The sequence below is a fragment of the Actinomyces urogenitalis genome, assembly GCF_002861525.1.
Taxonomy (GTDB): domain Bacteria; phylum Actinomycetota; class Actinomycetes; order Actinomycetales; family Actinomycetaceae; genus Actinomyces; species Actinomyces urogenitalis.
In genome coordinates, this window is record NZ_PKHA01000013.1 from 1 (window position 1) to 54,247 (window position 54,247).

The following is a 54,247-nucleotide window of genomic DNA, read 5'->3' on the forward strand; positions in this document are numbered from 1 at the left end:
GGCCGGTGACAACACCCCCCGGATCATTCAAGACAGGGGCAAGACATCATGCCGACCACCGCTGGCCCAGTCACCGGCACTCCTTGGCCGGCAACCACCACCAAGGTAACGGGCAGTGGCCAGCAGATGAGCCGGCCTTGACACAGGGCGCCGTGGCAGACCTACCCTGCGTCCATGATCGCTTCGACGCCCACGCCCCGTACCGCCCCGGTGCGCGCCCTGGTCATGCGTCGAATGTGCATGCGCTGACAGCGCCAGCCGTCGCTGTCGCAGGAATAACGGCTAGAGCGTCGGGCTGAGTCGAGCCCGGCACGCTCCGCGAGATCGCCACCCAGACGCTCGCGTTCACTGACCACCGTGACCCCGTCTGTCCGCGTGCCAGGCTGACGCCTCCGCACGACGTCGCCCGCCCGTACCCGCCCGCGGCAGACAGGCAGGCCCAACCACCCTGCCCGATCCACAGGACCCACGCGCATGCCTGCTCTCACTGACTTCTCTGACCTCGGAAGCATCGTCGACCCCTACTGTCCCGTCGGCACCACCCTGCCTGGCTCCTCCTACTGCCAGTTCGACCTCATCCACGACCGCACCGGCACTGCCAGCCTCAAGTGGGACTTCGCCGCCGAGCGTGGCCGCCCCGAAGGCGTCCTGCCGCTGTGGGTGGCTGACATGGATCACCAGGTCGCTCCCGGCATCACGAGCGCCCTGCTGTGGCGGGTGCGCCACGGGATCTTCGGCTACACCGAGACTGACGCCGCCTACAACGAGGCACTAACCTCCTGGTTCGCACGCCGTTACGACTGGCAGGTGGACGCGTCCTGGAACGTGGTGACCCCGGGAGTCGTCCCGGCCTTGGCACTGGCGGTCCGGGCGCTGACCCAGCCCGGGGACGCCGTCGTCATCGAGGAACCCGTGTACTACCCCTTCAGGGAGGTCATCGAGGACAACGGCCGCGTGGTCGCCGCCGCTCCGCTGGTACGTGGGGAGGACGGCGTCTACCGCCGCGGCCTGGAGGCCCTGGAGCGCACGCTGCGCACCAGCGGTGCGAAAGTGCTGCTGCTGTGCAACCCGCACAACCCGGTCGGGCGGGTGTGGAGCCGCGGTGAGCTGGAGGATCTGGCTGAGATCGCCAAGCGCTACGAGCTCACGGTGGTCTCTGACGAGATCCACGCTGACCTCGCCCTGCCCGGCCACCGCACCACGCCCTTTGCCTCCTTGTCCCAGGACGCGGCCGCACGCACAATCACCTGCACCTCGCCGTCGAAGTCCTTCAACCTGGCTGGGCTGCAGGTGGCCAACATCCTCATTCCCAGCGAGCAGCTGCGTGGGGCCTTTTGTGCCGAGCTGTCCGCCGTCGGATACTCCCAGCCGAACACGCTGGGACTGACCGCCTGCCGCGCCGCCTACGAGAGCGGGGACGCCTGGCTGGATGAGCTGCGCGAGCACATCGCCGCGGCCCGTGCCCACGTCGCCCAGCGCCTGGCGAGCGTTCCCGGCATCGAGGTCACCCCCTGCGAGGGCACCTACCTGCTGTGGCTCGACTGCCACGGCCTGCTGGAGCGCTCCGGTCTCAAGCCCAACGAGCTTGACGAGTTCATTCTCGACGAGGCCGGGCTCTGGCTCGACGACGGCGCGATCTTCGGTGCCGGCGGGGAGGGATTCACCCGGATCAACGTCGCCTGCCCGCGCGCCACCCTGGATGAGGCCCTGGACCGCCTGGAGGCTGGCGTCACGGCGCTGCTGACCCGCCAGGCACACCGTGCCCGCTCCCACCCCGAGGCCCTGGCTGAGGTCCGCGCTGCCTGAGCCCCTGCCCGCCCGGCTGTCACGGACGCAGCCGGGCACCGCCGTCGTCCACCCACCTGATACGAAGAGAGCACGCACCATGTCCACTCGCCCCGAAGACTCCAACCCCGCCTACGACGACCGCTCCACCACACGTGCCGTCCCGATCCACCACCACCCCTCGGCCTCGGCAGGCCCGGACACCTCCGCCTGGGGGCTGGATACCGTGCTCGCGCACGTGGGCACCGGCACCGACCCTGCCACCGGCGCCATCACGACGCCGATCCACCTGTCCACCGCCTTCGGGCACCCCGGACTGCGCCAGTCCACGGGCTACGACTACACGCGGACCGCCTCACCCACCCGCGACGTCCTCCAGGACGCGCTGGCCCGGCTCGACGGCGGAGCCGCCAGCTTTGTGACCTCCTCGGGCATGGCCGCCATCCAGCTGGCCGTGGAGACGCTGGCCCCCTTCGGCTCACGCATCGTGGCGCTGGAGGACCTGTACGGAGGCACCTTCCGCTACCTCCAGGTCCTGGCGGAGGCCGGCGCCTACGAGGTCGACTTCGTCTACGGGCAGCAGGCGCTGGCCGAGGCGCTGAGCCGGCCTGCGGCCCTCGTGCTCATCGAGACCCCCACCAACCCGATGATGGAGTGCTACGACGTCGCCGCAACCGCCCGACTGGCCCGCGAGGCCGGGGCCCTGCTCGCCGTCGACAACACCTTCTACACCCCCGCCATCCTGCGCCCGCTGGATGAGGGGGCGGACGTGGCGATCTACTCCGCGACCAAGTACCTGGGCGGGCACAACGACGTCATGGCGGGAGTCGTGACCGTGGCGGACCCGGCACTGGGCGAGCGCCTGCAGTACCGGCTCAACACCACCGGGGCGACGCTGGGTCCCTTCGACTCCTTCCTGCTGCTGCGCGGGCTGAAGACCCTGTCCCTGCGCATGGCCCGGCACGAGGCCAATGCCAAGGAGGTCGTGGCCTTCCTCCAGGCCTCACCGCACGTCACCCGCGTGCTCTACCCCGGCCACTCGGGCATGGTCTCCTTCGACCTCGCCGAGGACGTGGACATCGCCACCTTCCTGGAGTCAGTCCGGGTCTTCACCTTCGCCGAGTCCCTGGGCGGGGTGGAGTCCCTGGTCACCTGTCCGAGCGTGCAGACCCACGCCGACGTCCCGCCTGCCACGCGAGCCCGCTACGGCCTGACTGACCGGCTGCTGCGTCTGAGCATCGGGATCGAGGACCCCTCCGACCTGGTGGATGACCTCCGCCAGGCCTTCGAGACGGGCACCCGCCACTGACGAATGGCAGCCTCGAAGGCCTGGCGGGCGGCGCTCACCAGCTGACCGGGACCGGCGCGCCCTCGCGGTAGCCGGAGGCGGACTGCAGCCCGACGACCGCCCGCTCACGGAACTCGGCGATCGATCCGGCGCCGGCGTAGGTGAAGGAGGAGCGCACACCGGCGATGATGTTGTCGATGAGGTCCTCCACGCCCGGACGCTGAGGATCGAGGTACATGCGCCCTGCGGAGATTCCCTCCTCGAACAGGGCCTTGCGCGCGCGGTCGAAGGGGTCCTCACCCTCAGTGCGCGTGGTGACGGCCCGCTTGGAGGCCATACCGAAGGACTCCTTGTAGGCACGCCCGTCCGCGTCGTACTGGATGTCGCCCGGGGACTCGTAGGTGCCGGCGAACCAGGAGCCGATCATGACGTTGGAGGCACCAGCCGCCAGGGCCAGGGCGACGTCACGCGGGTGGCGCACTCCGCCGTCGGCCCATACGTGGGCGCCCAGGGCGGCGGCGGCCTGCGAGCACTCCAGGACGGCGGAGAACTGAGGGCGGCCGACGCCGGTCTGCATGCGGGTGGTGCACATCGCGCCCGGCCCCACGCCGACCTTGATGATCGAGGCGCCGGCCTCGACCAGGTCGCGCACGCCGTCGGCCGAGACGACGTTGCCGGCCACGATCGGGAAGTCGGCGGGCAGGGCGGCGCGGACGGCGGCGACGGCGTCCATCATCCGGTCTTGGTGACCGTGGGCGGTGTCGACGACGATGACGTCCACGCCCGCGGCCACGAGTTCAGCCGCCTTGCCCGCGGGGTCGCCGTTCATGCCGATCGCAGCGCCGATGCGCAGGCGACCGGCGGCGTCGACGGCGGGAGCGTAGATGGTTGAGCGCACGGCTCCTGAGCGCGTGAGCAGACCGACGAGCTCGCCGTCGGCGCCCACGACCGGGGCCAGCTTGCGACGCGCGGCGCGCAGGCGGTCAAAGGCCTCGCGTGAGTCGATGCCGGCCGGCAGGGTCAGCAGCTCGGTGGTCATGACCTCGCGGACCTGGGTGAAGCGGTCGACGCCGGAGACGTCATCGAGGTCCACCATGCCGATGGGGCGGTTGGTGTCCGGGTCGACGACGACCGCGGCACCGTGCGAGCGCTTGGGAATGAGGCCCAGCGTATATCCGCAGGTGTGGTGCGGCTTGACGGTGACCGGGGTGTCGTAGACGAGGTGGGCGGCCTTGACCTGAGTAACAGTGTCCGTGACGACGTCGACCGGGATGTCCTGCGGGATGATCGTCAGTCCGCCGCGGCGGGCTACGGTCTCTGCCATGCGCTTGCCGGCGACCGCTGTCATGTTGGCGACCACCAGCGGGATCGTGGTGCCCGTGGCGTCGTCCGTGGTCAGGTCGACGCCGGTGCGCGATCCGACGCTGGATCGCGAGGGGACCATGAAGACGTCGTCGTAGGTCAGGTCGAAGGTCGGCTGGAGGCCATTGAGGAACTTCACCGGGAGAGTCTAGCCGTGGGCACTGACTCAGCCTGCAGCGGGTGATGAGTGGGAGCCGGAGCCGCTGGAATGGAAAAACGCCCCGGGCCCGACCTTGGCGGCCGAGAGCGGGGCGTTGGTGCGCCAGAAGGGATTCGAACCCCCAACCTTCTGATCCGTAGTCAGATGCTCTATCCGTTGAGCTACTGGCGCATGTCGTTTCCGACAGGCAGAAACAATACTCAGCCTCCCCCACGAGGCCAAATCCTGGGGCCGTGAGGATCGGCACAGGACGAGAGGGGGTAACCGGGTCCCCGCACTCGGCACCGGCACGCTCACCGCCGTCTGAGAAGGAACGCACCGAGACAGACACCGCCGCTCCGTGCGAGTTGACTGTAGCCATTACTGTAGCCATTCAAACGCCGACCAACCTTCACCCACCAGTACCGGCCGCTTTGCCCACCCGATCCCAAACACGAAAAAGCCCCGAGATCTCAACGATCTCGGGGCTTGCCGGCGGAGATGGGGAGATTCGAACTCCCGAGGGGTTTTATCCCCAACCTTCTTAGCAGGAAGGCGCACTAGGCCACTATGCGACATCTCCAGGGCCTGGTAGGCAGCATGAGGTTACCCCAGATCCTCAGGCAGCAGCAAAGCGACTGCGCCACTACCCGCGTGATCTTCCTCCAGCCCACAAAGCCACGACCTGACAAAGAACCGCCACTACAGGCTGATCCCGAGCACCGGCACACCCAGCAGCAGCACCGTCACCACAATGAGCACGATACCAATGAGGTTGAGCCAGATACCTGCCTTGACCATCGAGCCCATCGAGACGTACCCCGAGCCGAAGGCGATGGCATTGGGCGGCGTCGCCACCGGAAGCATGAAGGCGCAGGTCGCCGCCAGCGCCACCGGCACCACGAACAGCAGCGGGTCAACACCGATCCCCACGGCCACCCCGCCCATGATGGGCAGGAAGGCGGCTGCCGTCGCCGTGTTCGAGGTGAGCTCGGTCAGGAAGATGAGGAGCGTCGTCACCGCGACGACGATGAGCACCGTCGGCAGCACGGACAGTCCCTTGGCGATCTCACCGATCCACACAGACAGCCCTTGCTTGGAGAACTGTGCCGACAGCGCCAGCCCGCCCCCGAACAGCAGCAGGACGTCCCAGGGCAGGTCCTTGGCGGTCTTCCAGTCCAGCAGCCTGACCCCGTGCTGCCCCGGGGCCGGCAGGATGAACAAGGCCAGGGCCACCACCATGGCGATAACTTCGTCCGTGATGCCCGCCTCGGGCAGCAGGGTCGGCAGCAGCGACCAGGACAGCGCCGCGGCCACAAAGATCACGCCCACCAGCACCTCGCCACCGCTCCAGGGCCCCAGCTTGGACAGCTCCTCACGGATGAGCGCCTTGCCTCCCGGGATCTCCTTGATCTCCGGCTTGAACAGCACACTGGTCAGCAGCCACCAGCAGATCAGGAGGAAGGTGAGTGCCAGCGGCACGCCCATGATCATCCACTGCCCGAAGCCGATGGTGACGTCGAAGGTCTCCTTGAGGTAGGCGATGAGCAAGGTGTTGGGGGGCGTGCCGATGATGGTCCCCAACGAGCCGATGGACGCGGCGTAGGCGATTCCCAGCATGAGCGCCGTCGCCAGCTTTGACTGCTTGCCCTTGCCGTCCGCCTGGCCCGTCAGCAGCAGGATCGAGGTGCCGATGGGCAGCATCATGACGGCGGTAGCCGTGTTGGACACCCACATGGACAGGAAGCCTGTGGCCAGCATGAAGCCGAGTACGAGCATCTTGGGCTTGGTTCCCACCGCGAGCACGGTCAGCAGCGCGATACGCCGGTGCAGGTTCCAGCGCTGCATCGTCAGGGCGAGCATGAACCCACCCATGAACAGGAAGATCGTGCCCGAGGCGTAGGGAGCCGCAGTGTCCTTGAAGCTGTCCACACCTGCCAGAGGGAAGAGCACGAGCGGCAGGAGCGCGGTGGCCGCCAGCGGGATCGCCTCGGTCATCCACCAGGCCCCCATGACGACGGCGGCTGCAGCCACGAGCCGCAACCCTTCCTCACTGACCTTCTCGGCCGCTTCAGGGGAGATCACCGCGACCACCGTGTCGACGGCGTCGGCAGGCATGGCGAGATAGACGATCACACCAAGAAGGGCCCCACCGAGGAGGCCAAGGAGACGACGACGGCGCTCGCCCGCCGGAGCAGGGTGGGCCTTCTGCCCTTCTGAGGGACTCGTAGGTTGATGGAGGACGGGAATACTCATGATGAACCTCGCACGTGAGCCCGACGTCGCCCTTGACATCGCGCCCGAATAGCAGTGAGTGACCACGTCCCGCTGGCGACCCACCACAGGCGCCGCACAACTGGGACCTAAGTCACGGTACCTCACCACGTCACTGTGGTCTAGGTCTCTAAAAAAACTGGAGGTTCCCACACCAAACAGGACGGGAACCTCCAGACCATGAAGGGAGGCCAGGCGCCGACATCACGTTTTCGTTGACATGACGCCGCTTCTTCAACTCTCGCGGAGAGAGAGGGATTCGAACCCCCGGTACGCCAGGCGTACAGCGGTTTTCAAGACCGCCACATTCGGCCGCTCTGTCATCTCTCCAACGGCCCTCGCAGACCGGTGATGACCCTACACCATCACTGCTCCGCCAGCCACGAACGGGTCCACGCCCTCCGTGGCGCCCACAGCAACGACGGCGTCGCCCGCCACCGCGCGAGAGCCTGGGCGGCAGCCGGTCTCACCGGCTGCCGCCTCGCCCATCAGCCCCGGCCGAACAGCCCGCGCCGGCGTCCGCTCTGGACGTTGACCGGGATCGTCGTCGCCGGCTCGTCCAGGCGCCCCTCAGCCAGAGCCTGCCCCATCGCCGGCCACACCGGAAGGCGGGACATCAACGTCATCTGCAGCGCGTGGTAGATATCCGGGTGCCCGTCCCAGGTGCGGGTCGAGGGCTGGTTGGACTGGTCGAGCTCGTGCGTCCACACACCCGGCGCCTCAATGAGGTACTGCTCGGCGTAGTCGATCCAGGAGCGGTAGCAGTGCTCATAGTGCTCGACCTCGATCTCGCCGCGACCGTCATCGAGCAGAGCACGGCGAATCGCGGCCGCAGCGCTCACGCCCTCACACACCACCCAGTGCATGCGCTCGTGCACCACCGGCTCGCCAGCAAAGTCCGTGGTGTAGACGAAGCCCGGACCGCCATCCACACGCCAGCCATCCACACGAGCCCGCTCAAAGAGCTCCTCAGCCGCATCCAGCATCCACTCCGGCACAGGCAGAGAACGGTTAAGCAGGGCCGAACGCGCCTGAACCGTCAGGCGCGACCACTCCAGCCCGTGCCCGGGAGTGACACCGTAGGGGCGGAAGGGGTGAGCCGGCTCGTCCTTGTTGTAGTCCAGGACCGGCTGCCAGGAGGTGTCATAGTGCTCAGGCAGGCGCCAGTCGTTGGCACGAGCCTGCTTGTTGACAGCAAAGTCGATGATCTGGACGGCGCGGTTGAGCCACTTGACGTCACCGCTGACGTCAGCCGCAGCCAGGTAGGCCTCAACGGTGTGCATGGCGGCGTTGATACCGCGATAGCGCTCAGGATCCGTGAAGTCCGCGGCATAGGACTCAATCGGCATGTGGTAGGTCTCGTCCCACCAGTGCTTGTCCTGCATCGCCATCGCGTCACGCAGGAGCTCCTGCGCGCCAGGGCGGTCGGCAGCCGTCGCCGTGGCCGCAGCGAGCATGACGAAGGCGTTCTGGTAGCACTCCTTGCGCTGGCCAGAATCAACCGGGACGCCGCGCCCCTGCTCATCCAGCTCGTGACGCACGGCCGAGTACCAGCCGCCGTGCTCGTAGTCCCGCAGCACCTTGGACAGGGCCCGCACACCATGGTCAGCGTAGCGACGGCAGCCGGGAATTCCCATCAGCGCACCGAGCGAGAAGGCAAAGGTCATGCGGCCGGTGATCCACAGCTCCACCGGGTGGTTGGTGTCGACCGTGCCGTCCGGACCGATCCAGCCGAATCCTGCCGGCACGCACGCCGCACGCCCGTAGCGCAGCAGCGCGTGGGTCTCCTCAGCCAGCCAGCGGTTGTGCTCCGGCGCACCGAACCATCCCAGTCCCATGAGTCCTCCTCAACTCGTGCCCGTCTATGGGCGCCCGACGGCGTACGTCAGCTCTGCTGTCCGAACGCTATCTCACCGCGGGCGGACCTTGGACTTCCCTGCTGCAGGCAAACCTGCGAAAACAGCTCCGCCTGCCGACACGATCCGCCCTACTGTGCGCTGCTCTCCTCAGCCCTCGACAGTGCCGTCGCACCATCGGCCTGACCGCTAGCCCAGGCGGTCAGGGCCTCGCGCAGGGCTGTGACGCGCTCAGGCGTCGCGACGTCGGCCACCTCCAGGCGGAGTACCGACTGCCTCGACTGCAGGATCTGGGACACCTGCTGGGCCACCGGGGAACCGGCCTGTGCCGCCTCGACGCCGTGATGAGCAGTACCTCCAGTCCCCAGGGCCGCATAGGCCCGGGCCCACTGAGCACTCGTGAGGTAGGCCATCACCGCCTCACCAGCCTCAGAGCCACTGACCGAGACCAGCATGCTCGCGCCCACCAGGTAAGCCGTCTCTTCATCCTGCCCACCCGAGGGGGTGAGGAAGGTCGACAAGACGTCGCCCGCGCCCGCCGCACCCGCCGCGCTCGCCGTCTCTTCCGGCTGGCTGCTGGCACCGTCGTCGCTCACCGACCCGACCGGGAACAGGGCTTCGACAGACGAGGGGGCGTAGAGCATGAGGCACTGCCCCTCCCGCAGTTGCGCGGCGGCGTCCTGCATCGTCGCCGATTCCGCCGCCTGCCGACCGCCAGGCACGTGCCCGTCAGCAAGCAGGAGCGAATCCAGCTCACCCAAGGCCGTGTCCGCGTCAACCGAGTCCAGGGAGTCCTCGCCCGTGGCCCACTGGTCGTAGGCGACCGGACCGCTGAGCTGGAGCACAGCCTCCGCCAGCCACTCCTCGCCCGCATCGGGGCTCGCCAGTCCCAGGCACCACGGCGTCACCGAGCCGTCCGGGTGGTCCTGCGCCACCTGCGAGGTCAGAGCCACCAGCTCCGGCCACGTCTGAGGCACCTGGTAGCCCAGGCGTGAGAACGCGGTCGGCGAGTACCAGACCAGGGAGTCCAGGCTGGCCGTCAGCGGCGCGGCGTACAAGGTGCCGTCAACGGTCCCCGCCTCCGACCACATCCGGTCCCAACCCAGCTCCACATTGGCACCCACAGTCTCCGGCACAGGCTGGACGAGCCCCTCGTCCACGAGCTCAGGCAGGACACCGGCCTCAGGCAAGACGGCAAGGTCGGCCTGCGCGGAGTCGGACTTGAGGCTGGCCGCGACGTCGTCGGACTCCACCTGGACCACACTCAGCCCCGTGCACTGCGAGAAGTGCTCCAGGGAGGCGTCCAGACTGGCTGCCTCAGTGCTGCCGGCCTGCGTGGCGACCCGCACCGTGGTGCCCGCGGGGAAGGAGCCGTAGGCCTCCTGCAGCTGGGCGCAGGAGACAGGGGACGCCGTCACCCCTCCCACCTGCTGCGAGGCCGAGGAGCAGGCCACCAGCGAGGCCGACGCGAGGGCGAGCGTGGCCACGACGGCCAGGGGCCGGAGCCCGGTGAGTCTGCTCAGCATGTTGCTCGCTTCCTCTCCACGACGGCGTCGAGCACTCCGGCACACCCGTCACGCCATACCGGCTCGGTGGTGAAGGAGGCGACAGCCGTCACTGACTGCGGCGCGCTTCCCATGGCCACCCCGGCACCAGCCCAGGTGAGCATCTCAACGTCATTGGTCCCGTCTCCCACCGCCACGGCGTGAGAGGAGTCCGTCCCCAGCCGCTCAGCCAGCCGCTGCAGCGCGGACGCCTTCGTCACGCCCTCGGGAGCCACGTCAAGCCACGCGGTCCAGCCGATCGCGTACTCCACCGAGTGCAGGCCCGAGTCCGCGACCAGCGCGCTGAACTCCTCCAGCGGCATACCCGGCGCCCGCAGGATGACGCGGGTGACCGGTCGCGCGCACAGCTCGTCCAAGGTGGCCAGCGTCTGCTCCTCAATGAGCTCCCCCTCAGGGAAGGCGCGGGTGGTGCGGAAGCCGGCGTCAAGGTCCTCGACGGCGAGGATGCCGTCCGGAACAGCCTGCGTGAGCGCGTTGATGGCCGCGGTGGGGTCAAAGGTCACCGAGTCCACCACCCGGTACCCGCCTGGCGCCGTCGGATCCATGCGCACCGTCAGCGCACCGTTGGCACAGATCATCCACCCGTCGGTCAGTCCCACGTGGCGCGCCACCGGCAGAGCCGCCTGGATACCGCGGCCGGTGGAGATGACCACCTGGGCCCCGTAGTGCCGCATCCGGGCGATCGAGGCCATCATCCGTTCCGAGACGCGGCCATCCATGTCCAGGATCGTGCCGTCCACGTCGAGCGCGACGATGAGCCGCGGGTCCGCGACGAGGTGGTTCCGGCCCGGGTCCAGCCGGTCCAGGTCCGCCATGTGCTCACGCACGAGGGCGTGGTAGGCGTCATGGCTCAGAGGCGTGGAGCGGTCGTGCCCACGCAGGTACTCCCAGGAGCCGCCCAGCCGCTGAGGCTCGGCGCCGCTGGGCTGGCTCGGGTCAGGAGCGCTGAAGACCGGAGAGGTGCCGACCGGCACAGGGCCGGCCGCCTGGTCCCGGCGGGAGTCTTGCGTCACTGCCGTCCTCGTCCCTCAGGGACGCGGGGTGATGACCTCGAGGCCACCCATGTACGGACGCAGCCCCTCAGGCACAACCACCGTGCCGTCCGCCTGCTGGTTGTTCTCCAGCAGCACCACGATCCAGCGGGTGGTGGCCAGCGTGCCGTTGAGGGTGGCTACCGGCGAGGTCCGCCCGTCCCGCCTCTCACGGATCTGGAGACGGCGCGCCTGGTAGGTGGTGCAGTTGGAGGTCGAGGTGACCTCCATCCAGCGGTTCTGGGTGGGCAGCCACGCCTCGCAGTCGAACTTGCGGGCAGCGGAGGATCCGAGGTCCCCCGCAGCGGTGTCGATGACGCGGTAGGGCAGGCCGACGAGGTGGAGCATCTCCTCCTCCAGGGCCAGCAGGCGCTCGTGCTCGGCAGCGGCGTCCTCGGGACGCACGTAGGCGAACATCTCTGCCTTGTTGAACTGGTGGACGCGAATGATGCCTCGGGTGTCCTTACCAGCCGCCCCCGCTTCACGGCGGTAGCAGGTGGACCAGCCCAGGTAGCGCTTCGGGCCCTCCTCCAGGTCGAGGATCTCGTCCGTGTGATAACCGGCCAGCGCGACCTCGGAGGTACCGGTGAGGTAGAGGTCGTCAGCAGGCAGGTAGTAGATCTCGTCCGCGTGCAGGCCGAGGAAGCCGGTGCCGCCCATGACCTGCGGGGAGACGAGGGTGGGCGTGGTCATCGGGATGAAGCCGTGCTCGGTGGCCTTGTCCAGGGCCGCCGTCATGAGGGCCAGCTCCAGGCGCATTCCCGCGCCCTTGAGGTAGTAGAAGCGCGAGCCGGAGACCTTGGCCCCGCGCTTGGTGTCGATGATGTCCAGGCCCTCACCCAGGGTGAGGTGATCGGCCGGCTCAAAGCCCTCGGAGGCGAAGTCGCGCGGCTGGGGGCCCTCATGACGCAGGACGACGTAGTCCTCCTCCCCGCCGGAGGGCGCTCCCTCGATGACGTTCTGGAACTGGTGCGCCAGCTCGTCCAGGGTGGCGGCAGCCTGGTCAGACTCGGCCTGGGCGCCGCGCACGCGCTCGGCCAGCTCCTTGGCCTGAGCGAGGGCAGCCTCACGCTCCTGAGGAGAGGAGGCCTTGCCGACCGAGCGAGAGACGACCTTCTGCTCCGCACGCAGGGACTCAAAGGTGGCCAGGGTGGTGCGGCGGGCCTCGTCGGCGTCGATGATGCGGTCGACAAGGTCGACGTCGGCGCCTCGGGCTCGCTGGCTGTCACGGTAACGCTCTGGGTTCTCGCGGAGGTCGCGCAGGTCGATCATGGGTCCGAGTGTAGCCAGCGAGCGCCCCCGCCCGCCGGGACGCCTCATGGGGCGAGAGCACCATCACTGATAGCGAGAGGTTTCGCGACCCGCCAATCTATGCCATATAATTAATAGCGATTTATTAAGCACGATCGACAGGCGAACCTCTCGGTCCGCCGCGCCCGATCGCCCCAGCTCTCAGGACAGGCTATGGCTACTTCGCTTCCCTCCTTCTCGCAGCTGCGAGCCTTCGTCGCCCTGTGCGACCACCAGCACTTCGGTGAGGCGGCCACGACTCTTGGCGTCAGCCAGCCCAGCCTGTCCCAGGCCATCACCGCCTTGGAGCGCCGCGTGGGCGGAGAGCTGGTCGAACGCACTACCCGCCGCGTGCTCGTCACCCCCCTGGGCGAGACGCTGCTGCCCTACGCCCGCGAGGCGGTCCTCGCAGCCGAGTCCTTCAGCGAGGCCGTCACCACCCAGGGCGCCGTGCTCAGCGGCACCATGCGTCTGGGAATGATCCCCACGTTGGCCCCCTACCTGGCTCCCGTCGCTATCGACGGACTGCCCCGGGAGATCCCCCAACTCCAGCCCGAGCTGCGTGAGATGGTCACCGGCGACCTGCTCGACATGCTGGGTCAGGGTCGCCTGGACGCCGCCATCCTGGCGATCGACGTCGACATCGACGCCCACCGCACCTCCGTCATCCCGATGTATGACGAGCCCCTCGTCATCCTCGTCCCACCCAACCACTCCTGGGACGGGCGCAAGGACGTCTCCCCCGTCGAGCTCGATGACCAGCAGCTCCTCCTGCTGGACGAGGGCAACTGCCTGCGCGACGAGACCCTGGCCCTGTGCCAGCGCTACGGCTCCAACCCGCCGGTCGCCGTCGCCACCACGCTGCTAACCGTGGTCCAGATGGTCTCCCACAACGTCGGCGTCACCGTGCTGCCCGAGGGCGCCCTGCGGATGCTGGGAGGCGTGCCGCACGGAGTGGCTCGTTTCGGGGACGTCAACGCCGTGCGCCGCATGGGCCTGGTCTACCGCGCCTCCTCCTCGCGAGGCTCCGACTTCAGCCAGCTCGCCCGCATCATCACCAGCCTCGCCCAGGACGCCGGCCTGCCCCTGACCCCTGTGCCCTCCGCCGCGGCCCGCTACCCTCGGCCCATGACCCGATCCGGTGGCCCTACGGCCACCCCCGCCAGCCCAGTGTCCGCGGACGCTGGGCTGGCGTGCGTCGTCCTCAACCCGTCCAAACCGGCAGTCACTGAGTCCGTCCGCCGCCGCCTCACCCTTGCCCTGGCCGAGGCCGGGTACCACGAGCCCATCTGGCTGGAGACCACCGTCAGCGAGCCGGGCGCCACGCAGGCGCGCCTCGCCGTCGCCTCAGGAGCCCGGCTCGTTGTGGCTGGCGGCGGGGACGGCACCGTGCGCGCCGTGGCCGCCGGGCTGGCCGGTACCTCCACCGAGCTTGGGATCCTGCCGCTGGGCACCGCCAACCTCGCCGCCCGCAACCTGGGCCTGCCCGTGGGCGATCCGGAGGCGCTCATCACCACCGCAGTGACGGGAACTGCCCACCCCGTGGACCTCGCCTGGGTCTCCATCGACCCCGACGACCCCGTCTCCAGCAAGGACCGCCCCGCCCCCACACAGAGCTGGGCTCGCCCCACCCTCGGCTCGGAGCACGCCTGCCTCGTGGTCACCGGTATCGGTTTTGACGCAGGACTCGTCGCCTCGACCCGGCCCGGGCTCAAGGCCCGCATCAAGTGGGGCGCCTATGCCCTGGCCGCCTTCGAGAACCTCTGGTCCCCGCGCCTTGACATGCTGCTCAGCCTAGACGAGCGCAGCGGTCAGGAGGACTGTCCTGCCGGGCCTCGCGGTGGCCGCCGCCCCTCTCAGGTCCGGCGTCACCACGGCGTGAGCCGCGAGCGCCACCTGGAGCGCCTGACCGCACGCTGCCTGCTCATCAGCAATGGCGGTCGCCTTCCCGCGGGGATCACCCTGCTGCCGCAGGCCACGATGGACGACGGCCTCCTCGACGTCGCCGCTATCGACACCGTCGGCGGGCTGGCCGGCTGGACCTCGCTCGCCCGCCAGGTGCTGCCCCCCTTCGCCGCCCGCTACTCCGATCCTCGCCGTGCACTCGGGCGCGTGGTCCTGCGCCGGGGCCGCGACGTCGTCGTCCGACTGGCTCGCCCGGCGATGGTGGAGGTCGACGGCGAGCTCCTGCCTCCCACGCGCTGGGTCCGCGTGCGCCTGGAGCCCGGAGCCGTCCTCGTCCGCCGCTAGCCGCTCAGACGGTGCGTCCCTCCAGCACGTCCGCCACCCAGGCGCGCGCCACCACGAAGTCCTTGTCACTCGTGCCCGCCGGAACCACGATGGGACGGGCGTCCAGGCGGGGGTAGGAGCCCAGGAAGCGCACCTGCGGGCAGGTGCGGTGCAGGCCGATGAGGGCGGCCTGGACGCGCTCTTCACGAATGTGCCCCTCCACGTCGATGGAGAAGCGGTAGCGTCCGAGCGAGTCACCCACCGGACGAGACTCGATGCGCGAGAGGTTGATCCCACGCGCTGAGAACTGCTCCAGCATGTCCAGCAGCGCGCCGGAGCGGTTGTGGGGCAGCTGGACCTGGAGCGTCGTCTTGTCCGCACCGGTCGGCTCGCTCACCCGCCCGGGACGGGTGACCTTGACGAAGCGGGTGACCGCGCCCGGGTTGTCCGCCACCCCTCCGGCCAGCACCGTCAGCCCGTACTGCTCGGCAGCGAGCGGGTTGCACAGCACAGCCTGGTAGTCCAGGTTCCCCAGCCCCTGCGGCCCGGCTGCCGCCAGAGCCTTGGCCGGGGCCGAGGTCGAGGTCCCGGCCACGTACACGGCCTGCGGCAGGTGGGTGTGCACCCAGCCGCGGCACTGCGCCCAGGCGTGGGGATGGGTGGAGATGCCGCGCACCTCCTCCAGTCGCGTCCCCTCCAGACCTGCCAGGACAAAGGTGATAGGCACAGCGACCTCAGCCGCGATGACCAAGGGGGACCCCGCCACGAGGTTGTCCAACGTCGCGTTAACCCCGCCCTCGACGCTGTTCTCAATGGGCACCACAGCCGCGTCCACCGTGCGGTCGCGCACGTGGTCCAGCGCGGTGGGCACGTCCTGGCACGGGTCCAGAGTGATCTGCTGCGGAGCCACCTGCCTCAGGGCCATCTCGCAGAAGGTGCCGGTGGGGCCCAGGAAGGACCAGGTCGCAGCGGTCGTCGAGGTCGTCATAGCGTGAAGGGTATCGAGCATGAGGCCCCAGGCCGTGACAGGTTTGCAGGGTGAGCAGCCCAGCAGCAGGTTCCTTCCCCCAGCACTGGGGCGGCGCCGTCGTCCACAAGCGTCCTTGACCCACCTGGCTGGTTCCGCACATCCCTCGCTTGAGGTGCTTAACAGTCGATCTCCACTATTGCCACAACCGAACCGACTGTTAGCGGCCTCAAGCGACGTTCCTGGTGAGCGCACGCGGAGACGGACCCGGCCGTGCTCCGGGCCTGGAGGTGGGGCGCCCCTATGCTGTCTGGCGTGAGTCCGCATCAGTCACCACGACAACGCTTTGCCCGCAGCGTGGTCTACGCGATCGTGCTCCTGACCGTCATCGGCATGGTGGTGGCGATGGCGGGGTCCGCCTTCGGCCAGGAACGCCGACGCACCCCCGTGGTGGTCCTGGCCACCACCGCCCTGAGCTGGGCCTCCGTCTCCCAGGGCGAGGACAAGGCCTCCCAGGACCTGCTGAGCCTGGCCGCCTCAGGTTCCCCGGCGAATCTCGTGCCCCGCACGGCAGGCACCTGCGAGGCGGACGCCTGGCTGTCGCTCGGGGCGGGTGCTCGCACGCGCGCCACCGAGCCCGGCTCACCGTGCTCATGGCCCTCCGGCTGGGACCAGGCGGCACACGCCTCCGGCGAGGCCGGATACGCCGCTGAGCCCGGGGCCCTGGCAGACGCCCTGTCCTCAGCCGGACTCACCACGGCCGCCGTCGGGCCCGGCGCCGAGCTCGCCCTGACGACCTCCTCCGGCCAGTCCCCGCACTCGGCCGGCTCCCTCACCGAGCTCGGTGAGCTGGCCGAGCTCACCATCGTGGACGCCACCCGCCACGGCGCCGAGGCTGCCAGGCAGACCCTGGCGGAGGACCTGGAGTCCCTGGCCGCCTCAGGGGCTCAGGCTCGCGTCGTCGTCGTCTCCCTGACGGGGCCCGGATCTGGGCCTCAGGCACTCGTGCTGTCCTCCGGCTCGACCGGCCTGGACCGCGAGGACGGCGTCCTGACCAGCCCCTCCACCCACCAGGCCGGGCTCGTCCAGCTCACCGACCTCGCCCCCACGTTCCTGTCAGCCCTGGGCGTGGCCGTCCCCACCTCCATGAGTGGCCAGGCGCTGAGCCTGCCGGCCGGCGCCACGGATCTTGGGGCGCTGACGCGCTCGGAGGGCGCCGACGTGCCACAGACCGTCAGCCAGCTCACCGACGACGCCCTGCGCGCCAAGGCCTCGCAGATGACGACGCTACCCGCTGGGCTAACGATCATCGGCGCCGCGGCCGCCCTCGTCCTCGTCGCCGCCTGCACGCTGCGAGGGCCCGCTGGCCGCAAGCACCTGCACGGGGTCGGGGTGGCAGCCACCGTGGTCGGCGCCCTGCCGATGGGAGCCTGGATGGGCATGGCGGTCCCCTGGTGGCGAGTCGGCGCCGACGGCGACCAGCCCAGCTGGGTCGTGGTGCCGACGGCCATACTGACGATGGTCCTCACGGCGATGGTCGGCGTCGGCGTCCTGCACGGGCTAGGCAGCGTCGTCATCTCCGTACGGGACAGGCTCCTGGCGGCTCGTCCGCGTCCCCCACGCGCCCCGCGCACGCCGCGAGAGCCGGGGCACGGCCCCGGTCCCCTGGGGGTCCACGGCCTACGCCTGCCTCCCTCTAGCCGCGTGCCCACCCCGCTGTTCTTCACCGCCTACGTCCTGACGGCCTGCGTGGCCGCGCTCATCCTCTCCGACTCCGCGGCGGGCGCGCGCCTGGGCTTCAACGGGATGCTGGGGATGGATGCCGTCGTCGCCGGGCGCTTTTACGGGATGTCGAACACGGCCTTCGCCTTGGCCGCGGCCGCCCTGGTCATCGCTGTGGCAGCGGGGGTCAGCCCCTTCGTCGAGGCTCAGCCCACCCACCGGCTGCGACGTACCGCGGCCTACCTCGGGGTCGGCGTGCCCGGCCTGATCGCCCTGGCGCTTGACGGACTGCCTCAGGCCGGCGCTGACGTAGGCGGTGCCATCGCGATGGCGGCGGCGCTGGCCGCACTGACGGCCGGACTCGTGGGAGGCCGCATCGGCTGGAAGCGGTGGATGACGATCGCCACCGGGGCTCTGACCGCCGCCGGGCTGTTCGGGCTGATCGACCGCTCCCTGGGCTCGCACACGCATATGGGCCAGTTCATCGGCCAGCTCCAGGACGGCACCGCCTCGACCACCATCCTGCGCAAGCTCACGGCTCTGGTGGTGCCCTTCTTCACCAGTCGGCTCGCTCTCCTGGCGCTGGTGGTCGGGGTGATCGCCCTGGTCGGCGCGGGGTGGTGGCTGAGGCGCGAGGTCACGGCGTGGAGGCTCGGCACCAGCGCCTACGCGAGCCTGGTGCGACCTGAGGAGCAGGAAGCCGACCAGAGGCCCACCGAGGACGGCGCCGGCCAGCACGAGGGGGCCGGAACCACGGCTGCCGGCGGGCTTCCACAGTGGCTGACTCCCGCGCTCAAGGGCCTGGGCACACTGGTAGTCGTCGAGGTGGTTGTCAACGACTCCGGCTTGTCCATGGCGTGCCTGTCCCTGGCCTGCGCGGCGCCGCTTCTCGTGGCGCTCGTGGCCACTCAGCTCCAGGCCCGGGTGCGTTAGGCCTCGGGACGCGCCGGGGCGACGCCGTCGGGCTCCCCGGCCTGCAGGTCACTGCCCTGGGCCTTGGGCCCGGGCCAGGCCCGGTAGGCGTGGAAGGGGGACTGGGAGCCGATGAGCTCCTCGTCCAGGGCCTTGACGGGGATCCGGCGGCGGCGCACCTTGCGCGCCGCGATCGCTCGCAGGACATCCTTGTACTGGGCGGCACGGTGCAGCATGCCGGCGCGGTCATTGCCGGTGACGCGGTGGGTGATGTCGCAGGGGACCTCGATGACGGTCAGCCCGGCCACCAGGACGTCGATGCTCAGACCCACCTCGACACCCCAGCCCTCAGCCAGCGGGGCGGCTGCCTCATAGGCCTCGCGGCTCAGGCACCGTTGACCGGACAGCGGAGCCACCGGGGCCCAACCGGTTGCGGCAGCGATCGCCGTACGGGCGGCGCGGACCACGCGACCGCGGCCGCCGGCACCAGCCTGCTTGGGCGGGACAGCGATCGACATGTCGGCGATGCCATCGATCACGGGGGCAACAAGGTCTGCGCAGCAGGCGGCAGAGTCACCCAGGTCGGCGTCGATGAAGAGCAGAAGGCGTGAGGGGCCATCGACGTAGTCACGCATCCCCACGATCGAGGCGCCGGTCTCCATCGCCGAGGCCTTGCCACGCGTGACTGAGTGACGCACCGTGACCGCACCGGCGGCTCGGGCGTGGTCCTGGGTTCCGTCCGTGGAACCGTCATCCACGACCACCACGAGGTCAACGCGCGGAATCGCCCGGCAGGCTCGCACGGTCGCCGCGATGCGCTCGGCCTCGTCCTTCGCGGGGATGACGACGGCGACCCTCTGCTCGGCACGCTGGTCTGGATGCGGCTGCTGAGGCATCGACATAGTCACGGCACAAGAGTAACGACATCGTCCCCCTCACGGCGCGATCACAGCACGGTGAGAGGGACGACGTCTGCTCGGCCTGAGCCCCGGCGTGAGAGCCGGCTAGTCCAGGACGCTGCCCGGCGCCCCGGCCTCCACTGCGACGGCCTCAGCCTCGCGCACCTGGACCTGGACCCGGGTGCGCTCGCGCGCGGCGTCCTGACTCGTCTCCGTCTCCAGCAAGCGGGTGACCGAGGCGTTGACGCCCAGCTCGACGTCGGCCCCGGCAGCCAGCAGCGCACCGCCCCGCTCAAGACCGAGGATGAGACCCACGAAGGCAAGGGCAAGCAGGACAACCTGCCCCCAGGACAGGGCGATCTTCTCCGTGGGGCGAGCCTGCTGGATCGAGCGGGCTCCGACCACGAAGGAGGCCAGGATGAGAGGCAGGGTGATGGCGAAAACCACTCGCCAGCTCGCCACCTCTCCGATGACGCCGCCCACGATCGGACCGACGGCCGGGGCCACGCCCAGAGTCAGGCCTCCGACTCCCATGAGCGCCCCAAACTTGGTGCGAGGTGCCTGGGTGAGGATGATCGTGAACATGAGCGGCGTGATGATGCCGGTGCCCACGCCCTGAAGAAGACGCCCTGCCAGCAGCACCGGGAAAGTGGGGGCGGCCAGGGCGATGACGGAGCCGGCCGCCACGGCGGCGACGGCCGCGAAGAACAGGGACCTGGCCGTGAAACGGCGCTGGAGGTAGCTCGACAGCGGCATGATGATCGCGACCACCAGGAGGTAGCCACTGGTGAGCCACTGCACCTGCGAGGTCCCCACCCCGAAGGCCTCCATGAGGGCCGGGAAGAGGACGGAGACGACGGTCTCTAGGAACAGGCCGAGGAAGGCCAGGACAGCCGTGGCAAAGATGGAGCCGGCCAGGGCCGGGCTGACTGTCTCAGCGTCGCGGGGGTCAGGCAGGACGAAGACATCCTGCGCTCCAGGCACGTCGCTGGCTGGGCGGGAGGAGGCGTGGGACACGCGGGGAACCTTTCAGTGACACACCGACCAGCGCTTGCCCGCGCGAGAGCGTCACACCCACCGCGCGTCATACGTCGGTGTGTGATCGCTGGACGTGACCGTAGCCGGAACATCCACAGCCTCGTAAGCGAGGACTTCTGCGGGATGGTCAATAGCGGTGCCGCCCAGGTCACTCGAGGTCACCGCGAGGGGCGAGGGCGCGTCTGCCTATCGAGCGTCAGAGGACTTCTGTCCCGTCTGACCAATGCAAGAAACGACAGAAAAAGATGACAGTCCTCTGTGAACGCTCATTCACCTGACATCGCCTCAGCGATCAGAGAGGGTTGTGGAAAGGAGCCCGTCAATGACGCCGGGTTCCACCTTCCCGTCCCTGAGAGGTATCCCTACCGCCACCCGAGACACCATGTCTCACAGGCTGCGCGGCGGCTTGTAGGCAGTCTCCTCCCCCGGGGTGATGGTGCGGATGACGCGGGCTGGTAGACCGCCAACCACCGTCATTGGCGGCACGTTCGAGCTGACCACCGCGCCAGCCGCGATGACCGACCCGTAGCCGATGTGCACACCGGGCAGGATGGTGGTGTTCGCGCCCACCCATACATCGTCCTCGATGGTGACGACGGCAGAGAACTGCGCGCCCGTGCTGCGAAGCTCAGGGTCAATCGGGTGACCGGCCGTGGCTACCGTGACATGGGGACCGAAGAGGACACGTTTGCCAATATGGATAGCGGCGTCGTCGATCAGCGTGGTGCCGGTATTGAACCAGCACCCCTCCCCGATGGTGGTGTGGGAGCCGTACGCGCAATAGATCGGCGTCTCCAGCCAGGCTCCGTCCCCGAAGGAGGCGAAGAGCTCACGGGCAAGAGCCGCGCGCCCTTCAGGGTCGCGGATCGAGGTGGCGTTGTAACGCTCGACCAGCTCCTTGCCCCGATTACGTTCCTCCTCCAGGGCCTCCCGGCCGGGGCCGAAGTCCGTGTAGAGCTCGCCGGTGTCCAGCCTTCGCCGAGTCTCGGTCTCATTAAAGACGTAGGGGTTGTGGATCTCGTGTGCGGCGCCGGTCGCTGCGGTGGGGCCGGCAGATGTGGTCTCGTCCATGAGGAGATCTTGCCAAAGAGCACCGACACAAACCCCGGATGCCACCAGGAGCCACCCACCGACGGACACGTCAGCAGGAACATGGAGGCATTTCCCAGGCTTTGGAGGGGTGTTCCTTCAGGGTGGGCGGGTTACATAGTCACTGCCGCCGGACGGAACGGGTCGCGAGGGTTGGGGAGCCTGATGACCGACCCGCCTCCGAGACAGCCACGGGTCTTAGGGAGCCCGAAGCCGTCGCTCCGGCGAGGGAGTGGTTCCCGGGCGGGGTTTGGGAAGCCCGCCGACAGGTCGAGCCACTCGTTGACGAAGGCCCTCGGGCCCGGGAGAGACAACCCGGGAACCGGGGGCTTCGTCATGCCCCGGATCCCGTAGGCCCCCGCGTCCCGCATGCCCCCGTACAGCCTTCACTCACCCCGCACGCCCCGTCGCTTTAGGCCGGTAACAGTCGGTTCGGTTGCGGCGGGCATGGGATCCGACTGTTGAGGGCCTAAGGCGATGGGGCGAGGGTGGATCCAGACTGTCGCTTTAGGCCGCGAACAGTCGATTCGGTTGTGGCAAGCGTGGGAGCCGACTGTTAAAGACCTAAAGCGACGGGGAAAGGAAGCCGACAACACCCCTCACAAAAGGCGTGTACCGCCGTCAGCCCCGGCCGCTTCGCGGTTCCTAGAGACTTTCCAGGCAACCACCCCGTGTTCCTTCAGGATGACCGGGTTATATACGAGTCACCGCCGGACGGAACGGGTCGCGAGGGTTGGGGAGCCTGACGACCGATCCGCCTCCGAGACAGCCACAGGTCTTAGGGAGCCCAAGGCAGTCGCTCCGGCGAAGGAGGACGCTCCCCCGGAGTTGGGATGCCGGGTGCGGAGCCCTCACGAGGCTTGGGCCCGTGGGTCCGGGAGAGACAACCCGGCCCACGGGCCAAGTCACGTCGTCAGACTCATCACAAGCCGTGAGCTCACCCCTTGAAGGCCAGCGGCTCCAGACCCTGTACTCCAGGCTCCACGGCGTAGACGCTGCCGGAGGCCGGCTCGACGTCGTCAGGCAGGTTCTCGCGCGAGGTCGTGATGTACAGCGTGCCCAGGTCGGGACCACCGAAGGTACAGGCCGTCACCTTCGACACCGGCACCTCGATCACCTCACTGAGTCGACCGTCCTCGTCAAAGCGCCACACAGCGCTGCCCCGGTGCATGGCGACCCACACCCCACCCTCAGCGTCCACGGTCAGCCCGTCCGGGTGCCCCTGCTCAGCCGGGATCTCCACGAAGGTGCGAGGCTCGACCAGCCCGGCCTCGGCGTCGTAGTCAAAGACGGTCACCCGCCCGGTGGGGGTGTCGATCCAGTAACCGCGCGAACCGTCCGGGCTGAAGCCCAGGCCGTTGGCGATCGTGGCTCCGCCCCAGGCAGGCACCGGCTCGCCGGCGCCGTCCCAGCGATAGACCGCGGCAGCCCCCTCCACGCGCTCGTAGGACATGGTCCCGATCCAGAAGCGCCCGTCAGGGTCGCATCCGCCCTCATTCGTGCGGATCGTCGGGTCGGAGTACAGCTCAACGGCCTGCGTCAGGTCGCTTAGGTCCTCGGCGCGCCCGACGGCGATCCCCCGCTCCGTGGCCACAACCGCGCCCCCGTCCACACGCGGGCGGATGACGCTGGCGACCTTCGAGGGCACGTCCAGACGGCGGTAACCGCCCTCGGCGGCCTCGTCCAGCTCGATGACGCTGCCGGCCAGCATGTCGACAAAGCGCAGCCGGCCCGTCGCCGGCCACCACACCGGTCCCTCGCCGTGGTAGGAGACCGAGTCCGTGATGCGCTGTGCCTTCATGGCTCCACCGTACCCGCAGGCAACGACGCCGTCGCGTGCGCACGATCAGCACACGCGACGGCGTCGCTCACGAGGTCCGGCGCCTCGGCTCAGAGGTTGACCTGGCGCGAGATGATGCCGGCCTTGGCCCGGCGAGCCGCCGCGTCCAGCGGCCCCTGGGCAGCCAGCGCCGCCTCCAGCCGCGCGGCCATCTCCTGCATCGGGGCGGTGAGCTCCTCAGCCTCGGTCCCCGGAACCAGCTCCCACACGGGGATGGCCAGGCCACAGGCACGGAAGGCGCCGATGAAGCGGGCCCCTTCCTCCAGGTCGGACTCGCGCGCGGCGTGCACGCGGGCGAAGGCGTTGAAGAACTCGTCCTCGTCCTCCCCACGCACCCAGCGCACGAACTCCTTGCCACCCATGCGGAACCAGTAGGCGTGCTCCACGCCCGGCACCGCCTTGGCCTGGGCGATCTCGCCCTTGGCCTCCTCCAGCTGGCGCTGGGCCTGCGGGTCCTTGGCGGCCTCGGCGTCGAGCCAGAAGTCGAAGGTCTCGCGCACGCTGACCTGCGGGGCGAAGTTCAGGTCCACGATGTCCTGCAGGCGCTCACCCGGCTCAGGCAACCCGTTGACGGCCAACCCGTGCCCCTCCTCCAGGTCCAGGGCCTCCAGGAGGGCAGCGGCCACGTCACGGCTGGCGTCACCCGAGTGAAGGGTCGTCTGCAGCGCCACCAGGACCTCGCCGTCGGCACGCTTGAGCGCCTGAGCGAGCTCGGGCAGGAGGGTGACCAGCTGGACCGTGCGTCCGCCGTGGGCCTCGTTGAGCTTCACGGTGGCGGTCGCCGCCGGGAGGATCTGCATCATGGCGACGAGGTCCTCTTCGCCGGGCAGCCCCTCGAAGGGACGGGCGACGTAAGCGATCTTCTGCTTCTTGGGCGTTGCGTCGGCGGCCTTGCGCGCCTGGCGCTTCTTCTTCGACATAGCGTCAGGGTAACGGTCTGGCCCGGCCTGTCCCGGCCGACGCGGCGGTCCCGGCCAGCAGACGGTCAGGGACGCACGGCGACGGCCTCGATCTCCACCCCGGCGCCCTTGGGCAGGGCCGCCACCTGGAAGGCCGCGCGCGCCGGCAGCACCGGCCCGGTGAAGAAGCGGGAGTAGACCTCGTTGACCGGGACGAAGTCATTGATGTCAGCCAGCAGCACGGTGGTCTTGACGACGTGCTCGTAGCCCAGTCCCGCGGCCGCGAGGATCTCACCGACGCTGGTGAGCACGCGCTCGGCCTGAGCCTGGATGTCCCCGTCCACCAGCGTCCCGGTAGCGGGGTCGAGCGGGATCTGGCCGGAGACGTAGACGGTGGAGCCGGCGCCCTCACCAGTCGAGACAGCCTGGGAATACGGGCCGACGGCAGCCGGAGCCTTGGGCGTGGAGATGGCGGTTGCGGTCATGGGCAGTCCTTCCGACGGGCGGACACCAGCGCACCGCCCCACTACTGTGACAGCACCACGATAGGCGCGTGACCCAGGAGGACCGCCGTGCGACGCCCCGTCATCCCGTCACCTGAGACCCTCGCCAGACGCGCCGCCGCCAGCACCACCCCGGCAGACCGGCGGACCTCTCCCTGTTCCTGTCCGGCGCCCAGGAGCGTGAGGTGCTCGACGCCGTAGCTCAGCTCGAGCCGGCGACGGCCGGCTCACGCAGGCCGAGGTGTGGCTGGCCGAGCGGCCCAACCGTCTGGCAGCCTTCCTCGCCTTCGCCGCTGACCTTGTGTCCGCCGCTCCCTAAGGAGCCGCTGAGCGCCGCGGGTGGCTGTCAGGCCGAAGTACCCGGCCAGCCGGCGGTTTTCCTCCCTAGGCTGAGCCGCCGTCGTCCATCTTTCGGGACAATGAGCGGACAGCGCTGATCGGGCGTGCCACACTCGAGGCATGCACCCACGAGCTGGACAACCTGCACGTCCCGAAGACCTGATCGACGTCGATGAGGTCGTCAACGCCTACTACGACCTCGTCCCGGACCCTGCTGTGCCTGAGCAGCGCGTGGTCTTCGGCACCTCCGGTCACCGCGGCTCCTCCCTGGACACCGCTTTCAACGAGGCCCACATCATCGCCACCACGGCCGCCATCGTGGAGTACCGCCGCACCCAGGGCACCGACGGCGTGCTCTACATCGGCCGAGACACCCACGCCCTGTCTGAGCCGGCCTGGCGCACCGCGATCGAGGTGCTCACCGGCGCGGGCGTGACCACCGCCGTCGACGCCCGCGGCGCCTACACGCCCACTCCAGCCGTCTCGCACTCGATCCTGCTGGCTAACGGCGCCGGCACCGAGTCCGGCGTGCGCACCAGCGGCCCGGGCCTGGCCGACGGCATCGTCGTCACCCCGTCCCACAATCCCCCGCGCGACGGCGGCTTCAAGTACAACCCCCCGCACGGCGGGCCGGCCGACTCTGACGCGACCAGCTGGATCGCCGCCCGAGCCAATGAGCTGCTCGCTGACGGATGGGACCGCGTCAAGCGCGTGCCCATCGCCGAGGCACTGGACTCCAACTACGTCATCAAGCACGACTACCTGGAGTCCTACGTCGCGGACCTGGAGAACGTCATTGACGTTGAGGCGATCCGCGAGGCGGGCGTGCGTATCGGCGCCGACCCGCTGGGCGGGGCCTCGGTGGACTACTGGGGCGCGATCGCCGAGCGCTACGGCCTGGACCTCACGGTGGTCAACCCCACCGTGGACCCTGCCTGGAGCTTCATGACCCTGGACTGGGACGGCAAGATCCGTATGGACTGCTCCTCCCCCAACGCCATGGCCTCCCTGCGCGCCGTCATGACGCCGGACGCTGACGGCAAGACGCCTTACGACGTCGCCACCGGCAATGACGCGGACTCCGACCGCCACGGCATCGTCACCCCCGACGGCCTGATGAACCCCAACCACTACCTGGCCGTGGCGATCGAGTACCTCTTCACTCACCGTCCCCAGTGGCCTGCCACGGCGGCCGTGGGCAAGACCCTGGTCTCCTCCAGCCTCATTGACCGCGTCGTGGCCGCGATGGGACGCACGCTGGTCGAGGTGCCGGTGGGCTTCAAGCACTTCGTTCCCGGCCTCATCGACGGCTCGGTGGGCTTCGGTGGCGAGGAGAGCGCGGGAGCCTCCTTCCTGCGCAAGAACGGCACGGTGTGGTCCACGGACAAGGACGGCATCATCCTGGCGCTGCTGGCCAGCGAGATCATGGCCGTCACAGGCAAGACCCCCTCGCAGCTGCACGAGGAGCAGGTGGAGCGCTTCGGCGCCTCGGCCTACGCACGTATCGACGCCGCAGCCACCAAGGCTGAGAAGGCTAAGCTCGCTGCCCTGTCCCCCGAGGACGTTACGGCCACCGAGCTGGCCGGCGAGCCCATCGTGGACCGGCTGGTACGGGCGCCTGGCAATGACGCTCCGATCGGCGGTCTCAAGGTGACCACCGAGAACGCCTGGTTCGCGGCGCGTCCCTCCGGCACTGAGGACGTCTACAAGATCTACGCCGAGTCCTTCAAGGGGGCCGAGCACCTGGCTCAGGTCCAGGAGGAGGCCAAGAAGGTCGTGGCTGCGGCGCTGGCCGGCTGAGCCGGCGTAGGCCCTTCCCTCACTTGCGTCGTTTCAGGCCCTGAACAGTCGATTCCCATGCGCACAGCAGCGCAATCGACTGTTCAGGGCCTGAAACGACGCAGTTGACATTCCCCCCCCCCCATCTAGGGCGTCAGAGATCATATTTCCCTGTTCTCTCACACCTGGAGATCCCATGAAGCGCACTGTCGCAGCCTCATTCGCTGCCATCGCCCTCGCCGCCTCCCTGACTGCCTGCGGCTCCGGCTCCGACTCGACCACAACCGCTGAGTCGACGGCGGCCGAGGCCACTGCCGTTGCCACCACCGAGCAGACGCAGGAGGCCACGGACACCGACCAGGCCGAGGGCACGCCCGTTCACGTGACCACCGTCGCCAGTGTCGCGGCTCCCGAGGGCTTCACCGACGTCGGCGCCCAGAGCGGCGAGGGCGCGATCGGCTTCGTCAGCGCTGACGGCATGCGCACGATCGTCATCTCGGCCCAGACCAGCAGCGAGGACGTGGAGGCCGCCGTGGCCGCCCTGTTCGCCACCGGTGGCATGGTCGGCCAGACCCAGGTGCAAAGCGGCGCCACCACCGCCTTCGCCGAGACCGGCTCGGTCACGGTGGACGGCGAGACCGGAGCGAGCTACTCCAGCACCTCCTCTGACGAGAGCACCGGGATGTCCGCGGCCACCCGTGGCGCCTACGTCAGCCATAACGGCACGCTGGTCTTCATCGGTTAGACCGCCCTCAACCTCTCCGGCGCGGCCGAGGTGAGCGAGGCGGACTTCCAGGCGCTCCTGAGCTCGATCACCTGGAAGTGACGCACCTCTGACCACTGGTCAGACCACCTGAGGGACACGTCCTGAACCTCAGCAGCATGACGAGGTGGGGAGCCGTGCGTGGCATGGCTCCCCACCTCGCTGTCTCGGCCCACGCTCACCGATGCCTGGCCCAGGCCCAGTTAGGGTAATTCCATGACTCAGCAGCGTCCTTCCCGGCCCCATGAGTACGACGGCGCCGCCGACCCGGCGCCCGAGGAGGTCCTGGCTGACGAGCAGCCCGCTGAGCAGGCCGAGGACGGACGCCGTCCCTCCCCCATTCCCTCCCACCAGTCCCGTCCCGGGCCGGAGGACGACATCATGCTGGCCACGGGCCGCCCGCGCGGAGCCGGTGAGCCCACCCCCGTGCGCGAGCGGGTCGAGGCCGCCAAGGAACGCCAGGAGCAGATCCGTCGCCAGCCCGGCCGCAAGGCCTGGATCCCCAACCAGCACGGCGCCTGGTCGATGCTGGTCCTACCGCCGCTGGTCGGCTGGGTGGTCGGCGGCGTGAGCTGGAAGAACCTTCTGCTCCTGCCTGCCTGGTGGAGCGCGTACCTGACCTACTGGGCGTGGTCGCAGTGGCTGCGGACCCGCTCGCCGCGCCGTCGCGCTCTCATCCTCGTCCCGCTTCTCGCCTACACGGCCGCCACTGCCATGCTCGGGCTCATCACCCTGGCCGCGGCTCCCTACCTGCTGCAGTTCGCGGTCCCCCTGGCGCCGCTGTTCGCCATCGCGTTGTGGGAGGTGTGGTCCGGGCGCGAGCGCTCGCTGCTGTCAGGACTGTCGACGACGGCGGCCGCCAGCATCATGGCCGCCGTCACCTACTCGCTGGCAGTGGGTGGCGCAGGCGGTTTCCTGGGCACCGGCGCCACCAGCTCGCCACTGCCTGGGTCCAGCCCCAACGGCGAACTCGTGGGGTGGTCATGGATGTGGGTCGTCACGGCACTGACGGCCGCCTACTTCTGCGGCACGGTTCCGTATATCAAGGCCATGATCCGCGAGCGATTCAACAACCGGCTGCTGGCTGGCACAGTGGCCTGGCACGCCGCAGTCGCGCTGCTCACGCTCGTAGGAGCGGGCACCGGATACCTGCCGTGGGCCCACGCGGCGCTGTGGGTGCTGCTTGCGGTGCGGTCCTTCGCCATGGTCCGCTGGCAGTGGAGCCTCGTGCGGCGCACGCACAAGGGCCTGCGGCCAGGCACGATGGGAGTCGTCGAACTGGCCTTCTGCCTCGCCTTCCTCATCACGATCGCGAGCTAAGGACCCTCAGCTCTCCCTGAGCGAGCGTGAGGGTTCTGTAGCACCGCCCGTTAGCCCCGCGGGCCGTCCCAGCTCCTGGCGGCTGCCAGAACCCGGTCGTTGTCCTCAGGCAAGCCGATGCTCACGCGCACGCCCTCACCAGCAAAGGGCCGCACCAGGATCCCCGCGGCCTTGAAGTGCTCGGCGAGCTGCGCCGTCGCCTCGGCAACCCCGAGCCAGAAGAAGTTGCCCTGCGCCTGGGGCACAACCCATCCATCCTCGCGCAGCGCCGCTACCACACGGTCACGCTCAGCGGCCACCAGGCCTGCTCGCCGGGCAGTCTCGGCCAGCGCCTTCGGCTCCAGGGCGGCGATCGCCGCAGCCTGCGCAGGCAGGTTGACGCCGAAAGGCGTGGCCACGCTGCGCACCGCGCTCGCGATCTCCGGCTGCGCCACGAGGTATCCCACGCGCATGCCAGCCAGTGCGTGCGCCTTGGAGAAGGTCCTGGAGACCACCAGGTTCGGGTAAGCCTCCAGCAGCTCCATCGCGTCGCCCACCGCCGGGTCGGTGACGAAGTCGAGATAGGCCTCGTCCACCAGCACCAGGACGCTGGCAGGCACGCCGTCAAGCAGGGCGCACAGCTCGCGACGCGTGAGCGCGGAACCTGTGGGGTTGTTCGGGGTACAGGCCATCACCACCCGGGTGCGCTTAGTCAGCGCCGCGATCATTGCGGGCACGTCATGGCGCCCGTCAGGCGTGAGCGCGACCTTGACCGCCCTCGCACCGGCGACGGCGATACAGATGGGGTAGGCCTCGAAAGAGCGCCACGGCAGGACGACGTCGTCCCCCTCGTCACACACGGTGTCCAGCAGGTGCTGGATGAGCGCCACCGAGCCGTTGCCAACGACCACCTGAGCCGGATCAACTGCGTACCGACCGGCCAGCGCCTCCACCAGGGCCTCCCCCGTCATCTCGGGGTAGCGGTTGACCGTGCTCGCGGCCGCGGTCAGCGCCTTCAGCACCGGCTCCTGGACGGGGTAGGGCAGCTCGTTGGAGGAGAGCTTGGCAACCTGCTGGCTTCCGGGGCGAGCCCCCGGAACGTATGCCGGAAGGGTGGCAACGGCCTGGCGGATGTGGACGGACGTCGTCATGCCCTGGGAGGCTGCGGGGCCGGCCGGCTGGGAAGCGCTCATGCGGGCATCCTCGCACCGACCAGCTCCGGCCCGCAGCGTCGGTCACCTACCGACCGCCGCTCCAGGCTGCTCCTGATCGGTCAGCCGCTCGACGTCGAAGACCACCTCGCTGGTCACCGCCCCCTCCTCCCCGGCGCCGGTGATACCGCGCAGCTGACGGGCCCAGTCCTCCAGCGCGGGGTCGGCAGGCATTCCCTCCAGCGCCTGGGCGTAGACGAGGGAGCCATGCGGGTAGCCCTCCAGGTTGGTGCCGGTCGTGTCGATCCGCAGCGTGAGGCGAGCCGGGCCCACGGGATTGGCCCGGGCGTCAAGGGCCGGGACGGCATCGGCACCGTTCTCGACGTGCAGGGTCCGCACCGTCTCAGGGACGGCAGCGCCGGCTACAGGCCCTCCCACGGTGAGCAGGGTGGTGACGGTGAAACGCTGCGCCACGGCCGGGTCAGCCGCCAGGTTCGAGGCCGTGATCGCGCCCTGGGAGTGCCCGTAGAGCGCCACCGGGTCCTCGGGCGCGACTCCGCCGGCCCGCATGGCGCTGACGACGGCGCTCTCCATATCCGTAGGCATGCGGGCCACCGCCTCCAGGTTGGTCAGCATGTCCTGGGGATTCGGCCCACCCATGCCCCAGTTCGTCGTCCCCGGCACGACGACGAGCCAGGATCGTGTGCCGTCAACATGGTCAGTGCGCACGAGTGAGATGACGCCTGTGGTCTGGTCAGAGTCGGACTGCTTCAGCCCGTCGGAGTAGCGCATGACGTCGCTGGGCGTCGCCAGGGGGCTCAGGCACCGCCCCTCGCTCCCCGACCAGGCGACAGCCAGGGGAGCCACGGCGGTCCCCAGCCCGAGCGGATCGCGCAGCGCCGCCGGCACGGTGAAGGGAGATCCGCCGTGGGGCGTCAGCCGCAGACCCGTGCGCTCGCCGAAGCGCCGTCGACCAGCCTCGGCCGAGCGCATCGCGAGGTAGGCCGTCACCCGCTGCATCGGGGTCAGGCTCGCGGCCGGCACGATCTGGCTACCCACCGCCAGATCCCGAGGGAGCCTGGCGGAGATGACCGGGTCCAGCCGGTCGGCAGCCTGGGACAGATAGGCCTCCAGACGTGCAGCCTCCTGACTAGTACCCGCACGGACAGCCTGGGCCCCCAGGACGAGGATCGCCAGGAGATCGGTGCGCACCCACTGCGCCAGGTCCGCGTCCGACAGGACAATGAGGAGGTCAGCCAGGCCGTCCTTGACCGTTCCCTCCGGAGCCTCGTTGACCAGGTCCTGGAGCCCGTGGAACACGGTGTCATCCATGAGCTCACGCAGCCGCGGACTGGCTGCCAGCAACCGCGCCAGGCTCAGCGCCAGGCTCGTCCCGCCCCCGAGGGCCTGGACGAGCGAGACGTTGTGGAGGATCTGCACCGAGGTCTGCCAGCTCGTCGCGTTCCTGGCCTCCGCGTTCTGGTAGGCCTCGGCGCTCGCCAGCACGTCCGTGCTCAGCGTCTGGAGGAGCTCGGCGACCTGCGCCACCGATCCGGGGCCCGTGCGCAGCGCGTCCGCCGCCTGGATCGCCTGGGCGCGCTGCCACTCGGCCGCCATGGGGTCTGCCGCAAGGTCCCAGGGTGTCAGCTCATAGGCAAAGGGGTGGGAGCCAGCCTCAATCTGGGCGTGCGCCGCGCCCAGGTGCCTGGCGGCCTCGTCCAGCAGCCCGGCGCCACCCGAGAGCTGCGCGGCCAGGGTATCCAGGTCGTGTAGGTCCACGCGGAAGCCTCCCCCGAAGAGCACGGCGCGGACCTGGCCACCAGCCGGTAGGGACCAGCTCATCGCACGTGCCGCCGTGTCGTCGGGCAGCGGCGTTACGCCTGGTGCTGGATCGGCTTCCAGCCGCTGGCCCTGCACTTCTGCCGTGGTCATGACGCCACGCACTGGAGCAGGGGATCGTCGACGGCGGCCGCGGCGGTACGGGCCTGCTCCAGACGTGCAGACAGATCAGTCAGGAGCAGGCGCAGCTCATCCAGCCTCGTCTGGCAGGCCGTCGCGGCTGGACCGCTCCAGCTGGTGGGAACCGTCGTGGGCACGTGGGCGGCGGCGCTGGCAACAGCCTCCTGCGCCAGCACGAGTGAGAGAAGGTCCATGACCTGACGCTAGGCCGTACCGGCGCACGCCCGCTCGCCACCTGTGGACGGACACTCTCGGGGGTGTCACGGCACTCGCCTGTGGAGCCCGAGCGGGGTGGAACGGTGCGGCATCTCGTCTCCGAGCGCATGCGCTCAGGCGCGCTCGCCCCGGTCCCTGCGTCGACCAGCCCTGATCGCTAGGAGCCCCAGGAGGTCCGTGACGATCGCCAGCGCCAGGACCCACCACCACGGGTTGATCCACTGGGTGCTCAGCACCGCCAAGGTCAGGCAGACGACGGCGAGGAGGCCGGCGAGCTGAGCGGCCGGTGCCAGCCATCGCGGCGCCGTCGACGGCACCTCGCAGGCCAGGACCCCGGCCACGGCCGTGGTCATCGCGACTGCTGCCGCCAGCGCGCCCGCCTCCAGCGGGTGCTCGGAGCCTCTGAGCGCGCCCATCACCCACACCGCCAGGCCCAGGGCGCTGCACACCAGGTCCGCCACGAGCACGAGCATGGTGGTGTACGCCCCCGCCCGCAACGGGGCCGGCGAGTCAGCCTGCCCCAGCCGACGGCGGGCGCCGCCGCAACGCAACGCGTAGGCATATCCCACCAACGCCAGGAGGATGGCCTGCGGGAGTCCGAGCCCGAGCGGATCGGCGTCCCAGATGAGCGCGAGCAGGACGAGAGCCATCACCAGGTAGACCAGCTCGCCCAGGAGGACGGGACGTGCGCGTTCAGCCACCGGCACCAGGTCATTGATCCACTGGGGGACCTCGATCTCCTCACCTGCCGGAGCAGCCTGGGAAGAGCCGTCCTTGGGCGCGGGATCGTTCATGGGAGCAGTCTCGCACCTGCCCGGTGCGGCTGACGAGCAGCCTGCTAGGGGTGGCGCCGACGCCGTCGGCATGCTCCTCAGCGTTTCCCAAGGCGTCGATGGGACACTGCCCTCATGGAACTCGTGGCACGCACCCTGGGAAACGCAGCCGGCCTGTGGCTGGCGGTGGCAGTCGTCGGGGGCCTGAGCGTCCCGGGCTCCCCCTCCACCGGCATGGCCGTGGTCAACTTCCTCGTCGTCGCTCTGGTGCTCGCGCTGGTCAATTCCGTGGTCAAGCCGGTGGCGCGATTCGTCGCCTTCCCCCTCTACATCATCACCTTCGGGCTCTTCGCCCTGGTGGTGAACGGCCTCATGCTCGTCCTGACCTCCCACGTGACGGACTGGCTTGCACGTGTGGTCAGCTCTGGCGCGCCGCTGGGCCTGCACGTGGCCGGCTTCGGCTCGGCGGTCCTGGGCTCGGTCATCGTCTCGATCGCCTCGGCCATCATGGTGGGCCTGCTGGGCCCGCACGAGGAGCGCTGAGCCAGCCCCGACCACAACAGATTCGTGTCACAGGCCAGGTCTAACCTGGCTCCATGAGCACACCTGTCAGCCCCACTTGGGTCGCCGAGCGCAACGCTGCCTTCCGATCAGACCGTGCCGCCCGCGTGGTCGGCAACGCCGTCGCCACCACGGACGTCGAGAAGCTGAGCCTGGACCGCGAGATCCTGACCTCCATCGACTCCTCCGTCTCGGACCTCATCCCGGACGCCTCGATCACGGACCAGAAGCACTCCGGCCGCTGCTGGGCCTTCGCCGGGCTCAACGTGCTGCGCGCCGCGGTGATCAAGGAGCTGAACCTGGAGTCCTTCGAGCTCAGCCAGTCCTTCGTCTACTTCCATGACAAGTTGGAGAAGGCCAACACCTTCCTCACCCACGCCGTGGCTGACGCCCAGGCCGGTGCGGACCTCATGGACCGCTGTGTGACCGCTTCCTTTGAGGCCCCCATCGGGGACGGCGGTTACTGGCCCGAGCTGGCACGCCTGGTCGCGAAGTACGGTGCGGTGCCGCACTACGCCATGCCGGACTCCTTCTCCGCCACCTCCTCGGACGCGATGAACAGCTCCCTGGCCACCGTCCTGCGTCGCGGGGGACTGCGCCTGCGTGCGGCTGTGGCAGCCGGAGAGGACACCGAGCCCATCCATCAGGCCGTCATGGCTGACGTGCACCGGGTGCTGTCCATCCACCTGGGTACCCCGCCCGAACGCTTTGTGTGGCAGTACCGGGACAAGGACAAGGCCTTCCACCGCGTCGGAGAGATGACGCCGCAGGAGTTCGGGGCCCGTTACGCGGCTGGCGTCATGGACTTCGTGGTCCTGGCCCATGACCCGCGCCCGGAGACCACGCTCCACCACCGCTACGGGATCGAGCGCACGGACCTCATGATCGGCCAGCCCACCCAGGAGCACGTCACCGCCACCCTGGAGGAGATCAAGGCCGCGTGCATCGCCGCGATCCAAGCGGGTACGCCGGTGTGGTTCGCCTGCGACGTCGCCAAGCAGCGGGACAAGGAGACTGGAACCTGGGACGCTGCCCTGCATGACTACGAGGGCCTGTACGGCGTCGACCTGACCATGACCAAGGCTGAACGCCTGGTCAGCCGCGAGTCCATGCTCACCCACGCCATGTGCCTGACCGGCGTTGACCTGGTCGACGGCGCCCCTCGCCGTTGGCGCGTGGAGAACTCCTGGGGTGACAAGCTCGGGGAGAAGGGCTTCTGGACCATGAACGACTCCTGGTTCGACGAGTACGTCTACGAGGCCGTCGTCCCCACGGCCGGGCTGCCGGAGGAGATCACCACCGCGCTCACGGGCGAGGTGACTGTCCTGCCCCACTGGGACCCGATGCTCTGAGCCGCAGCCAGCGCCCGGGCCGGCTGGCAGCACAGGACCGGGCTGCTGGCGGCGGCTGGCCGCTGGCACTCCCACCCACGCCACGGGGTGCGACCTGATGACCAGGTCGCACCCCGCCGTCGTTCACGAGGCAGTTCCTCATGCACAGTCATGAACACTCATGGACAGTCATCGACACTTCTCACCTGCAATGTGTAGATGATTGTCGATGATGAAGATCTCGCCTTGACATGAGCGTCCCACATGGCACGACGCAGGCTGTCACGTCACCTATGCGCGTCGGCCGTAGGGCCGATACAGCCCAGGCCTGGCACAATCAGCCCCATGGTCGACCTGTCCTCGCTCACCCCACCCATTGCCCTCGGCCCGCTCGACGGCCGCTATCGCTCCGTGACCGCGCCACTGACCAACTACCTGTCCGAGGCTGCCCTCAACCGGGCGCGTCTGCAGGTTGAGGTCGAGTGGCTCATCCACCTCACCGAGGGCCACGTCCTTCCTGGCGCCCCGGTCCTGTCCGCAGCCGAGAAGGCCTACCTGCGCGACGTCGTCGCCTCCTTCGGTGCCGACGAGATCGCTGAGCTCGCCGAGATCGAGGCAGTCACCCGCCACGACGTTAAGGCCGTGGAGTACCTGCTCAAGCGCCGCCTGGACGCAGCGCCCGCCGCGCTGGGTGAGGACACCGTCCTGCCCACGGTCCACGAGATCGTCCACATCTTCTGCACCTCCGAGGACATCAACAACCTGTCCTACGCGCTGACGATCCGCGACGCCGTCCAGGACGTCTGGCTGCCGGCTGCCCGCGGACTCGTAGAGGACCTCACCGCGCTGGCTCATGACAATGCCGACGCCGCGATGCTCTCGCGCACCCACGGACAGGCTGCCACGCCCACCACGCTCGGCAAGGAGATGGCGGTCCTGGCCTGGCGCCTGTCCCGTCAGGTGCGTCGCGTCGAGGCCACCGAGTACCTGGGCAAGATCAACGGCGCCACGGGCACCTACGGAGCGCACGTGGTCTCCGTGCCTGGTGCGGACTGGGAGGCTGTCTCGCGCAGCTTCGTCGAGGGCCTGGGCCTGACCTGGAACCCACTGACCACCCAGATCGAGTCCCACGACTGGCAGGCCGAGCTCTACTCCGACGTCGCCCGCTTCAACCGGATCGCCCACAACCTGGCCACCGACGTGTGGACCTACATCTCGCTGGGCTACTTCCACCAGCGGCTGAGCGCTCAGGGCTCCACGGGCTCGTCCACGATGCCGCACAAGGTCAACCCGATCCGCTTCGAGAACGGCGAGGCGAACCTGGAGATCTCCTGCTCGCTGCTGGACACCCTGGCCGCCACGCTGGTGACCTCACGCCTGCAGCGCGACCTCACCGACTCCACGACCCAGCGCAACATCGGCGTCGCCTTTGGCCACTCGCTGCTCGCACTGGACAACATCCGCCGCGGCCTGGCCGGGCTGGACGTGGACCGCTCCCGCCTGGCGGAGGACCTCGACGCCACCTGGGAGGTGCTGGGCGAGCCCGTCCAGCAGGCTATGCGCGCCGCCTCCGTGGCCGGGGCTACCGGCATGGCCGATCCCTACGAGCGCCTCAAGGAGCTCACGCGCGGCAAGAAGGTCACGCCTGAGGCCATGCGCGAGTTCATCGCCGGGCTCGGGATGCCGGCCGACGTCGAGGCTCGCCTTCTCGCTCTCACGCCCGCCTCCTACACGGGGCTGGCAGAGCAGCTGGTCTCCCACCTGGAGGGCTAGCCCGCTCCTCATCGGGCGTGTGCGCCTGCGACCGGGTGAAGGACTGATCGCTCTTCACCCGGTCGCAGGCGCACACTCGGCGCTAGATGCAGCCGCGCAGCACGATAAAACCGAGGATCACCAGCGCCCAGAACCAGTTGCGGAAGGCGCGCGCGTCCTTCTCCCGCTCCGCGGCCTCACGAGCCTCTTCCTCGGCAGCCTTGCGCGCTTCCTCGGCCTCACGCTGAGCACGGCGTGCCCTCCGCGCCGCGGCAGCCCGGACCTCCGCGGGGTCGTAACCAGGAGGCGTCGCGCTCCCAGCCCCGGGGGCGTAGCCACTGCCCGCCGTCGCCTTGAGCCGCCCCTGCTGCTGCCGACGTTGACGCCGCTGCTCCTCCACTTGCGCACGCCAGTAGGCGCGCTCCTGCTGCGACAGCTCCCCGGCGGGCCTCGTCCGCACAGCCGCGCCATCGCCCAACGCCGTCTGACGCGAGCTCGCACGCCCCGCAGCTGCGGCTGGCGCCCCAGGCTGCTGGCGAGCCGGCACCGCCGTCGTCCCCGCCAGCCTCCGACTCCTCGCACCACGACGCGACTGGCTCGCTGGCGCAGCCTCCCCGCGGGATCGGGGTGCACCTGGCATGAGGCCGTAGGACGACGTCGAGCCGCTCGCCTCCACCGCAGAAGGGGCGGCGCCAGGAGCGGTATCCAGGACCGAGGCGTCAAACATGAAGGGACCCGGCAGCGGGTCTCCCAGGACCGAGCCAAAGGGTGCGTCATCCACGGTGGGCAGCGAGGGCTCCCAGCCCAACGGCGCCCAGGACAGGGCCGCGTCCTGCTCGTCCGCCTGTCCGGCCACAGAAGTCGCTGAAGAAGCAGGGGTGGTCTCGGGCGCGGCCCCGCGCGTGGCAGCCATGGCCCCAGCATCCCACCCCTGCCGTGATCTCGCGAGCATCCCGCCCTCCAGATACCCCCTCGGAGTACTTGACACCCCTACCCCCTAGGGGTATGTTCGTGGTTGTCAGCAAGGAGCTCACCCACGTCGGAGGCAGACAGTGGCCGGATACACGGGCACCAAAGAGGACTACCTCAAGCGGCTGCGCCGCATCGAGGGGCAGGTCCGCGGCATCTCCCGCATGGTGGAGGAGGACACCTACTGCATCGACGTCCTCACGCAGATCTCGGCCGCTACCAAGGCCCTGCAGGCTGTCAGCCTCGGACTGCTGGAGGACCACATGAGCCACTGCGTTATCCACGCTGCCCAGTCCTCTGACAAGGAGGGGCAGGCCAAGATCCGTGAGGCCTCTGACGCCATCGCCCGCCTCGTGCGGTCCTGACACCCACAACCACCCCAGCAAGCACGCACCCAAGGAGCACATCATGTCCGCCTTCACCCCCACCGGCATCGACCGCACCACCACCCTCAAGCTCTCGGGCCTGACCTGCGGCCACTGCGTCGCCCACGTCACCGAGGAGCTGGAGGCCCTGGAGGGCGTCAAGAACGTCTCCGTCATCCTCAACAAGGGCGGACAGTCCGTGGCCACCGTCGTCTCCGACGTCGTTCTGGACGACGACGCCCTCAAGGAGGCCGTGGACGAGGCCGGCTCCTACACCGTCGACGCCATCGAGCGTGACGAGGCCTAAGACCTCACGCACCACCCAGGGGCCTGGCTACGCCACCTCACCTGGGCCAACTACCGGAGGCTCACCCCTCCCACCACCCGACACCTGACGGCGGCGGACACCCGTCCGCCGCCGTCAGCCTGCCCGCCGGGCACCTGCCGTACGCACCTGCAACCAGGACCTCATCACATGACTCAGCCACTGACCCCACTCGCCGAGACCACCACCGCCCCGCTCGGCACCGTCGACCTCGCCGTGGGCGGCATGACCTGCGCCTCCTGCGTTGCTCGGGTGGAGAAGAAGCTGGGCAAGCTCGACGGCGTCCAGGCCACGGTCAACCTCGCCACCGAGTCCGCTCACGTCGTCCTGACCAAGGAGGTCTCCGACGACGAGCTGGTCGCCGCCGTCGCCCGCGCCGGCTACACGGCCCAGGTCACCAGCCGTCAGGAGGCCGCCGAACCGACCTCGGTCACGGACGTCAGCCCCACCTCGCCTGCCGACGCCGACCTCCGCGCCTCCGCAGGCACCCCCACCACCACAGGCTTCTCCTCCAGCACTGCCCCGGCCTCGGCGTCTCCAGTCGCCCAGGCTCAGGCCGAGCCCTCCAGCGCAGCCTCGACCGCCACGGCGCCACGCATCGGCGCCTCGCAGATCGCTCGGGCCGCTGACCTGAAGAAGCGGCTCATCGTCAGCCTCGTGCTGTCAGTGCCCGTCATGGCCTTGTCCATGGCTCCTGCCCTCCAGTTCACCGGCTGGCAGTGGGCGGTTGCCGCCATGGCGCTGCCCGTGGCGACCTGGGGTGCCTGGCCCTTCCACAAAGCCGCCTTCCAGGCCCTTCGCCACGGCGCCTTCACCATGGACACCCTCGTCTCCCTCGGCGTCATCGCCGCTACTGGCTGGAGCCTGTGGGCCCTGATCTGGGGCGGCGCCGGAGAGCTGGGCATGAGGATGGAGATGGAGCTCCTGCCTCGCTCGGCCGGGCACATGGCACACATGTACTTCGAGTCCGCCGCCTGGGTCACCACCTTCCTGCTGCTGGGTCGGTGGGCTGAGGCCCGCGCCAAGTACCGCTCCGGCGACGCGCTGCGCTCATTGCTGGACCTGGGCGCCAAGGAGGTCACCCGCGTCACCCTGACCTCACCAGCAGGCTCCACCGACGCCGTCGACGTCCTGGACGACTCTGGCACCCCACGCCCGGACGCTGTGCGCAGCCAAGCCGCCATCGCCGTCGACGAGCTGCGCGCCGGGGACCTGTTCTCCGTGCGCCCGGGCGAGAAGATCGCGACCGACGGCGTCGTGATCGAGGGACGCTCGGCCGTGGACGCCTCCATGCTCACCGGCGAGTCCGTGCCCGTCGAGGTCGGCGTGGGCGATGAGGTCACCGGGGCCACCGTCAACACCTCCGGCGTGCTGCTCGTGCGAGCCACCCGCGTGGGTGAGGGCACCACGCTCGCGCGGATCGGTGCCATGGTGACCGCCGCCCAGGCCGGCAAGGCTCCGGTCCAGCGGCTGGCGGACAAGATCTCCGGTGTCTTCGTCCCGGTGGTCATCGCCCTGGCCCTGGGCACGGTGCTGACCTGGCTCGCCCTCGGCCACCCGCTGCAGCAGGCCTTCATGGCCGGGGTCTCCGTCCTCGTCATTGCTTGCCCCTGCGCCCTGGGCCTGGCCACGCCGACGGCGATCCTCGTGGGCTCGGGCCGCGCCGCCCAGCTGGGCGTGGTCCTCAAGGGCCCGGAGGTCCTGGAGTCCACCCGCACCCTGGACACGATCGTCCTGGACAAGACCGGCACCGTCACCCAGGGCCGCATGAGCCTGGACAACGAGGCGGATCTCGCCGCCTTGGCCGGCACCCCTGCCCAGGCCCTTGCCCTGGCCGGAGCGGTCGAGGCGGCCTCCGAGCACCCCGTGGCCGCGGCGATCGCCCGGTCGGCGACGGCGCAGCTGGGCTCCCTGCCCCCGGTCACCGACTTCTCCAACCACTCCGGCCGCGGCGTGACCGGCACCGTGACGCTGGAGGGAACCTCCTACGCCGTCGCCGTCGGCCGGCCGGCATGGCTCGCCGAGCAGGGGCTGGAGCTTCCCGCCCGGGCGAGCGACGCCGTCGCCTCCTTCCAGGACTCCGGGACCACCGCCGTCGTCCTGCACGCCAGGCCGCTGGCACCTCAGGCCGAGGCCGACGGAGCGAGCCTCACCGCGCAGCCCGTCATGGCGGTCTTCGCCGTGCGCGACACGCTGCGCCCCTCCTCAGCCGAGGCCATCGCCCAGCTGCGCAACCTCGGCGTGCGACCGGTGCTGCTAACCGGGGACAACGCCCGGGCAGCCGCCCACGTGGCGGCGCAGGTCGGCATCCCGCAGGAGGACGTGCGCGCCGAGGTCCTGCCCGGGGACAAGCGCGACGTCGTCGCCCAGCTCCAGGCTGAGGGGCACAACGTGGCCATGGTCGGCGATGGCGTCAACGACGCCGCCGCCCTCGCCCAGGCTGGCACCCAGGGACTGGGCTTCGCGATGGGCACCGGCACGGACGTGGCGATCGAGGCCGCGGACGTCACGCTCGTTCGTGCGGACCTGCTGGCAGCCGTGGACGCGATCCGGGTGGCGCGTCGGACGCTGGAGATCATCAAGCAGAACCTGTTCTGGGCTTTTGCCTACAACGTCGCCGCGATCCCGCTGGCGGCCGCCGGGCTGCTCAACCCCATGATCGCCGGCGCCGCCATGGCCGCATCCAGCGTCATCGTGGTGACCAACTCCCTGCGGCTGCGCCGGGCGGGGCGCTAGCAGCCAGCGGCCCAGCCAGCGCAGCGGGCACTGCTACCACGCACGGAGTACCCGTACCCGGCGCCATATCCTCCTGACGGTCGATCTCGCGCCGGGTACCTGCCCGTAAAATCACGCCCATGACCGACGCCGTCCCCGGGCCTGACAGGCAGCCCGCAGACTCTGACGCCCCGGCGACCTCGCCGGTCGGCATCCCGCGCATCGGTATCGCCCCCGTGGCCGAGCCAGTACCCCCGCGTACCCCGGTCATCCGCTCACGCACCCTCCTAGTGGACTCCGCTCCTACCCGGCTGCGCCGCGCCGAGGACCTCCTGGACCTCAGCCTCAGCCTCCTAGGGGCGTTGAGCATGCTCATCCTGGCGGCCTATGCCCACGAGACGACCACGGGCGTCACCCAGGACGTCCAGAACGCTCTGGCTGCGGTGCTCCGACAGATTCTCGTCTTCCCCCTCCAGGCCATTGAGGGCCTGGTGACCTTCCTCGTCCCACTGGCTGTCCTGCTCGAGCGCGTCCTGCGCCGCTCGTGGCGCAGCACCGGCCAGGCCGCGGTGGGCGCGGTCGCCGGCTGGGGGGTCGGTCTGCTGGCCTACACCCTGCTGGAGACCTGGGGGCCGGACTCGGTCATCGCCGGTCTGACCGTCTCTGGCTCCGGATCGGCCCAGCTGGGCGTCTCCGCCACCTTCGCCGCGCTGGCCGGGCTGCTCACGGGTGCCGGTGAGCGCCGCTCGACCCCAGCCGCCCGCTACGGCTGGGTGGCGGTGTGGCTCGTCGTCGGCCTAGCAGTGCTGCGCAGCGCCTTGACCCTGCCTGGCGCGCTCCTGTCCGTGCTCCTGGGCCGGGCCATCGGTCTCGCCGTGCGCTACGCCTTTGGGGTCGATGACCGGCGTGCCCACGGCGTGGCGCTCGTGCGGGCCCTGCGGCGCGCCGGGGTCGACGCCGTGCGAGTGGTCCGCATGGACTCCGCTCCCCAGGCCTCGGCCTGGACCGTCACGACCGACGCCCCGCTGGGCTACACCGAGCAGGTGCGTGAGACCCCCTTGGCCGCTCCCGAGTCCCTTGAGGAGGAGCAGGCCGAAGACGAGGCACTCGAGCAGCTCACCCCACAGGCTCCCTCCCAGGAGGGCGGTGACGCCAACACGATCATGCCTGCCGACGACGTCGACCTGTCCGCCGTCATGGCCCAGGCACACTCCGCCGCGTTGAGCGAGGGCCGTCCCTCCATCCACCGCCTTTACGCGGTCTGGGACACCGCTGGGGTGCGCCGCGACGTCACGGTGCTCGACGCCGACCGACAGGTTGCCGGATTCCTCGCCACGGTCTGGGACCGGCTGCGAGTCAAGGGCTTGTCCCCCAGCCGCGACATGTCCGTGCGCCCAGCCGCAGAGCACGCGGCTCTCATGGCGCTGGAGGCCTCCCGGGCCGGCGTGCGCACCCCCGCACTCTTCGGCCTGGCCGAGGCGAGCGAGTCGATGCTGCTGGTAACCGAGCACGTCGTAGGCGCCCGCTCTTTTGACGAGGTCGACCCTTCCAGCCTGTCAGATTCGGTGCTGGAGCAGCTGTGGGACCAGGTGCGCCGCGGTCACGCCGCAGGCCTGGCTCACCGCGAGCTCGCCGCCTCCAGTGTTGTGCTCGACGCCGAGGACCAGATCTGGCTGCTGGACTGGGACTCTGGAGAGACGATCTCCAACGAGCTGTCCCGCCGCGTGGACCTCGCCCAGACCCTGGCACTCGTCGCGACGACGGTGGGGGTGGAGCGTGCTATCAGGACGGCCTCGCGCACGCTGTCCACGGAACAGCTCGCTTCCATCGCTCCCATGCTGCAACGGGTTGTCCTGCCCTCCTCCACACGCGAGGCGATGGGCCGGCGAGGCACCGTGCTCCAGGAGCTGCGCGACGCCCTGGTCGAGCTGACTCCCACCGCGCACGCTGAAGCCGCCAAGGTCACCCGCTTCTCCTGGCGGACCGTCATCATGGCCGTCATCGGCCTGGTGGCCCTGTGGACGCTGCTGGCCCGGATGAACTTCGAGCAGATCAGCCAGGCGGTGGCCGAGGCCAACGTCTGGTGGATCATCGGGGCACTCGTCTTCTCCCTGGCCACCTACCTGGGGGCAGGCCTGAGCCTGGTGGCCTTCTCCCCGGTGCGTCTGAGTGTGTGGCGCTCCACCGAGGTGCACCTGGCCTCCTCGGTGGTCTCCCTCGTGGCACCGGCCGGCGTGGGAGGTGCGGCGATCAACCTGCGTTTCCTTGCCCGCAAGGGCGTGCCGACCGCCACCGGCGTGGCCACGGTGGCACTGGTCCAGGTGGTCCAGTTCGTCGTCACCGTGGTCCTGCTCGTGGTGCTGGCAGCCACCACCGGTCAGTCCACCGGGCTCACGCTGCCCTCGGGCTGGGTCATGCTGGCCGCCGTGGTCCTGGTGGGGCTGGTCTCGGTCTCCTTGTTCATCCCGAAGGTGCGCACCTTCCTCTGGGCCAAGATCGAGCCAACCTACCGTCAGGTGTGGCCGCGGCTGGTCTGGGTACTGTCCAACCCTGGCCGCCTGGCGCTGGGCATCGGAGGCACGCTCCTGCTGAGCGTCAGCTACATCCTGGCCTTCGGGGCCAGCCTGTGGGCCTTCGGTTACACCCTGTCCTTCTCGGTCCTGGCCATCACCTATCTCGCTTCCAATACGGTCGGCTCCGTGGTTCCCTCTCCTGGCGGTATCGGCCCTGTTGAGATCGCACTGACCGCTGGACTGGTGACCGCCGGGGTGCCCAGCGGTGTGGCGCTGTCCACGGCGATCGTCTACCGCCTGGTCACCTTCTGGATCCCGATCCCGGTGGGTTGGCTGAGTCTGCAGCGCCTGCAGAAGAAGGGTGACCTCTAGGTCCTCCTCGGGAGAGAGTCGGCGCGTAGGGCTGGGCCCCCTGGCTTCCGACGTAGTGGTGCCGCGAAGTTGGCGGCAGGCGGCGTCACCGCAGTGTCACGGCACGGGCGCGCGGCAGTGTGGTGGCGCGGTGCCGCAGTGTCGTGGTGTGGCAGCTCGACGGCGTGCATGGGCAATGGTCGCTACCCTCCCGCCATCGCCGCTACCCCTTCGTTTCCTCCGCTACCCCGCAGCACGCGCTACCGGGTAGCGAGCGACACCAAGGAGTAGCGACAGGCAGGAAACGGTAGCGACCAGCGCGATGGGATAGCGACGAAAGAGGAGGGGGCACGCGCTACGGGGTAGCGACCAACACCAAGGAGTAGCGACACTCAGAACGAGGTAGCGGCAGGCGCAATGGGGTAGCAGCAAACCGCACAGATACAGGACCCAACCGCCCCACCAGCCGCCCTCCGCTACCCCTCCACCAGCTCCGCCACCCCTTGGCGTCCTCCGCTACCCCGCAGCACGCGCTACCGGGTAGCGACCAACACCAAGGAGTAGCGACAGGCACAACGGGGTAGCGAAAGGCAGGAGACGGTAGCGACCGGCACCATGGGATAGCGGCGAAAGCGGAGGATGGCGCACACAAGCGTGGTCGACCAACACCACGAGATAGCGACACTCAGAACGAGGTAGCGGCAGGCGCTATGTGGTCGCCATCAACGCCGAGAACAAGCGCTGCCGGCGCGGACGACCCTCCGGCGCTCAACCTTCGATAAGGCGCCGCGCCATCGTGGCGTGCGCGCTCGCCGGCCCAGCCAGTACCGAGCCTGCCTCCCGCACGTCCAGACTCGCGCCGTCCATACGAGTGACAACGGCGCCAGCCTCCTGGCACAACAGCACTCCCGCCGCCACATCCCAGGTCTGCAGACGCGTATGCACCAGGCACCCCGCCCGCCCGGCCGCCACCTCGGCCAGCTCCAGCGCCGCCGCACCGTACACGCGCAGTCCCCGCGAGCTCTCGATGATCTCCGGCAGGTGTCGCAGGGCCGCCATGGCATGCAGATGAGCGATGACGACGCCGTCAGCCAGCTCGCTGTCCTCAACCACCATCGGTCGAGCTCCAGGCACAAGGTGAGCCACTACCGAGGCAGGCTCCGCCCCGTGGCTGACTGCGCCGTCGCCGGATGCCCCAGGCACTGCCGATTCACCGGACATGTGGGATGCACCGTCGTCGCTTCCCACCGAGGCAGCCGTCTCAGGCGGGCAGCAGCAAGCGTCGCCCTCCCGCAGCCCAAGCCGCCCCTCCCAGGCGCCACGTCCCGCGAGCGCCACGTAGAGCCGGTCGTCCACCGGGTCGGCGACGATGCCGAGCACCGGCCGTCCATCCTCAACCAGGGCAAGCGAGATCGCCCAGCCCCGGTGAACAGCCACGTAGTTGAGGGTGCCGTCGATGGGGTCGAGCACCCACACCCGCCCGGCCCAGGAGCCCGCCGCGTGCGCCTCCTCGCCCACGAACGCGTAGCCGGTGGGGGCGAGCATCTCCGCGATGAGCGCCTCGACCCCACGGTCAACCTGCGTGACGACGTCGTTGCGGTTGCGCTTGGTGTCAATCCGCAGGCTCTCGCCCGGGTCCAGTGCCAGGCGCGCCCCCGCACGCACCGCCTCAAGCCCCTGAGCCAACAGCTCGTCCATGATCGCTTCCTCTCACGTCGGTGAAGTGGCCTCGACCTCAGTAGCCTAGGACCTGGGCGCGCGCTACCCGCGCACCGCCCCACCACGGCGCGATGAGGCGCCCCGCACAGCATGAGGAGATCCCGATGCGCGCACTCCGCAAGCCGGCCCCCGGGCCGGGCCTTGAGCTCCAGGAGATCCCAGAGCCCAGTCCTGGGTTCCGTGAGGTCAAGATCCGCGTGCTGCGCACCGGGCTGTGCGGCACCGACCTCCATCTGGCCGGGTGGGACGAGTTCGCTGCCGCCCAGCTCAACCCGCCCATGACGCTGGGCCACGAGTTCTATGGGGAGATCGTTGAGATCGGTCGAGGAACCGCCACGGACGCCACCACCGCCGACGATGACACCGACTACCTCTCCATCGGCCAGCGCGTGAGCGTGGAGGGTCACATCACCTGCGGCCGGTGCCGCAACTGCCGGGCGGGACGCCGCCACCTGTGCATCCGTACCAACTCCATCGGCGTCAACCGCGACGGCGCCTTCGCCGATTACGTCGTGGTGCCGGCGCGCAACGTCTGGCCGCAGGCCGATGAGATCGACCCGGACCTAGGAGCGCTGTTCGATCCCTTCGGCAACGCCGTCCACACCGCCCTGCAGTTCCCGCTGGCCGCAGAGGACGTGCTGGTCACCGGCGCGGGCCCGATCGGCGTCATGTGCGCGGCGATCGCCCGCCACTGCGGGGCACGCAACGTCGTCATCACCGACCTGTCCGACTACCGGCTGTCCCTGGCGGCCAAGGTCGGGGCAGTCACGGTCAACACCGCCCAGCAGGACCTGCGCGAGGTCATGACGAGCCTGGGAATGACTGAGGGCTTCGACGTTGGCCTGGAGCTGTCCGGCGCTCCGGCCGCGACCCGCCAGATGATTGAGGTCTGCAACCACGGCGCGAAGATCGCGATGCTCGGACTTCCCAAGGCCGGCTACGAGGTGGACTGGAACCAGGTCATCACCCACATGCTCACCATCCAGGGCGTCTACGGTCGCGAGATGTATGACACCTGGTACAAGGGAAGCTTCATGCTGGGCTCCTCTCGCGAGCTGCGTGACCAGATCCGCGGCATCATCACCCACCGTTTCGCACCCGAGGAGTGGAGCCAGGCCTTTGAGGCCGCTCGCTCTGGGCAGTGCGGCAAGGTCATCATCAACTGGGAAGACTGACAGGAGCTGAGCGTGTTCACCTTCAAGGACGAGATCATCCAGGAGCTGGCCGGCATCGAGGAGGCTGGCCTGACCAAGCGCGAGCGCATCATCACCTCCGCCCAGGGCAGCGAGGTGGAGACCGAGTCCGGGCCGGCGCTGAACTTCTGCGCCAACAACTACCTGGGGCTGGCCGATGACTCGCGCGTGCGCGAGGCCGCCCAGGATGCCCTGGAGCAATGGGGATTCGGGATGAGCTCGGTGCGCTTCATCTGCGGCACCCAGTCCCCCCACCGCGAGCTGGAGCGCGAGCTGGCCGACTGGCTGGGCACGGACGATGCCATCCTCTTCTCCAGCTGCTTTGACGCCAACGGGGCCATCTTCGACGTGCTGCTGCGCGCCGGGGACGCGATCATCTCTGACGCCCTCAACCACGCCTCGATCATCGACGGCGTGCGCCTGTGCAAGGCCACGCGCTACCGCTACGCCAACGGGGACGTGGCAGACCTGCGCCGCCAGCTGGAGGCGGCCCGGGAGGCCGGGTCTGAGCGGATCATGATCGTGACCGACGGCGTGTTCTCCATGGACGGCTGCTACGCACCCCTGCCTGAGATCGTGGAGGCCGCCGAGGAGTTCGGCGCGCTGGTCATGGTGGACGACTCCCACGCCACCGGCTTCGTCGGCGCCACGGGTGCCGGCACGCCCGAGCTGCTGGGCATGCAGGTGGACGTCCTGTCCGGCACCCTCGGCAAGGCACTGGGCGGGGCCAGCGGTGGCTATATCGCTGGGCCGCAGGAGATCGTTGACGTCCTGCGACAGCGCGCCCGGCCGTACCTGTTCTCCAACACGGTCGCGCCGGCCGTGGTGGGTGGCAGCCTGCGGGCGGTGCGCATCGCCCGGCACGCCGACGAGTCCCGAGCTGCGCTGGCCCGCAACGCCGAGCTCTTCCGCTCCCTGATGGCGCAGGCCGGCTTCGATCTCCTACCCGGCTCCCACGCGATCGTGCCCGTCATGTTCCCGGGAGAGGATGGTGCCCGCCTGGCGGCTCAGATCGCCGACCGGATGCTGGAGCTGGGCGTGTACGTCATCGCCTTCTCCTACCCGGTGGTGCCCAAGGGCAAGGCCCGGATCCGGGTCCAGCTCTCCGCCGCCCACAGCGAGGCAGACGTGCGCCGCTGCGTGGAGGCCTTTGTCCAGGCGCGCGCCGACATCGCGCAGCAGCTCTCCCGGTAGTAGCTCGCCCGGCAGCCCGCGCAGCAGCTCACTCGGTCCGGGCGCGCGCCAGGCGGCGTCCCCGCAGCCACCAGGCCGCGCCCAGGGCCACGAGCCACAACGGCGAGACCGCCACCGCCATCCGGGTGTCCTGCGCCAGCGTCAGCGTCCAGGTGACGAAGACGAAGAACACCAGGCTGCCCCAGGCCGCCACCCGCCCGCCGGGCACCGTGAAGGCGCTGGCCGCGTGCCGCTCGGGGTAGATCCGGCGGTACCGCAGGTAGGAGACCACGATGACGCACCACACGAGGATGAACAGCACGCTCGCCACCGTGGTCACCAGGGTGAAGGCGTCCATGATGGAACCGGACAGGTAGAGCAGCGGGATCGCGCACAGCAGCCCGGCGCAGGTCACCAGCAGGGAGGCGCCCGGCACGCTGCGAGCTGTCAGCCTGCGGAAGACCGACGGCGCCTGGTCAGCCATCGCCAGGCCGAACAGCATCCGGGAGGTGGAGTAGATACCCGAGTTGGCGCTGGAGGCCGCGGCCGTGAGCACCACGAAGTTGACCACGCTGGCGGCCACCCCGAGCCCGGCCAGGGAGAACATGGCCACGAAGGGGCTGTCTTCCGGCGAGACCTCCCGCCAGGGGGTCACCGCCATGATGGCCGCGAGCGCGCCGAGGTAGAACAGGACGATCCGCAGCGGGATCGCGTTGATGGCCTTGGGCAAGGTGACGTGAGGGTCCTTGGCCTCGGCGGCGGCCGTACCGATCAACTCAGTGCCCACGAAGGCGAAGACGGCGATCTGAAAGGCCCCGGCAAAGCCGTGGAAGCCGTGGGGGAACAGCCCGCCGTCGTTCCACAAGTTGGCCACATCAGCCCGGGCTCCGTTAGGCGCCTGGAATCCGATCGCCACCATGTAGATCCCCACCGCCACTAGGGCGATGATGGCCACGATCTTGATGATGGAGAACCAGAACTCAATCTCACCAAAGGCCTTGACCGTGGCCAGGTTGAGCCCGAGCAGCACGACGACGGCGACCACCGGCGGGATCCACAGCGGCAAGGTGGGCCACCAGAAGCGCACGTAGCCGGTAATGACCACCACCTCGGCCACCGCCGTCACCAGCCAGCAGAAGTAGTAGGTCCACCCGGTCATATACCCGGCCCAGGGCCCGATGAGGTCGTGGGCGACGTCCGCGAAGGAGCGGTACTCCAGGTTGGAGAGCATGACCTCGCCCAGTGCCCGCATCACGAGGAACAGCACGGCGCCGATGATGGCGTAGACCAGAAGCACCCCTGGGCCAGCCAGGGAGATCGTCTTGCCTGAGCCCATGAACAGGCCCGTGCCGATAGCCCCACCGATCGCGATGAGCTGGACGTGACGGTTCGTCAGGCGTCGCTGGAGCTGGGCCTCATCCTGCTGCTCATCCATGGCATCTCCTTGGGGCTGGGTCCCGGGCATTTTAGTCCCCCGCTAGGCTCTGACCGATGTGTGCATCTGCAACCCGCTTCCCTGCGCGTGGGCGCCACCTTCCGGCGGCTGCCGTGACAGTGGTCGGCGCAGCCGTCTTCATCGCGCTGTCCGTCGGGCAGTGGCGCTCCTACCGGGTCCCCAGCTGGGACCTGGCGATCTTCTCCCAGCTGGCCAAGGACTACGCCCATCTTCAGGCCCCGATCGTGCCGATCAAGGGCGAGGGCTTCAACCTCCTCGGCGATCACTTCCATCCCATCCTCGTCCTGCTGGCCCCCGCCTGGTGGATCGCGCCCAGCCCTCTGACGCTGCTCATCGTCCAGGACCTGCTCCTGGCTGTGTCCGCCTGGCCGCTAACCCGCCTGGCCACCCGCTGCCTCGGCGCGGTCGGCGGCACGGTGCTCGGCCTGGTCTACGTCCTGTCCTGGGGCCTGCAGACGGCGGTGGCGGCCCAGTTCCACGAGATCGCCTTCGCCGTGCCGCTGCTGGCCTGGGCCTCGGCCGCCTTTGCCGAAGGCCGCTGGTGGGCGGTGGCAGGGTGGTCCGCACCCCTGGTCCTGGTCAAAGAGGACCTGGGGCTCACGGTCCTCATGATCGGGCTTGCCATCGCCTGGCGAGGGCGCCACAGCGGTCCCGCCGGCGCTCCCGCTCGCGCCCGGCTGCGGCTGGCAGGCCGGGTCATGGAACCGACGACGGCGCAGCTGGGCCTCGGCCTGGCCGTCTTCGGGGTGGTGGCCTTCTTGGTGACGGTGGGCCTCATCCTGCCCGCGCTGTCCCCGACGGGCACCTGGGAGTACGGGCTGAGCGGCAACACCTCGGACGGCTCAGCCTCCTCCGCCCCTGCCACGGCGCACCTGCTGCTGCGCGCGCTGTGGCCACCGGTCAAGCTCGTCACCGTGCTCCTGCTCGTCATGACGGCGGGCGTGATCGGCCTGGCCTCCCCATGGATGGCGGTCATGGTGCCCACGCTCGCCTGGCGCTTCCTGTCCACCAAGAGCACCTACTGGGACTGGTCGCAGTGGCACTACAACGCCGTCCTCATGCCGATTGCGCTGGGAGCGCTGCTGGAGGTACTCCTCCGCTTGCGCCGCCGGCACGCCCAGGCAGCCGACGACGTCGCCCGTCCCCGCCCGAAGACTCTCCGACGGCGCACGGCCTCCAGCTTGTCTCTGTGGCACCCCTGCGTCCCCACCTGGCTCCGGGCCACGGCCGTGGTCGCCGTCGTCATCCCCGCGGTCACCGCCCTGTGGATCGCGCCTGCCCTCCCGCTGGCCCAGATGACCGAGCCGGGCTGGGGCCAGGTACCGGCACGCGCAGCCTCGGCGCAGGAGATCGTCAGCCTCATTCCCCGTGGTGCCACGGTCGAGAGCGACCTGGGCCTGCTGCCCTACCTCGTGCCGCAGCACACCGTCTACTGGGTGGGCACCGCCCAAGGGGTCACCCCGGACTACGTCGTCGTCGATCCGCTCTCGGGCAGCTGGGGTGCGATAGCCCCCCAGGATGCGGCCGCGTGGGCGCAGGAGCAGACTGGGACCCGCTATGAGCTCATCTTCGACCGCGACGACTACCAGGTCGCCAAGCGCGTGGGTTAGGCAGCACCAGGCGCCGCTTGCCGTCTTCGCAGGCGGGGCGCTGGGCACATTGGTCCGCGCCGGGCTGGCCCGCCTGTGGCCTCATACCGCCGGAGAGCTGCCGACGGCGACCCTAGCGGTCAACCTCGTCGGTGCCCTCGCGCTCGGCTTCCTCCTGGGCCGCCTCGCCCTGGCCCCTGACACTGGGTGGCGGCGCACGCTGCGCCTCGGGCTCGGGACGGGCTTCATGGGCGGACTGACGACCTACTCCACCTTCATCGTGGAGGTCGAGCACCTGGCCGGCCGCGCCGACCTGATCGGCGCGGCGACCTACCTAGCCGGCTCGCTGGTGGCCGGGGTCGCGCTGGCCGCCGTCGGCCTGTGGCTGGCCGGGCTCGGTGCACGACGTCGCACGGCTCTCCCCACGCTTGGCGAGCCGACTGGGCAAGGAGGTCAGTCATGACCGCGGCGACCTGGCTCCTGCTCGCGCTGGCAGGCGGGCTGGGTGCGGTCACGCGCTTCAAGGTTGACTCACGCGTGGGCGCCGTCGTCGCGGCGCGACGTCAGCGAAGGCGCACGGCTGATGCATCCTCAGCCGCCGTCACAGGCGCGGGCCGCCGCCTGCTCGTCGCGGTTCCCCTGGGCACGGTCGTGGTCAACGTCAGCGCCTGTCTGCTGCTCGGCCTCCTGACCGGCGCCAGCGGCGCACTCGCGCCCACGCTCGTCACGATCCTGGGAACCGGCTTCCTTGGCGGCTACTCCACCTTCTCCACCGCCTGCGTGGAGGCTGCGCGGCTCATGCTCTCCGGCCGGCCGTGGGCCGGGTTCCTTCACGCTGTCACCATGGCGGGCACGAGCCTGCTGGCCGCGGTGGGAGGTCTCGCCCTCGGTGCCGCGCTCGCGGCCTAGGACGCTGGCCTCTCTCGCCTGCTTCCCCAATCGGCAACATAGTGCAACCCAGCCGGGCCCCTCATGCCCGCTCCTAGCCTGGATCCAGCCCCGCGCCGCAGCCTGCGTCTTGACGTAGGTGCCGCTGCGGCGCCATCGACGTCGCCTGACACAGGCAAAGGAGATCGCCCGTGTCACTACAAGACCTCTTGTCCGCCAACCCTGTTGTCCCCGTCGTCGTCGACTCCGCCCAGGAGGGCATGGGCGTGGGCCGGGCCCTGGTGGCTGGCGTCATCTCCCTGCCCGCCTGCACGGACGGCTCGTGGATCATGGCCGCTCTGGCTCTGGGCCTGGACACCGTCAAGTTCTTCCCCGCCGAGGCCAGTGGCGGGATCGCCACGATCAAGGCGCTGTCCGCCGCCTTCCCCGGACTGCGCTTCATGCCTACCGGCGGCGTGAGCGCGGCCAACCTGGCGGACTACCTCTGCGTCCCGGTCGTCGCCGCCTGCGGTGGGTCCTGGATGGTCAAGAAGGACCTGGTCAAGGCCGGCGCGTGGGAGGAGATCACCCGGCTGTCCGCCGAGGCTGTTGCCATCGCGAAGGAGTGTGGCCGATGAGCGCCGCCCCCAGCGCCGAGACCTCCGCGTTGGAGGAGACGACGACGCTGCGGCCCAGCAGGTCCGCCTGGCACTGCATGAGCAGGCGCGAGGCCGTAGCCCCGCCGTCGGCATGCAGAACCTCCAGGTCCTCGCTTCCCAGGGCCTCCAGGACGTCCGCGATCTGGTGGGTCACCGCCTCCAGCGCCGCCCGCGCCACGTGACCGCGCTCGGTCCCCGCGGTGACGCCCGAGACCAGGCCGACGGCCTGACGGTCCCACCACGGCGCACCAAGCCCCGTGAAGGCCGGCACCAGGGTCACGCCCGTTACCTTGGTGGTGGTTGCCGGCCAAGGAGTGCCGGTGACTGGGCCAGCGGTGGTCGGCATGATGTCTTGCCCCTGTCTTGAATGATCCGGGGGGTGTTGTCACCGGCCGCCGCGGGGCCGCTGCTCACCGCTGATCAGGGGAACGACCCGTTCGAGGTCTTTCGTAACGTGGGTGCGGGATCGGTGGCTCAAGGCTGGCCCGATCTCCTACGAGACGAGGGAGCTGTGGGTGCAGACCTCCAGCATCGACGTGTTCATCGGCATCGACGTGGGCAAGTCCGACCACTGGGCCACCGCCCTGGACCGGGACGGCGAGCGCCTGTTCGACAAGGCCCTTCCCAACGACGAGACCCGCCTGCGAGACCTCTACGAGCGACTGTCCCATCACGGCCGGGTGCTGGTGGTCGTGGACCAGCCCGCCACCATCGGAGCCCTGGCCGTCGCCGTGGCCCAGGACATGGGCATCACCGTGGGCTACCTGCCCGGCCTGTCGATGCGGCGGATCGCGGACCTGACCCCGGGCAACGCCAAGACCGATGCCCGTGACGCCGCTGTCATCGCGCAGGCCGCCCGCACCATGCCCCACACACTGCGGGCCATCAACGGTTCAGATGAGGACGCGGCAGCCCTGTCCATGCTCACGGGCTTCGACCTGGACCTGGCCCGCCAGGTCAACCAGACCTCCAACCGGATCCGGGGCATGTACACCCAGATCCACCCCGCCCTGGAGAAGGTCCTGGGCCCGCGGCTGGAGCACGACGCCGTCCTTGAGGTCATCGCCTCCTGGCCCACCCCCGCCGCCCTGCGCAAGGCCGGGCGGGCGCGGATCAACGCCAAGCTCAAGGCCCACGGCGCCCGCCACCACGAGGCCTGGGCCGACGAGATCATCAGCGCGCTGAAGGCCCAGAGCGTCGTGGTCGCCGGCACCGACGCCGCCGGAATCGTCCTGCCCCACCTGGCCCGCCAGCTCATCGCCCTGCACGCCCAACGCAGTGACGTCGCGGCGAAGGTCGAGGCCCTGGTGGAGGCCCACCCTCTTTACCAGGTCCTGACCTCCATGCCCGGCATCGGGGTCAGGACCGCCGCAGTGCTCATCGCCGAGACCCTCGGGCGGGACTTCGCCACCGGGGCGCACCTGGCCTCCTACGCCGGGCTCACACCCGTCAGCAGACGCTCCGGCTCCTCGATCCGAGAGGAGTACACCTCCCACGCGGGCAACAAGAGACTCAAGCGGGCCATGTTCCTGTCAGCCTTCGCCTCACTGCGCTCAGACCCCGCCTCAAGGGCCTACTACGACCGCAAGATCGCCCAGGGCAAGCGCCACAACCAGGCCGTCATCGCCCTAGCCCACCGCCGCATCCTCACCCTGCACGCCATGATCCGAAACGGCACCCTCTACGACCCCCAACCCACCCACCAACTCCCCGCCGCCGCTTGACACACCACATAGGGGCAC

General features: G+C 69.6%; 41 protein-coding genes, 3 tRNA genes and 2 pseudogenes. 22 read left to right on the forward strand and 24 right to left on the reverse strand.

The features are described from left to right. Positions 1–474 precede the first annotated feature (474 nt). Together CYJ26_RS09745 and CYJ26_RS09750 are read left to right on the forward strand one after the other, a co-directional pair. A complete protein-coding gene (locus CYJ26_RS09745) occupies positions 475–1,806 on the forward strand; it encodes a MalY/PatB family protein (RefSeq protein ID WP_024036626.1) in 1,332 nt (443 codons plus the stop codon). A 79-nt stretch (positions 1,807–1,885) separates the two neighbouring features. Beyond that, complete coding sequence (locus tag CYJ26_RS09750; RefSeq protein ID WP_006547682.1) at positions 1,886–3,094, forward strand: PLP-dependent transferase; 1,209 nt, start codon at positions 1,886–1,888, stop codon at positions 3,092–3,094. Between the two features lie 34 nt (positions 3,095–3,128). Here CYJ26_RS09750 and CYJ26_RS09755 read toward each other — a convergent pair whose 3' ends face one another. From CYJ26_RS09755 to serS, 9 genes are all read right to left on the reverse strand, one after another. Further along, complete coding sequence (locus CYJ26_RS09755) at positions 3,129–4,574, reverse strand: GuaB1 family IMP dehydrogenase-related protein (RefSeq protein ID WP_048685574.1); 1,446 nt, start codon at positions 4,572–4,574, stop codon at positions 3,129–3,131. Between the two features lie 116 nt (positions 4,575–4,690). Beyond that, positions 4,691–4,766: transfer RNA gene (locus tag CYJ26_RS09760), tRNA-Arg, on the reverse strand. A 304-nt stretch (positions 4,767–5,070) separates the two neighbouring features. Next, positions 5,071–5,157, reverse strand: a tRNA-Ser gene (locus CYJ26_RS09765). Between the two features lie 119 nt (positions 5,158–5,276). Next, a complete protein-coding gene (locus CYJ26_RS09770; RefSeq protein ID WP_101638345.1) occupies positions 5,277–6,830 on the reverse strand; it encodes an SLC13 family permease in 1,554 nt (517 codons plus the stop codon). 262 nt (positions 6,831–7,092) lie between these two features. After that, positions 7,093–7,178 (reverse strand) — tRNA-Ser (locus CYJ26_RS09775). Between the two features lie 158 nt (positions 7,179–7,336). Further along, positions 7,337–8,686 (reverse strand): AGE family epimerase/isomerase, encoded by a 1,350-nt coding sequence (locus CYJ26_RS09780; RefSeq protein WP_101638346.1) that lies wholly within the window; start codon positions 8,684–8,686, stop codon positions 7,337–7,339. A gap of 149 nt (positions 8,687–8,835) precedes the next feature. Beyond that, the gene (locus CYJ26_RS09785) at positions 8,836–10,230 is read right to left on the reverse strand and encodes an ABC transporter substrate-binding protein (protein WP_101638347.1); all 1,395 of its coding nucleotides are present in this window, start codon (positions 10,228–10,230) and stop codon (positions 8,836–8,838) included. Continuing rightward, entirely contained in the window at positions 10,224–11,282 is a 1,059-nt protein-coding gene (locus tag CYJ26_RS09790) for an HAD family hydrolase (protein ID WP_101638348.1), read from the reverse strand. The genes CYJ26_RS09785 and CYJ26_RS09790 overlap by 7 nt, the downstream gene beginning before the upstream one ends. A 15-nt stretch (positions 11,283–11,297) precedes the next feature. After that, a complete protein-coding gene (gene serS, locus CYJ26_RS09795; protein ID WP_101638349.1) occupies positions 11,298–12,572 on the reverse strand; it encodes a serine--tRNA ligase in 1,275 nt (424 codons plus the stop codon). A gap of 192 nt (positions 12,573–12,764) precedes the next feature. Here serS and CYJ26_RS09800 point away from each other — a divergent pair. Together CYJ26_RS09800 and CYJ26_RS09805 are read left to right on the forward strand one after the other, a co-directional pair. Continuing rightward, positions 12,765–13,703 (forward strand): annotated as a pseudogene (locus CYJ26_RS09800) (hydrogen peroxide-inducible genes activator); the annotation flags it as partial. A gap of 93 nt (positions 13,704–13,796) precedes the next feature. Next, positions 13,797–14,840 (forward strand): annotated as a pseudogene (locus CYJ26_RS09805) (diacylglycerol/lipid kinase family protein); the annotation flags it as partial. 4 nt (positions 14,841–14,844) lie between these two features. On the opposite strand, the gene pheA reads toward CYJ26_RS09805, so the two are convergent. Further along, positions 14,845–15,807 carry a prephenate dehydratase gene (pheA, locus tag CYJ26_RS09810; protein WP_034235274.1) on the reverse strand — a complete coding sequence of 321 codons (963 nt, stop codon included), beginning with the start codon at positions 15,805–15,807 and terminating at the stop codon, positions 14,845–14,847. A gap of 294 nt (positions 15,808–16,101) precedes the next feature. On the opposite strand from pheA, the gene CYJ26_RS09815 reads away from it, so the two are divergent. Next, on the forward strand, positions 16,102–18,441 hold the full coding sequence (locus tag CYJ26_RS09815; protein ID WP_145990786.1) for a hypothetical protein: 2,340 nt from the start codon (positions 16,102–16,104) through the stop codon (positions 18,439–18,441). Here CYJ26_RS09815 and CYJ26_RS09820 read toward each other — a convergent pair. The 6 genes from CYJ26_RS09820 to CYJ26_RS09845 all read right to left on the reverse strand — a co-directional run bounded on the left by CYJ26_RS09820 (position 18,438) and on the right by CYJ26_RS09845 (position 24,670). Next, positions 18,438–19,322, reverse strand: coding sequence for a glycosyltransferase family 2 protein (locus CYJ26_RS09820; RefSeq protein ID WP_048685554.1), 885 nt, complete (start codon positions 19,320–19,322; stop codon positions 18,438–18,440). The two genes, CYJ26_RS09815 and CYJ26_RS09820, sit on opposite strands and share 4 nt — an antisense overlap. Before the next feature lie 102 nt (positions 19,323–19,424). Continuing rightward, the gene (locus tag CYJ26_RS09825) at positions 19,425–20,336 is read right to left on the reverse strand and encodes an MFS transporter (RefSeq protein WP_101638351.1); all 912 of its coding nucleotides are present in this window, start codon (positions 20,334–20,336) and stop codon (positions 19,425–19,427) included. 408 nt (positions 20,337–20,744) lie between these two features. Continuing rightward, on the reverse strand, positions 20,745–21,428 hold the full coding sequence (locus CYJ26_RS09830; protein WP_081944907.1) for a sugar O-acetyltransferase: 684 nt from the start codon (positions 21,426–21,428) through the stop codon (positions 20,745–20,747). A 955-nt stretch (positions 21,429–22,383) separates the two neighbouring features. After that, positions 22,384–23,247, reverse strand: a complete 864-nt coding sequence (locus CYJ26_RS09835) for an SMP-30/gluconolactonase/LRE family protein (protein WP_006547750.1) — start codon at positions 23,245–23,247, stop codon at positions 22,384–22,386. 89 nt (positions 23,248–23,336) lie between these two features. Beyond that, on the reverse strand, positions 23,337–24,206 hold the full coding sequence (locus tag CYJ26_RS09840; RefSeq protein WP_006547751.1) for a DUF5926 family protein: 870 nt from the start codon (positions 24,204–24,206) through the stop codon (positions 23,337–23,339). A 65-nt stretch (positions 24,207–24,271) separates the two neighbouring features. Then, the gene (locus tag CYJ26_RS09845) at positions 24,272–24,670 is read right to left on the reverse strand and encodes a RidA family protein (RefSeq protein WP_006547752.1); all 399 of its coding nucleotides are present in this window, start codon (positions 24,668–24,670) and stop codon (positions 24,272–24,274) included. A gap of 477 nt (positions 24,671–25,147) precedes the next feature. Between CYJ26_RS09845 and pgm the strand changes: the two genes are divergently transcribed. The 3 genes from pgm to CYJ26_RS09860 all read left to right on the forward strand — a co-directional run bounded on the left by pgm (position 25,148) and on the right by CYJ26_RS09860 (position 28,889). Continuing rightward, entirely contained in the window at positions 25,148–26,827 is a 1,680-nt protein-coding gene (gene pgm / locus CYJ26_RS09850) for a phosphoglucomutase (alpha-D-glucose-1,6-bisphosphate-dependent) (protein WP_101638352.1), read from the forward strand. Positions 26,828–27,002: 175 nt separating this feature from the next. Continuing rightward, on the forward strand, positions 27,003–27,551 hold the full coding sequence (locus CYJ26_RS09855) for a hypothetical protein (protein WP_101638353.1): 549 nt from the start codon (positions 27,003–27,005) through the stop codon (positions 27,549–27,551). Between the two features lie 234 nt (positions 27,552–27,785). Then, positions 27,786–28,889, forward strand: coding sequence for a YwiC-like family protein (locus tag CYJ26_RS09860; protein WP_101638354.1), 1,104 nt, complete (start codon positions 27,786–27,788; stop codon positions 28,887–28,889). Positions 28,890–28,939: 50 nt separating this feature from the next. Here the strand turns inward: CYJ26_RS09860 and hisC are convergent, their stop codons facing one another. The 4 genes from hisC to CYJ26_RS09880 all read right to left on the reverse strand — a co-directional run bounded on the left by hisC (position 28,940) and on the right by CYJ26_RS09880 (position 32,988). Further along, positions 28,940–30,061, reverse strand: a complete 1,122-nt coding sequence (gene hisC, locus CYJ26_RS09865; protein WP_101638355.1) for a histidinol-phosphate transaminase — start codon at positions 30,059–30,061, stop codon at positions 28,940–28,942. Between the two features lie 42 nt (positions 30,062–30,103). Continuing rightward, positions 30,104–31,951 (reverse strand): hypothetical protein, encoded by a 1,848-nt coding sequence (locus CYJ26_RS09870; RefSeq protein WP_145990787.1) that lies wholly within the window; start codon positions 31,949–31,951, stop codon positions 30,104–30,106. Beyond that, positions 31,948–32,172, reverse strand: coding sequence for a hypothetical protein (locus CYJ26_RS09875; protein WP_006547758.1), 225 nt, complete (start codon positions 32,170–32,172; stop codon positions 31,948–31,950). Before CYJ26_RS09875 ends, CYJ26_RS09870 begins: the two co-directional genes overlap by 4 nt. 135 nt (positions 32,173–32,307) lie before the next feature. Further along, a complete protein-coding gene (locus CYJ26_RS09880) occupies positions 32,308–32,988 on the reverse strand; it encodes a hypothetical protein (protein WP_048685533.1) in 681 nt (226 codons plus the stop codon). Between the two features lie 114 nt (positions 32,989–33,102). Between CYJ26_RS09880 and CYJ26_RS09885 the strand changes: the two genes are divergently transcribed. The 3 genes from CYJ26_RS09885 to purB all read left to right on the forward strand — a co-directional run bounded on the left by CYJ26_RS09885 (position 33,103) and on the right by purB (position 36,632). Further along, positions 33,103–33,510, forward strand: a complete 408-nt coding sequence (locus CYJ26_RS09885) for a phage holin family protein (RefSeq protein ID WP_006547760.1) — start codon at positions 33,103–33,105, stop codon at positions 33,508–33,510. A 53-nt stretch (positions 33,511–33,563) separates the two neighbouring features. Next, the gene (locus CYJ26_RS09890) at positions 33,564–34,880 is read left to right on the forward strand and encodes a C1 family peptidase (RefSeq protein WP_101638357.1); all 1,317 of its coding nucleotides are present in this window, start codon (positions 33,564–33,566) and stop codon (positions 34,878–34,880) included. Between the two features lie 324 nt (positions 34,881–35,204). Next, complete coding sequence (purB, locus tag CYJ26_RS09895) at positions 35,205–36,632, forward strand: adenylosuccinate lyase (RefSeq protein WP_006547762.1); 1,428 nt, start codon at positions 35,205–35,207, stop codon at positions 36,630–36,632. 82 nt (positions 36,633–36,714) lie between these two features. Here purB and CYJ26_RS09900 read toward each other — a convergent pair whose 3' ends face one another. Next, positions 36,715–37,524 (reverse strand): hypothetical protein, encoded by an 810-nt coding sequence (locus CYJ26_RS09900; RefSeq protein WP_145990788.1) that lies wholly within the window; start codon positions 37,522–37,524, stop codon positions 36,715–36,717. Positions 37,525–37,663: 139 nt separating this feature from the next. Between CYJ26_RS09900 and CYJ26_RS09905 the strand changes: the two genes are divergently transcribed. From CYJ26_RS09905 to CYJ26_RS09920, 4 genes are all read left to right on the forward strand, one after another. Next, positions 37,664–37,945 carry a metal-sensitive transcriptional regulator gene (locus CYJ26_RS09905; RefSeq protein ID WP_006547764.1) on the forward strand — a complete coding sequence of 94 codons (282 nt, stop codon included), beginning with the start codon at positions 37,664–37,666 and terminating at the stop codon, positions 37,943–37,945. 43 nt (positions 37,946–37,988) lie between these two features. Continuing rightward, complete coding sequence (locus CYJ26_RS09910; protein ID WP_006547765.1) at positions 37,989–38,252, forward strand: heavy-metal-associated domain-containing protein; 264 nt, start codon at positions 37,989–37,991, stop codon at positions 38,250–38,252. Positions 38,253–38,420: 168 nt separating this feature from the next. Next, positions 38,421–41,006 (forward strand): heavy metal translocating P-type ATPase, encoded by a 2,586-nt coding sequence (locus tag CYJ26_RS09915; protein ID WP_101638359.1) that lies wholly within the window; start codon positions 38,421–38,423, stop codon positions 41,004–41,006. A gap of 119 nt (positions 41,007–41,125) precedes the next feature. Then, a complete protein-coding gene (locus CYJ26_RS09920) occupies positions 41,126–43,870 on the forward strand; it encodes a lysylphosphatidylglycerol synthase transmembrane domain-containing protein (RefSeq protein WP_101638360.1) in 2,745 nt (914 codons plus the stop codon). Between the two features lie 747 nt (positions 43,871–44,617). Here the strand turns inward: CYJ26_RS09920 and CYJ26_RS09925 are convergent. Then, the gene (locus CYJ26_RS09925; protein WP_006547768.1) at positions 44,618–45,547 is read right to left on the reverse strand and encodes an inositol monophosphatase family protein; all 930 of its coding nucleotides are present in this window, start codon (positions 45,545–45,547) and stop codon (positions 44,618–44,620) included. Between the two features lie 125 nt (positions 45,548–45,672). On the opposite strand from CYJ26_RS09925, the gene tdh reads away from it, so the two are divergent. Both tdh and CYJ26_RS09935 read left to right on the forward strand, forming a co-directional pair. Then, on the forward strand, positions 45,673–46,743 hold the full coding sequence (tdh, locus tag CYJ26_RS09930) for an L-threonine 3-dehydrogenase (protein WP_034236148.1): 1,071 nt from the start codon (positions 45,673–45,675) through the stop codon (positions 46,741–46,743). 12 nt (positions 46,744–46,755) lie between these two features. Then, the gene (locus CYJ26_RS09935) at positions 46,756–47,955 is read left to right on the forward strand and encodes a glycine C-acetyltransferase (protein ID WP_101638361.1); all 1,200 of its coding nucleotides are present in this window, start codon (positions 46,756–46,758) and stop codon (positions 47,953–47,955) included. A gap of 28 nt (positions 47,956–47,983) precedes the next feature. Here CYJ26_RS09935 and CYJ26_RS09940 read toward each other — a convergent pair whose 3' ends face one another. Continuing rightward, complete coding sequence (locus CYJ26_RS09940) at positions 47,984–49,369, reverse strand: amino acid permease (RefSeq protein ID WP_101638362.1); 1,386 nt, start codon at positions 49,367–49,369, stop codon at positions 47,984–47,986. A 56-nt stretch (positions 49,370–49,425) separates the two neighbouring features. Here CYJ26_RS09940 and CYJ26_RS09945 point away from each other — a divergent pair, with 56 nt between their 5' ends. From CYJ26_RS09945 to CYJ26_RS09960, 4 genes are all read left to right on the forward strand, one after another. Next, positions 49,426–51,000, forward strand: coding sequence for a DUF2079 domain-containing protein (locus CYJ26_RS09945; protein WP_050765625.1), 1,575 nt, complete (start codon positions 49,426–49,428; stop codon positions 50,998–51,000). Beyond that, positions 50,948–51,442, forward strand: a complete 495-nt coding sequence (locus CYJ26_RS09950) for a fluoride efflux transporter FluC (protein WP_101638363.1) — start codon at positions 50,948–50,950, stop codon at positions 51,440–51,442. The genes CYJ26_RS09945 and CYJ26_RS09950 overlap by 53 nt, the downstream gene beginning before the upstream one ends. Beyond that, the gene (locus CYJ26_RS09955) at positions 51,439–51,888 is read left to right on the forward strand and encodes a fluoride efflux transporter FluC (protein WP_006547774.1); all 450 of its coding nucleotides are present in this window, start codon (positions 51,439–51,441) and stop codon (positions 51,886–51,888) included. Before CYJ26_RS09950 ends, CYJ26_RS09955 begins: the two co-directional genes overlap by 4 nt. Before the next feature lie 170 nt (positions 51,889–52,058). Then, the gene (locus CYJ26_RS09960) at positions 52,059–52,484 is read left to right on the forward strand and encodes a beta/alpha barrel domain-containing protein (protein WP_244902069.1); all 426 of its coding nucleotides are present in this window, start codon (positions 52,059–52,061) and stop codon (positions 52,482–52,484) included. Here CYJ26_RS09960 and CYJ26_RS09965 read toward each other — a convergent pair. Further along, entirely contained in the window at positions 52,432–52,851 is a 420-nt protein-coding gene (locus CYJ26_RS09965) for an FGGY-family carbohydrate kinase (RefSeq protein WP_101638364.1), read from the reverse strand. The genes CYJ26_RS09960 and CYJ26_RS09965 overlap by 53 nt on opposite strands. A 169-nt stretch (positions 52,852–53,020) precedes the next feature. On the opposite strand from CYJ26_RS09965, the gene CYJ26_RS09970 reads away from it, so the two are divergent. Beyond that, a complete protein-coding gene (locus tag CYJ26_RS09970) occupies positions 53,021–54,229 on the forward strand; it encodes an IS110 family RNA-guided transposase (RefSeq protein WP_101638367.1) in 1,209 nt (402 codons plus the stop codon). The last annotated feature ends 18 nt before the right edge of the window (positions 54,230–54,247 follow it).

Excerpts from the sequence above, each read along its gene's own strand:
- CYJ26_RS09745 (WP_024036626.1), top strand. The coding sequence starts at position 475 with ATGCCTGCTCTCACTGACTTCTCTGACCTCGGAAGCATCGTCGACCCC.
- CYJ26_RS09750 (WP_006547682.1), top strand. The coding sequence starts at position 1,886 with ATGTCCACTCGCCCCGAAGACTCCAACCCCGCCTACGACGACCGCTCC.
- CYJ26_RS09770 (WP_101638345.1), bottom strand. The coding sequence starts at position 6,830 with ATGAGTATTCCCGTCCTCCATCAACCTACGAGTCCCTCAGAAGGGCAG.
- CYJ26_RS09780 (WP_101638346.1), bottom strand. The coding sequence starts at position 8,686 with ATGGGACTGGGATGGTTCGGTGCGCCGGAGCACAACCGCTGGCTGGCT.
- CYJ26_RS09785 (WP_101638347.1), bottom strand. The coding sequence starts at position 10,230 with ATGCTGAGCAGACTCACCGGGCTCCGGCCCCTGGCCGTCGTGGCCACG.
- serS (WP_101638349.1), bottom strand. The coding sequence starts at position 12,572 with ATGATCGACCTGCGCGACCTCCGCGAGAACCCAGAGCGTTACCGTGAC.
- pheA (WP_034235274.1), bottom strand. The coding sequence starts at position 15,807 with ATGACGACCTCGACGACCGCTGCGACCTGGTCCTTCCTGGGCCCCACC.
- CYJ26_RS09820 (WP_048685554.1), bottom strand. The coding sequence starts at position 19,322 with ATGTCGATGCCTCAGCAGCCGCATCCAGACCAGCGTGCCGAGCAGAGG.
- CYJ26_RS09830 (WP_081944907.1), bottom strand. The coding sequence starts at position 21,428 with ATGGACGAGACCACATCTGCCGGCCCCACCGCAGCGACCGGCGCCGCA.
- CYJ26_RS09835 (WP_006547750.1), bottom strand. The coding sequence starts at position 23,247 with ATGAAGGCACAGCGCATCACGGACTCGGTCTCCTACCACGGCGAGGGA.
- CYJ26_RS09840 (WP_006547751.1), bottom strand. The coding sequence starts at position 24,206 with ATGTCGAAGAAGAAGCGCCAGGCGCGCAAGGCCGCCGACGCAACGCCC.
- CYJ26_RS09845 (WP_006547752.1), bottom strand. The coding sequence starts at position 24,670 with ATGACCGCAACCGCCATCTCCACGCCCAAGGCTCCGGCTGCCGTCGGC.
- pgm (WP_101638352.1), top strand. The coding sequence starts at position 25,148 with ATGCACCCACGAGCTGGACAACCTGCACGTCCCGAAGACCTGATCGAC.
- CYJ26_RS09855 (WP_101638353.1), top strand. The coding sequence starts at position 27,003 with ATGAAGCGCACTGTCGCAGCCTCATTCGCTGCCATCGCCCTCGCCGCC.
- CYJ26_RS09860 (WP_101638354.1), top strand. The coding sequence starts at position 27,786 with ATGACTCAGCAGCGTCCTTCCCGGCCCCATGAGTACGACGGCGCCGCC.
- hisC (WP_101638355.1), bottom strand. The coding sequence starts at position 30,061 with ATGAGCGCTTCCCAGCCGGCCGGCCCCGCAGCCTCCCAGGGCATGACG.
- CYJ26_RS09870 (WP_145990787.1), bottom strand. The coding sequence starts at position 31,951 with ATGACCACGGCAGAAGTGCAGGGCCAGCGGCTGGAAGCCGATCCAGCA.
- CYJ26_RS09875 (WP_006547758.1), bottom strand. The coding sequence starts at position 32,172 with ATGGACCTTCTCTCACTCGTGCTGGCGCAGGAGGCTGTTGCCAGCGCC.
- CYJ26_RS09880 (WP_048685533.1), bottom strand. The coding sequence starts at position 32,988 with ATGAACGATCCCGCGCCCAAGGACGGCTCTTCCCAGGCTGCTCCGGCA.
- CYJ26_RS09885 (WP_006547760.1), top strand. The coding sequence starts at position 33,103 with ATGGAACTCGTGGCACGCACCCTGGGAAACGCAGCCGGCCTGTGGCTG.
- CYJ26_RS09890 (WP_101638357.1), top strand. The coding sequence starts at position 33,564 with ATGAGCACACCTGTCAGCCCCACTTGGGTCGCCGAGCGCAACGCTGCC.
- purB (WP_006547762.1), top strand. The coding sequence starts at position 35,205 with ATGGTCGACCTGTCCTCGCTCACCCCACCCATTGCCCTCGGCCCGCTC.
- CYJ26_RS09900 (WP_145990788.1), bottom strand. The coding sequence starts at position 37,524 with ATGGCTGCCACGCGCGGGGCCGCGCCCGAGACCACCCCTGCTTCTTCA.
- CYJ26_RS09910 (WP_006547765.1), top strand. The coding sequence starts at position 37,989 with ATGTCCGCCTTCACCCCCACCGGCATCGACCGCACCACCACCCTCAAG.
- CYJ26_RS09915 (WP_101638359.1), top strand. The coding sequence starts at position 38,421 with ATGACTCAGCCACTGACCCCACTCGCCGAGACCACCACCGCCCCGCTC.
- CYJ26_RS09920 (WP_101638360.1), top strand. The coding sequence starts at position 41,126 with ATGACCGACGCCGTCCCCGGGCCTGACAGGCAGCCCGCAGACTCTGAC.
- CYJ26_RS09925 (WP_006547768.1), bottom strand. The coding sequence starts at position 45,547 with ATGGACGAGCTGTTGGCTCAGGGGCTTGAGGCGGTGCGTGCGGGGGCG.
- tdh (WP_034236148.1), top strand. The coding sequence starts at position 45,673 with ATGCGCGCACTCCGCAAGCCGGCCCCCGGGCCGGGCCTTGAGCTCCAG.
- CYJ26_RS09940 (WP_101638362.1), bottom strand. The coding sequence starts at position 49,369 with ATGGATGAGCAGCAGGATGAGGCCCAGCTCCAGCGACGCCTGACGAAC.
- CYJ26_RS09945 (WP_050765625.1), top strand. The coding sequence starts at position 49,426 with ATGTGTGCATCTGCAACCCGCTTCCCTGCGCGTGGGCGCCACCTTCCG.
- CYJ26_RS09950 (WP_101638363.1), top strand. The coding sequence starts at position 50,948 with ATGAGCTCATCTTCGACCGCGACGACTACCAGGTCGCCAAGCGCGTGG.
- CYJ26_RS09955 (WP_006547774.1), top strand. The coding sequence starts at position 51,439 with ATGACCGCGGCGACCTGGCTCCTGCTCGCGCTGGCAGGCGGGCTGGGT.
- CYJ26_RS09965 (WP_101638364.1), bottom strand. The coding sequence starts at position 52,851 with ATGCCGACCACCGCTGGCCCAGTCACCGGCACTCCTTGGCCGGCAACC.